The organism is Lentzea sp. NPDC003310 (assembly GCF_040610935.1).
Classification (GTDB): domain Bacteria; phylum Actinomycetota; class Actinomycetes; order Mycobacteriales; family Pseudonocardiaceae; genus Lentzea.
In genome coordinates, this window is record NZ_JBEXNC010000016.1 from 1 (window position 1) to 57,671 (window position 57,671).

42 protein-coding genes and 1 pseudogene are annotated in these 57,671 nt (G+C 70.5%); 26 read left to right on the forward strand and 17 right to left on the reverse strand.

Features of this window, described 5'->3' with window-relative positions:
- Nucleotides 1-292, reverse strand: a pseudogene (locus ABZX02_RS30345) (hypothetical protein); the annotation flags it as partial.
- 297 nt (nt 293-589) lie between these two features.
- Here ABZX02_RS30345 and araB point away from each other — a divergent pair.
- Genes araB through araA form a run of 3 tightly spaced genes read left to right on the forward strand, consistent with a single transcriptional unit; the run spans nt 590 to nt 4,436 of the window.
- The gene (gene araB / locus ABZX02_RS30350) at nt 590-2,263 is read left to right on the forward strand and encodes a ribulokinase (protein WP_355303536.1); all 1,674 of its coding nucleotides are present in this window, start codon (nt 590-592) and stop codon (nt 2,261-2,263) included.
- Complete coding sequence (locus tag ABZX02_RS30355) at nt 2,263-2,916, forward strand: L-ribulose-5-phosphate 4-epimerase (protein WP_355303130.1); 654 nt, start codon at nt 2,263-2,265, stop codon at nt 2,914-2,916. The genes araB and ABZX02_RS30355 overlap by 1 nt, the downstream gene beginning before the upstream one ends.
- A 17-nt stretch (nt 2,917-2,933) precedes the next feature.
- Nucleotides 2,934-4,436: an L-arabinose isomerase gene (gene araA, locus ABZX02_RS30360; RefSeq protein WP_355303132.1), complete on the forward strand. Its 1,503-nt coding sequence runs from the start codon at nt 2,934-2,936 to the stop codon at nt 4,434-4,436.
- Here the strand turns inward: araA and ABZX02_RS30365 are convergent.
- Nucleotides 4,406-5,233 carry an alpha/beta fold hydrolase gene (locus ABZX02_RS30365; protein ID WP_355303134.1) on the reverse strand — a complete coding sequence of 276 codons (828 nt, stop codon included), beginning with the start codon at nt 5,231-5,233 and terminating at the stop codon, nt 4,406-4,408. The two genes, araA and ABZX02_RS30365, sit on opposite strands and share 31 nt — an antisense overlap.
- A 156-nt stretch (nt 5,234-5,389) precedes the next feature.
- Here ABZX02_RS30365 and ABZX02_RS30370 point away from each other — a divergent pair, with 156 nt between their 5' ends.
- The 3 genes from ABZX02_RS30370 to ABZX02_RS30380 all read left to right on the forward strand — a co-directional run bounded on the left by ABZX02_RS30370 (nt 5,390) and on the right by ABZX02_RS30380 (nt 9,157).
- The gene (locus ABZX02_RS30370; RefSeq protein ID WP_355303136.1) at nt 5,390-6,157 is read left to right on the forward strand and encodes a hypothetical protein; all 768 of its coding nucleotides are present in this window, start codon (nt 5,390-5,392) and stop codon (nt 6,155-6,157) included.
- Nucleotides 6,158-6,300: 143 nt separating this feature from the next.
- Nucleotides 6,301-8,274, forward strand: coding sequence for an RICIN domain-containing protein (locus ABZX02_RS30375; protein ID WP_355303138.1), 1,974 nt, complete (start codon nt 6,301-6,303; stop codon nt 8,272-8,274).
- A gap of 10 nt (nt 8,275-8,284) precedes the next feature.
- Nucleotides 8,285-9,157: a cellulose-binding domain-containing protein gene (locus ABZX02_RS30380; RefSeq protein WP_355303140.1), complete on the forward strand. Its 873-nt coding sequence runs from the start codon at nt 8,285-8,287 to the stop codon at nt 9,155-9,157.
- Here the strand turns inward: ABZX02_RS30380 and ABZX02_RS30385 are convergent, their stop codons facing one another.
- Entirely contained in the window at nt 9,158-10,141 is a 984-nt protein-coding gene (locus ABZX02_RS30385) for a LacI family DNA-binding transcriptional regulator (protein ID WP_355303142.1), read from the reverse strand.
- Nucleotides 10,142-10,215: 74 nt separating this feature from the next.
- Between ABZX02_RS30385 and ABZX02_RS30390 the strand changes: the two genes are divergently transcribed.
- The 6 genes from ABZX02_RS30390 (at nt 10,216) to ABZX02_RS30415 (ending at nt 17,360) form a co-directional block, all read left to right on the forward strand.
- Complete coding sequence (locus ABZX02_RS30390) at nt 10,216-11,397, forward strand: MFS transporter (RefSeq protein WP_355303144.1); 1,182 nt, start codon at nt 10,216-10,218, stop codon at nt 11,395-11,397.
- Between the two features lie 15 nt (nt 11,398-11,412).
- Nucleotides 11,413-11,997, forward strand: a complete 585-nt coding sequence (locus ABZX02_RS30395) for a hypothetical protein (protein WP_355303146.1) — start codon at nt 11,413-11,415, stop codon at nt 11,995-11,997.
- A gap of 167 nt (nt 11,998-12,164) precedes the next feature.
- A complete protein-coding gene (locus ABZX02_RS30400; protein ID WP_355303148.1) occupies nt 12,165-14,333 on the forward strand; it encodes a pectinesterase family protein in 2,169 nt (722 codons plus the stop codon).
- Nucleotides 14,330-15,205 carry a sugar ABC transporter permease gene (locus tag ABZX02_RS30405; RefSeq protein ID WP_355303150.1) on the forward strand — a complete coding sequence of 292 codons (876 nt, stop codon included), beginning with the start codon at nt 14,330-14,332 and terminating at the stop codon, nt 15,203-15,205. Before ABZX02_RS30400 ends, ABZX02_RS30405 begins: the two co-directional genes overlap by 4 nt.
- Nucleotides 15,202-16,083, forward strand: a complete 882-nt coding sequence (locus ABZX02_RS30410; protein WP_355303152.1) for a carbohydrate ABC transporter permease — start codon at nt 15,202-15,204, stop codon at nt 16,081-16,083. Before ABZX02_RS30405 ends, ABZX02_RS30410 begins: the two co-directional genes overlap by 4 nt.
- An 8-nt stretch (nt 16,084-16,091) precedes the next feature.
- Nucleotides 16,092-17,360 carry a sugar ABC transporter substrate-binding protein gene (locus ABZX02_RS30415; protein ID WP_355303154.1) on the forward strand — a complete coding sequence of 423 codons (1,269 nt, stop codon included), beginning with the start codon at nt 16,092-16,094 and terminating at the stop codon, nt 17,358-17,360.
- Between the two features lie 193 nt (nt 17,361-17,553).
- Here ABZX02_RS30415 and ABZX02_RS30420 read toward each other — a convergent pair whose 3' ends face one another.
- Nucleotides 17,554-18,570: an RNA-guided endonuclease TnpB family protein gene (locus ABZX02_RS30420; protein ID WP_355303156.1), complete on the reverse strand. Its 1,017-nt coding sequence runs from the start codon at nt 18,568-18,570 to the stop codon at nt 17,554-17,556.
- 108 nt (nt 18,571-18,678) lie between these two features.
- Here ABZX02_RS30420 and ABZX02_RS30425 point away from each other — a divergent pair, with 108 nt between their 5' ends.
- The 8 genes from ABZX02_RS30425 to mmuM all read left to right on the forward strand — a co-directional run bounded on the left by ABZX02_RS30425 (nt 18,679) and on the right by mmuM (nt 29,788).
- Nucleotides 18,679-19,824, forward strand: a complete 1,146-nt coding sequence (locus ABZX02_RS30425; protein WP_355303158.1) for an enolase C-terminal domain-like protein — start codon at nt 18,679-18,681, stop codon at nt 19,822-19,824.
- Between the two features lie 105 nt (nt 19,825-19,929).
- Nucleotides 19,930-20,862 carry a right-handed parallel beta-helix repeat-containing protein gene (locus ABZX02_RS30430; protein WP_355303159.1) on the forward strand — a complete coding sequence of 311 codons (933 nt, stop codon included), beginning with the start codon at nt 19,930-19,932 and terminating at the stop codon, nt 20,860-20,862.
- 243 nt (nt 20,863-21,105) lie between these two features.
- Entirely contained in the window at nt 21,106-23,982 is a 2,877-nt protein-coding gene (locus ABZX02_RS30435) for a glycoside hydrolase family 48 protein (protein ID WP_355303161.1), read from the forward strand.
- An 11-nt stretch (nt 23,983-23,993) separates the two neighbouring features.
- The gene (locus ABZX02_RS30440; protein WP_355303162.1) at nt 23,994-25,265 is read left to right on the forward strand and encodes a lytic polysaccharide monooxygenase; all 1,272 of its coding nucleotides are present in this window, start codon (nt 23,994-23,996) and stop codon (nt 25,263-25,265) included.
- Nucleotides 25,250-25,717 (forward strand): hypothetical protein, encoded by a 468-nt coding sequence (locus ABZX02_RS30445; protein ID WP_355303163.1) that lies wholly within the window; start codon nt 25,250-25,252, stop codon nt 25,715-25,717. Before ABZX02_RS30440 ends, ABZX02_RS30445 begins: the two co-directional genes overlap by 16 nt.
- 22 nt (nt 25,718-25,739) lie before the next feature.
- Complete coding sequence (locus tag ABZX02_RS30450) at nt 25,740-27,485, forward strand: glycoside hydrolase family 6 protein (RefSeq protein ID WP_355303164.1); 1,746 nt, start codon at nt 25,740-25,742, stop codon at nt 27,483-27,485.
- 235 nt (nt 27,486-27,720) lie between these two features.
- Complete coding sequence (locus ABZX02_RS30455; protein WP_355303165.1) at nt 27,721-28,743, forward strand: LacI family DNA-binding transcriptional regulator; 1,023 nt, start codon at nt 27,721-27,723, stop codon at nt 28,741-28,743.
- Nucleotides 28,744-28,891: 148 nt separating this feature from the next.
- Nucleotides 28,892-29,788: a homocysteine S-methyltransferase gene (gene mmuM, locus ABZX02_RS30460; protein WP_355303166.1), complete on the forward strand. Its 897-nt coding sequence runs from the start codon at nt 28,892-28,894 to the stop codon at nt 29,786-29,788.
- Nucleotides 29,789-29,931: 143 nt separating this feature from the next.
- Here the strand turns inward: mmuM and ABZX02_RS30465 are convergent, their stop codons facing one another.
- From ABZX02_RS30465 to ABZX02_RS30480, 4 genes are all read right to left on the reverse strand, one after another.
- Nucleotides 29,932-31,212 carry a cellulose binding domain-containing protein gene (locus tag ABZX02_RS30465; protein WP_355303168.1) on the reverse strand — a complete coding sequence of 427 codons (1,281 nt, stop codon included), beginning with the start codon at nt 31,210-31,212 and terminating at the stop codon, nt 29,932-29,934.
- Between the two features lie 52 nt (nt 31,213-31,264).
- Entirely contained in the window at nt 31,265-32,593 is a 1,329-nt protein-coding gene (locus tag ABZX02_RS30470) for a PHB depolymerase family esterase (protein ID WP_355303170.1), read from the reverse strand.
- A gap of 38 nt (nt 32,594-32,631) precedes the next feature.
- Nucleotides 32,632-33,993 (reverse strand): glycoside hydrolase family 43 protein, encoded by a 1,362-nt coding sequence (locus tag ABZX02_RS30475; protein WP_355303172.1) that lies wholly within the window; start codon nt 33,991-33,993, stop codon nt 32,632-32,634.
- A 72-nt stretch (nt 33,994-34,065) separates the two neighbouring features.
- Nucleotides 34,066-35,433, reverse strand: coding sequence for an endo-1,4-beta-xylanase (locus tag ABZX02_RS30480; protein WP_355303173.1), 1,368 nt, complete (start codon nt 35,431-35,433; stop codon nt 34,066-34,068).
- Between the two features lie 482 nt (nt 35,434-35,915).
- On the opposite strand from ABZX02_RS30480, the gene ABZX02_RS30485 reads away from it, so the two are divergent.
- The 5 genes from ABZX02_RS30485 to ABZX02_RS30505 all read left to right on the forward strand — a co-directional run bounded on the left by ABZX02_RS30485 (nt 35,916) and on the right by ABZX02_RS30505 (nt 44,207).
- Nucleotides 35,916-37,250, forward strand: coding sequence for a glycoside hydrolase family 6 protein (locus ABZX02_RS30485; protein WP_355303175.1), 1,335 nt, complete (start codon nt 35,916-35,918; stop codon nt 37,248-37,250).
- A gap of 600 nt (nt 37,251-37,850) precedes the next feature.
- Entirely contained in the window at nt 37,851-38,819 is a 969-nt protein-coding gene (locus ABZX02_RS30490) for a LacI family DNA-binding transcriptional regulator (RefSeq protein WP_355303177.1), read from the forward strand.
- Nucleotides 38,820-39,121: 302 nt separating this feature from the next.
- Nucleotides 39,122-40,573, forward strand: coding sequence for a non-reducing end alpha-L-arabinofuranosidase family hydrolase (locus ABZX02_RS30495; protein WP_355303179.1), 1,452 nt, complete (start codon nt 39,122-39,124; stop codon nt 40,571-40,573).
- Nucleotides 40,574-40,641: 68 nt separating this feature from the next.
- The gene (locus ABZX02_RS30500) at nt 40,642-42,270 is read left to right on the forward strand and encodes a ricin-type beta-trefoil lectin domain protein (protein ID WP_355303181.1); all 1,629 of its coding nucleotides are present in this window, start codon (nt 40,642-40,644) and stop codon (nt 42,268-42,270) included.
- Entirely contained in the window at nt 42,267-44,207 is a 1,941-nt protein-coding gene (locus ABZX02_RS30505) for a family 43 glycosylhydrolase (protein WP_355303183.1), read from the forward strand. Before ABZX02_RS30500 ends, ABZX02_RS30505 begins: the two co-directional genes overlap by 4 nt.
- Here the strand turns inward: ABZX02_RS30505 and ABZX02_RS30510 are convergent.
- Both ABZX02_RS30510 and ABZX02_RS30515 read right to left on the reverse strand, forming a co-directional pair.
- On the reverse strand, nt 44,194-44,412 hold the full coding sequence (locus ABZX02_RS30510) for a sigma factor-like helix-turn-helix DNA-binding protein (protein ID WP_355303185.1): 219 nt from the start codon (nt 44,410-44,412) through the stop codon (nt 44,194-44,196). The two genes, ABZX02_RS30505 and ABZX02_RS30510, sit on opposite strands and share 14 nt — an antisense overlap.
- A 12-nt stretch (nt 44,413-44,424) precedes the next feature.
- A complete protein-coding gene (locus ABZX02_RS30515) occupies nt 44,425-45,912 on the reverse strand; it encodes an AMP-binding protein (RefSeq protein WP_355303187.1) in 1,488 nt (495 codons plus the stop codon).
- A gap of 207 nt (nt 45,913-46,119) precedes the next feature.
- Between ABZX02_RS30515 and ABZX02_RS30520 the strand changes: the two genes are divergently transcribed.
- A complete protein-coding gene (locus ABZX02_RS30520; RefSeq protein WP_355303189.1) occupies nt 46,120-46,452 on the forward strand; it encodes a hypothetical protein in 333 nt (110 codons plus the stop codon).
- Between the two features lies 1 nt (nt 46,453).
- On the opposite strand, the gene ABZX02_RS30525 is transcribed toward ABZX02_RS30520, so the two are convergent.
- The 7 genes from ABZX02_RS30525 to ABZX02_RS30555 form a co-directional block, all read right to left on the reverse strand.
- Nucleotides 46,454-47,539, reverse strand: coding sequence for an aldose epimerase family protein (locus ABZX02_RS30525; RefSeq protein WP_355303191.1), 1,086 nt, complete (start codon nt 47,537-47,539; stop codon nt 46,454-46,456).
- A 13-nt stretch (nt 47,540-47,552) separates the two neighbouring features.
- Nucleotides 47,553-50,621: a family 43 glycosylhydrolase gene (locus ABZX02_RS30530; protein ID WP_355303192.1), complete on the reverse strand. Its 3,069-nt coding sequence runs from the start codon at nt 50,619-50,621 to the stop codon at nt 47,553-47,555.
- Between the two features lie 18 nt (nt 50,622-50,639).
- On the reverse strand, nt 50,640-51,854 hold the full coding sequence (gene mmsB, locus ABZX02_RS30535) for a multiple monosaccharide ABC transporter permease (protein ID WP_355303193.1): 1,215 nt from the start codon (nt 51,852-51,854) through the stop codon (nt 50,640-50,642).
- Nucleotides 51,851-53,356, reverse strand: coding sequence for a multiple monosaccharide ABC transporter ATP-binding protein (gene mmsA, locus ABZX02_RS30540; protein WP_355303538.1), 1,506 nt, complete (start codon nt 53,354-53,356; stop codon nt 51,851-51,853). The genes mmsB and mmsA overlap by 4 nt, the downstream gene beginning before the upstream one ends.
- Before the next feature lie 26 nt (nt 53,357-53,382).
- The gene (gene chvE / locus ABZX02_RS30545; RefSeq protein WP_355303194.1) at nt 53,383-54,468 is read right to left on the reverse strand and encodes a multiple monosaccharide ABC transporter substrate-binding protein; all 1,086 of its coding nucleotides are present in this window, start codon (nt 54,466-54,468) and stop codon (nt 53,383-53,385) included.
- 187 nt (nt 54,469-54,655) lie between these two features.
- Nucleotides 54,656-57,220 (reverse strand): glycoside hydrolase family 9 protein, encoded by a 2,565-nt coding sequence (locus ABZX02_RS30550; protein WP_355303196.1) that lies wholly within the window; start codon nt 57,218-57,220, stop codon nt 54,656-54,658.
- Nucleotides 57,221-57,353: 133 nt separating this feature from the next.
- Nucleotides 57,354-57,665 (reverse strand): hypothetical protein, encoded by a 312-nt coding sequence (locus ABZX02_RS30555; protein WP_355303198.1) that lies wholly within the window; start codon nt 57,663-57,665, stop codon nt 57,354-57,356.
- Between the last annotated feature and the right edge of the window lie 6 nt (nt 57,666-57,671).

A 57,671-nucleotide genomic window follows, 5' to 3' on the forward strand; every position in this document is an offset into this window, starting at 1 on the left:
CCCACGTGCCGTCGCGCGCCTGCCGCCGCGTCGCCCCCACCCGTTGCCGCGCGCCCCACCAGCCCTCACCCCGGCGTGCCGCCTGTCTCCGCACCCCTTCGCCGCCCAGCGCCACCACCAACCACCCCCGGCCCCCACCCGCCACCGCGCCGCCCGCGCCCTCACCTATCGCCCCGCCCACCTGCCGCCGCCTCGCCTGCCGTCGCGCCACGCCACCCGCAGCCACCCCCGGCTTGCCGCCCCACCACTTCACCCGCCGTTGCACCGCCCTCGCCCCCACCCGCAACCCCACCACTCCACCCGCCGCCGCTCTCCCGCTCGCCGCCGCGCTCCTGCCCGCCGCTGCGCTCCCGCCCGCTGCCCCGTCACCTCCCGCCCGCCACCCCACCCGCCGCCCACCAGCTCTCAACCCTGCGCGCCGTCCCTCTCCCCGCCCCTCCGCCGCCCAACGCCACCACCAGCCACCACCCGCCGCGCTTTGTCGTGCGCTCACCTCGAAAACATTTCCCTCCCTCGCAGGGAAATCACGATGTATCGGGCATGTCTTGACTCCCCGATTGTTAGCGATAACACTCAGGTCGTGACTGACATGACGATCGACCGCGACGCGTGCGTGGTGGGTGTCGACTTCGGCACGCTGTCCGGCCGCGCCGTGGTCGTGCGCGTCCGTGACGGTGCCGAGCTCGGTACCGCCGTGCACGACTACCGCCACGGCGTGGTGGACCAGGTGCTGCCCGCTACCGGGCGGTCGTTGCCGCCGGAGTGGGCTTTGCAGGTCCCGGCCGACTACCTCGACGTCCTGCGCACCGCCGTCCCGCAGGCCGTCGAGGCGGCCGGGATCTCGGCGGAGCAGGTGATCGGCATCGGGACGGACTTCACCGCCTGCACGATGGTGCCGGTGACCGCGGACGGCACGCCGTTGTGCGACGTGGCCGAGTTCGCGGAGAACCCGCACGCCTACGTGAAGCTGTGGCGCCACCACGCCGCGCAGCCGCAGGCCGACCGGATCAACGAGCTGGCTCGGGAGCGCGCGGAGCCGTGGCTCGCGCGGTACGGCGGGCTCATCTCGTCCGAGTGGGAGTTCGCCAAGGCGCTGCAGCTGCTGGAGGAGGCGCCCGAGGTCTACGCGGCGACGGCGCACTGGGTCGAGGCGGCGGACTGGATCGTCTGGCAGCTCACCGGCACCTACACGCGCAACGCGTGCACGGCCGGGTACAAGGGCATCCACCAGGACGGGCAGTATCCCGGCGAGGAGTTCCTCGGGGCGCTCAACCCCGAGTTCGCGTCGTTCGTCGCGGACAAGCTCGACCACCCGCTGTCCGCGCTGGGGGACAGGGCCGGCGCACTCACCGCGGAAGCCGCCGGCTGGACCGGCCTGCGGGAAGGGATCGCGGTCTCGGTCGGCAACGTCGACGCGCACGTCACCGCGCCCGCGGCGCAGGCCGTGGAGCCGGGGCAGATGGTCGCGATCATGGGCACCTCCACGTGCCACGTGATGAGCGGGGCCGAGCTGCGCGAGGTGCCGGGCATGTGCGGCGTCGTCGACGGCGGCATCGTGCCGGGGCTGTGGGGGTACGAGGCGGGGCAGAGCGGCGTCGGCGACATCTTCGCGTGGTTCCTGCGCAACCAGGTTCCGCCCGAGTACCACGACGAAGCCGAGTCGCGGGGCATCACCGTGCACGAGCTGCTCTCCGAACTCGCTGCGGCACAACAGGTCGGCGAGCACGGGCTCGTCGCGCTCGACTGGCACAGCGGCAACAGGTCCGTGCTGGTCGACCACGAACTGTCCGGTGTGGTCGTCGGCCAGACGCTCGCCACCAAGGCGGAGGACGTCTACCGCGCGCTGCTCGAGGCCACCGCGTTCGGCACCAGGGTCATCATCGACGCGTTCACCGACGCGGGCGTGCCGGTCACCGAGCTCGTGATCGCCGGCGGCCTCACCAAGAACCCGTTGCTGATGCAGATCTACGCGGACGTCGTGAACCTGCCGCTGTCGGTGATCGGGTCGGCGCAGGGACCGGCGCTCGGCTCCGCGATGCACGCGGCGGTGGCCGCCGGCGCGTACCCGGACATCCGGGGCGCCGCCGAGAAGATGGGATCGGTGCGGCGCAACGTCTTCACGCCCATCAGCGCGAACGTCGAGGCGTACGAACGGCTCTTCCTCGACTACCAGGAGCTGCACGACTACTTCGGCCGCGGTGCCAACGATGTCATGCACCGCCTGCGCGCGTACCGCCGCGCCGCTCTGGAGGGGAAGAACTGATGTCGCCCACGGCGGAACTGCGGCGCACGGTCGCCGAGCTGCACCGCGAGCTGACCCGCTACGAACTGGTGAGCTGGACGGCCGGCAACGTGTCGGCGCGCGTGCCCGGCCACGACCTCATGGTGATCAAGCCGTCCGGGGTCTCCTACGACGAGCTCGGACCGCACGCGATGGTCGTGACGGACCTGCACGGCACGCTCAAGGAGGGCGAGCTCGCGCCATCCAGCGACACGGCGGCGCACGCGTACGTGTACCGGCACATGCCCGACGTCGGCGGTGTCGTGCACACGCATTCCCCCTACGCCACGGCGTGGGCGGCGCGCGGCGAGCCGATCCCGTGCGTGCTCACGATGATCGCGGACGAGTTCGGCGGCGACATCCCCGTCGGGCCGTTCGCGCTGATCGGGGACGACTCGATCGGCAAGGGCATCGTGGACACGTTGAGCACCAGCCGGTCCAAGGCCGTGCTGATGCGCAACCACGGCCCGTTCACCGTCGGCGAGACGGCCGTCAAGGCCGTGAAGGCCGCGGTGCTGCTGGAGGACGTCGCCCGCACCGTCCACTTCGCACTCCAGCTCGGCAAGCCCGACGTGATCGACCAGGAGCACGTCGACCGGCTCTACGAGCGCTACCAGAACGTTTACGGCCAGTGAGCCCAGAAGGAGAGCACATGCCGGACAAGCCCCAGATCTGGTTCCTCACCGGCAGCCAGCACCTCTACGGCCCCGAGACGCTCGACCAGGTCGCGGCCCAGTCCCAGCAGATCCAGAAGATGCTCACCGGCTCCGGCCGGATCAGCGCGGAGATCGTCTGGAAGCCGGTGCTGACCGACTCCGGCGCCATCCGCGCGATCATGCAGGAGGCGAACAACGACCCGTCGTGCGTCGGCGTGATCGCGTGGATGCACACGTTCTCGCCGGCGAAGATGTGGATCACCGGGCTGGACCTGCTGCGCAAGCCGTTGCTGCACCTGCACACGCAGCTCAACGAGGCGCTGCCGTGGTCCAGCATCGACATGGACTTCATGAACCTCAACCAGGCCGCGCACGGCGACCGCGAGTTCGCCTACGTGCAGACGCGGATCGGGGTGGCGCGCAAGACGGTCGCGGGCCACGCGAGCGATCCCGTCGTCGCGGAGCGGATCGACGGCTGGGCGCGCGCGGCGGTCGGCCGCGCCCACCTGCGCGGGCTCAAGCTGGCCCGCTTCGGTGACAACATGCGCGACGTCGCCGTGACCGAGGGCGACAAGGTCGAGGCGGAGCTGCGGTTCGGCGTCTCGGTCAACACCTACGGTGTCAACGACCTGGTGGAAGCGGTCGACGCGGTGCCTGACGCGGACATCGACCTGCTGGTGACCGACTACGCCGAGGCTTACCGCCTCGCACCCGAACTGGCGCGCGGGGGAGAGCGGCACGACTCGCTGCGCTACGCCGCGCGCATCGAGATCGGCCTGCGGTCCTTTTTGGACGCCGGAGGTTTCGGCGCGTTCACCACGAACTTCCAGGACCTGGGCGGGTTGCGGCAGCTCCCCGGCCTCGCCGTGCAGCGGCTGATGGCGGACGGCTACGGCTTCGGCGGAGAGGGCGACTGGAAGACCTCGGCGCTGCTGGCCGCGGTCAAGGCCATGAGCACCGGCACGGGCCGCGGCACGTCGTTCATGGAGGACTACACCTACCACTTCGGCCCAGGCGAGCCGAAGATCCTCGGCGCGCACATGCTCGAGGTCTGCCCGACGATCGCCGCCGCGCAGCCGTCCTGCGAGATCCACCCGCTCGGCATCGGCGACCGCGAGGACCCGGTGCGGCTCGTGTTCGACGCCGCTCCCGGACCCGCCGTGGTGGTCGGCCTCGCCGACATGGGCGACCGCTTCCGCCTGGTGGCCAACGAGGTCACCGTCGTGCCGCCGGACGAGCCGCTGCCGAAGCTGCCGGTCGCGCGCGCCGTCTGGAAGCCGGAGCCGTCGCTCTCGACGTCCGCGGAGTGCTGGCTCACGGCGGGCGGCCCGCACCACACGGTGATGACGCAGGCCGTCGGAGCCGAAGTGCTGCGGGACTTCGCGCAGATGGCCGCCACGGAGCTCGTGCTGATCGACTCCGAGACGACCCCGGCGTCCTTCGGCGACCGGCTGCGCTGGAACTCCGCCTACCACCGCCTGGCGGCGGGGATCAGCTGACGGGCGTGGAACTCGGCGATCTGCCGCCACGTCGCGACGGGGTTGGAGTAGAGGGGGAGCTGTCCGCTGTGCGGGATCTCCGCCAGCTCCACCCCGTTCGCGTCGAGCAGCGGCAGGTACGAGAGGCCGGCGAACTGCTCGCCGTAGAGGTACATCCGCGAGCAGGGCAGTGACAGGAACTTCCGCAGCAGGTCGCCGTGGTCGGCCAGTTCGACCATGGAGCGGAAGAGCGTGGGGATGGCACCGCGGCGGACCTTGGCGGGCAGGTTCGCCGCGTACAGCCCGCCGCCGTAGCAGGGCGTCGCGCGGCTGCGTTCGGCGAGCGTGAACACGAACGCCGCCGGGTCGGGGTGGTGCAGCGCCTCGCGGCTCAGCGTGCAGTCCTCGGGGGCCAGGATGCCCTTGATGTTGACGAAGCTCAGGACCCGGCCGGGTTCCTGGTGCGCCAGCAGCAGCGCGGTGAGCGCGCCGGTCAGGTGCCCGACGACGTGGAACCGGCCGATGCCCGCCCGGTCGAGCACCCCGCGCAGCGCGTCCACCAGGAACGGCAGGTCGACCGCCCCGAGGTCGGCGCACTCCGTCGCGCCCGCACCGGGGGCGTCGTAGGCGAGGAACGGGCGCCCGGCGAAGTCGTGGCGCTGGAGGACGTCGAGGTAGTCCTCCTTGCTGGTGCCGAACCCGTGCAGGAAGACCACCGGGTCGTCGGCGCCCTCCCGGCGCACCGACGCGACCTTGAGGTTGACCCCGTGGACGCGCAGCGGGACGTGTTCGTGCACGACTCTGTCTGCCGATGGCATGGCTGTTCCCCGGATCTTCGCAGGTGCAGGGACTGCGGAACGAATCGTGAGCATGCCAGCGACTGTGAACGCTCACAAGTAGTTGAACCTTTCATTTTCCCGGTCCGTACTCCCTCTGTGCCGGCACAAAACGTCCCCTAGTCGTGAGGTTCCGATATGTCGAGAGCGCATGCACGACCGCAGCGGAGCAAGAGGGTCGTCGTCGCCGGTGTGGCCGTCGCGGCGACGTTGACCGCCGTGACGGCGGCCGTCGCCTTCGCCGGCGGCGAGACCGCGTCGGGTGCCATCGCCTGCCCCGCACCGGTCGTCCCGGCGGTGCCGGCCGCCGCCCAGGCCGAGGTGCAGCGGGAGCTCGCCAACCTCGACAAGCAGATCGCCGAGGCGAACGAACGGCTGCGCACGTCGGCCGGTGAAGGCGGCCCGAACTTCGTGCAGAACGCGATCCTCGGACCGCTGGCGAGCAAGCGCGTCGCGGCGCTCAACCGCATCGAGACGGCCATCGGCCGGGTCGCGGCGAAGCCGGAGGGACTGGAGAGGTTCGCGACCTGCGGACTCGGCCAGGCGCCCGCGGTGTCCGCGCCCCCGGCCACGTCTGCCTCGCCGTCGGGGCAACCCGCGCCCGGCACCACGGCGGCCGCCGCGGGGGCCATCGAGTGCCCGCTCCCGGTGCTGCAGAACGTGCCGGCGGCCGCCCGCGCCGAGGTCGACCGCGAGCTCGCGAACCTCGGCAAGCAGCTGGCCGAGGCCAACGAACGGCTGCGCACGTCGGCCGGTCAGGGCGGCCCGAACTTCGTGCAGAACGCGATCCTGGGACCGCTGGCGAGCAAGCGCGGCGCCGCCCTGGACCGGATCGCGATCGCCATCGGCCGCGTGGACCAGCGGCCTCAGGGGCTGGAACGCTTCGCCACCTGCTCGCTCAAGTGACTCTCCTCGGGGTTGCGGTGAGCTCGGCCTAGCGTTCCCAGGGGTCCTGCCGGATGGACGCGCCTCCGTCCGGCAGGACCTTGACTCGCCAGTAGGTTCTCGATAGATGTTAGCGTGAACATCGCGCGTTCAACGGAGAACCGATGACCAGACTCCTCGCTCTGCTCGCCGCTTCGGCGCTCACGCTCTCCACCGCGGTCCCCGTCTCGGCCGCCGCCGACGCCGTCACCGTCAGACCCGATCCGACCTACCAGCAGGAGCCGTTCCAGGGCTGGGGCACGAGCCTGGTGTGGTTCGCCAACGCCACCGGCGGCTACCCGGACGAGATCCGGAACCGGCTGGCGGACCTGCTGTTCGGTGCGGACGGGCTGAACCTGAACATCGCGCGGTACAACATCGGCGGGGGCAACGCGCCCGATGTGCCGGAGTACCTGCGCGCCGGAGCGGCGGTCCCGGGCTGGTGGAAGGCGCCGGCCGGCACCACGCGCACGGACACGGACTGGTGGCGGCCGGGCGACCCGCGCTTCTTCGACGCGGCAGCGGATCCGCGACAGCGGTGGTGGGTCGACCGGATCAAGTCCGGCGTGACGCGCTGGGAGTCGTTCAGCAACTCGCCGCCGTGGTTCCAGACCGTGAGCGGGTACGTGTCGGGCGGCTTCGACCCGAACGCGGACCAGCTGCGGGTGGACCGGATCGGCGACTTCGCCGCCTACCTCGCCCAGGCCACCGCGGAGCTGGAACGGGCGCACGGCATCAGGTTCGCGACGGTCGACCCGTTCAACGAGCCCAACACCCCGTACTGGCGCACGACGCTCGGACCGGACGGCAACCCGACGGGCGGCCGCCAGGAGGGCGCCCACCTCGGTCCCGCCCTGCAGGCCCAGGTGGTGCCCGCGATGGCGGAGGCGTTGCGCGCCAACAACCTCAGGGCCGCCGTGTCCGCACCGGACGAGACCAACCCGGGCATCTTCGCGGAGGACTGGGCCGGTTACCCGGCCGCCGTGCGCGCGCAGGTCGGCCAGTTGAACGTGCACACGTACGGCACGAGCCGCCGCACGTCCGCCCGGGACATCGCCAAGGGCTCCGGCAAGCCGTTGTGGATGAGCGAGGTCGACGGGCACTGGGGCACCGGGCAGAGCTTCACCAGCATGGACCCCGGCCTGGGCATCGCCGAGCGGGTGATCGACGACCTGCGCGAACTGGAACCGCGCGCTTGGCTGCTGTGGCAGGCCGTGGAGGACTACGACAACATGAAGCCGGGCGCGGAGTCGCCCGACGGCATGAACTGGGGCGTCGTCCAGATCCCGTTCGACTGCGGGCCTCGGGACACGCTCGCGACCTGTCCGGCGCGCGTCAACACCAAGTTCCACGCGCTGCGGAACTTCACGCACTTCGTGAAGCCCGGTGACCGGCTGGTGAGCGTGAACACCACGACCGACGTGGCCGCGGTGCGGGGCGCCGAGCTGAAGTCCGTGGTGCACCTGAACAAGGGCGACCAGGCCCAGTCGGTCGTGCTCGACCTGTCCGCGTTCGCCTCGGTGCGGCCCGGCGCCACCGTCCGTCCTGTCGTGACGGACCAGCACGGCGCGCTGGTCAAGGGCGCCGCCGTGCGCGTGAAGGACCGCAGGGCAACACTTTCGGTGCCCGCGCGGTCGGTCACGACGTTCGAGGTGAGCGGTGTCAGCGGTGTGGACCGCGCGGCCGCGCTCGGCGGCGAGTACCGGCTCACCGGGGTGCAGAGCGGCAAGTCCCTGGCGCCGTCGGGGACTTCGCTCGTGCAGCGCACCACGGACCCGGCCGCGGCGGAGCAGGTGTGGCGGGTGGAGCGCCGGTCCGGTGGCTATGACCACCGGGCGCAGTTCTCGATCGTCAACGCCGCGACCGGCCAGCGGATCACGGCCGAGGGCGGTGCCGTCGTGCTGGGTGCCGCGGACGGGCCCGCCGCGCGGTGGGTGCTGTCGTCCACGGGGGACGGCACGTGGACGTTCGTCAACGCGGGGAACGGAAGTCTGCTCGACGTGATCGGTGAGTCGCGTGAGGACGGTGCCAGAATTGGCTTGTACCAGGCAACCTCGGGTGCCAACCAGCGCTGGTCGGCGGCCGTGGTCCGCCGCTAGCGCGGGGCTGGTGCTGCTGCTCGCCGGAGCGTGCTCGGCGGAGCCTGCGCCACCTGCTCCCGCGCCGGCGAGCAGCACCCCCTTCAAGCCGCCCAGGCTCGTGGACGAGCGGGTGCGGTACGAGGGCGTGCCGCACGTCGTGAGGGACGTCGTCGACGGCCGCACCGTCGAGCTGGTGGACGGCACGAAGGTGCGCATCGCCCAGCTTGCGGCACCTCCCGACTGCGGCGCCGAGGGAGCGCTCACCTTCGCCAGGGCGACGTTGCTGGCGCGCGCCGTGCGCGTGAGTCCCGTGCTGTCCGGTGACGTCAACCTGGCGCTGGAGGACGGGACCGACTACGCGTTGCTCGCCGTGCGGCAGGGTGTGCTGCGGCCGGAGGGGGTCGACGGCGGGGCGCTGCTCGTGGCCCAGGCCGAGGCCGCGGCGGCGGGTCGAGGCGTGTGGGGACCGCCGTGCACCGGGAGTCCCAGCAGCGTCGCGCCGACCACGACGAGGGCCGCTCCGCCGCGCACGACGCTGCCCGTGCAGCCGCCGCCCACCACGACGACTGTGCCGCCCGCGCGCACCTGTGCCGTCGCCTACCGCGTCACGGGTCAGTGGCCGGGAGGGTTCCAGGCGAACGTGACCCTGCGCAACACCGGCACCGCCGCGTTCGACGGGTGGACGCTGCGGTGGAGCTTCCCGAACGGCCAGGTCGTCACCGAGATGTGGAACGCGCGCGCCCGGCAGTCGGGTGCGGTGGTCAGCGCGGTGAACGCCGACTACAACCCGCGGATCGCGCCCGGAGAGTCCGTCGTGGTCGGGTTCAACGGCTCCGCGCGCGGCGGGAACGGTGTCCCGGGTGCGTTCACGGTCGACGGCCGGCCGTGCGCGGTCGAGTGATCAGGCGCTGTCGCGCACGACGAGCGCGGACGGGTAGAACGTCGTCCCCGAGGTGGCGTGGCGGTCGAGCACCGACCGCGCCGCCGCGGTGGCGATCTCCTCCACCGGGTGCGTGCTCGTCGTGAGCGCCGGGCGGCTCAGGCCCGCGAAGGCGATGTCGTCGAACCCGGCGACCGCCACGTCGCCCGGCACCCGGACACCGAGCGCGTGGAGTCCGTCGAGGACACCCAGCGCGGTGAGGTCGCTCAACGCGAACACCGCGTCGGTGTCGGGCCAGCGCGCCATGATCTCGACGGCCGCCTCGGCGCCACGGCCGGCGGTGAAGTCGCCGGGGACGACGCGGGGTTCGCCGCCGCTCTCGCGCAGCACCTCGTGGTAGGCCTCGACGGCGCGGTCGCCGCAGGGCAGCCAGGACGGCCCGGTGACCATCGCGATGCGCCGCCGCCCGGTGCGCACGAGGTGGCGCACCACGCCGTCGGTGCCCGCGCGGTTGTCGACGTCGAACGACGGCACGTCCCGCGCGCCGACCCCGACCGCCGCGACCCGTCCGCGCAGGGCCCTCGGCACCGTCTCCAGCGCGGGCCGTGTCGGGTTGACCACCACCAGCCCGCCGAGCCCGCGCCCGTCGGCCAGCCGCGCGAGCGAGCCTGGATCGTGCAAGGGTAGCCAGTGCAGGGAGACGCCGACCTCGCGTTCGGCGGCGACGTGCGCGGCCGAGGTGAGGACGCGGCCGACGTAGGGGTCGTCGAGCACGGCGGCGGTGTGCCCGATGACGGCGATGGCGAGGCGCGTGCCGGTGCGGGTGACGAGCGCGCGGGCGGACGCGTCCGGCACGTAGCCGAGCGAGGCCACCGCGGCGGCCACCCGGTCCCTGCTGCGTTGCGATGCCGGGCCCTGTCCCGTGACGACGCGTGAGGCGGTGGCCCGGGACACGCCCGCGGCGCGGGCCACGTCGTCCAGCGTGGCGGTGCGTTCAGCCGTCATCTCACGAGTATTGCGGTGGAAGCGCTTCCATGTGTGGGGTAAGGGCTTCCGTATCGAGAAAGGGAGGTACCGGGATGTCGGTGACGGTGCCGAGGAGCCACGTCCGAGCCGCCGCGGCGGGGGTCGCGGTGACCTTCGGCCTCAACGGGGTGGCGGTCGCGACGTGGTTCGCGCGCGTCCCCGCCGCCCGCGACGCGCTGGGCCTCACGCCGGGCGCGCTGGGCTTGCTGCTGCTGTCCATGTCGGCCGGAGCGTGCCTCGCGATGCTCACCGCGGGCGAGGTGACCCACCGCCTGCGCCCGCGCCGCACGGTGTCCGTCTCGTCCGTGACCGTCGCCCTGGGCCTGGGTCTCGCCGGCGTCGGCATCGGCGCGTACCCGTCGGTGGCGCTGACCGCGATCGGCATCTTCACCCTCGGCTACGGCTCCGGCCTGTGCGACGTGGCGATGAACGTCGAGGCGGCGGAGGTCGAACGCGCGCTGGGCAAGACGGTCATGCCGCGCTTCCACGCGATGTGGAGCCTCGGCACCGTCGCCGCCGCCGGCCTGGCCTCCCTGGTGGCGTGGGCCGTCCTGCCGGTGACCGCACACCTCGTCGCCGTCGCCCTGGTCGTGGCCGTCGGCACGTTGTTCGCCGCGCGCACGTACCGCTTCGCGGGCGAGGACGCGCACGGCCGGGGCAGCGGGGTGCTGGCCGCCTGGCGCGAGCCGCGGACTTTGCTGATCGGGTTGCTCGTGCTCGTGTTGGCGTTCACAGAGGGCACGGCCAACGACTGGGTGGCCGTGGCGTTCATCGACGGCTACTCGCTCGACCCGGCGCTGGGCACGGTCGCGTTCGGGGTGTTCGTCACGACGATGACGGTGGGCCGGATCTTCGGCACCCTCGCGCTGGACCGGTGGGGACGCGTGCCGGTGATCGCGGTGTCGATGCTGCTGGCCGCGTCCGGGGTGGCGCTGGCGGTGTTCGCCGGGTCGCCCGGGGTGGCGTTCGCGGGGGTCGCGGTGTGGGGGGTGGGGACGGCGCTGGGGTTCCCGGTGGGGATGTCGGCGGCCGCCGATGATCCGGCTCGTGCCGCGGCTCGGGTGAGCGTGGTGGCGGTGATCGGGTACACGGCGTTCCTGGCGGGGCCGCCGTTGGTGGGGTTGCTCGGGGACCAGGCCGGGGTGTTGCGGGCTCTGCTGGTGGTGCCGGTGCTGTTGATCCCGGCGTTGGCGCTCGTGCCGATGTTGAAGTCGGCGGAGAGCTCCGACTCGTAACCCAGGGCTGCGGTGGTGCGATGGCACCGTTACGTGGCCGGGGTGTCCGGTGACGAGCCTGGGAGCGGGGTGGTGATGGCCTCGGACGATCTCGACCTGGACGAGGCCTCGCCGGCCGGTCGGATGGGCAAGGCGGCGGAGCACCTCGTCGCCGCCACGTGCATCCTCGCCTCGCGCGGCAAGCTCAACGTGGCGACTCCGCTCGTCGACGACGAAGGTGTCGACCTCCTGTTCAACGGTGCCGGTACCGACTCGATCCTCGCCGTCCAGGTCAAGGCGCGGATGTCGACCAGCAAGCGCCTTCAGTCCGAGACGTTCGTGGCGTTCGTCCGCACCCAGACCTTCCGCCAGCGCCCGACGCTCGACATGTTGTTCGTGGCGATCGACGTCGACCGCGGCGCGATCATGGCCGCCTGGCTCGTCCCGAGCACGGAGTTCGCCGAGTCGGCGACGGAGTCCAGCACGCGCGGGCGCCTCCGGTTCTACGCCTCCCTGAAGGACGGTGGCCGCGACCGGTGGCGGGCGTACCGACTCCGGCCGGAAGAGTTGGCTCCGCGGCTGATGGAGCGGCTGCGCGAGTTGGCTGCGTCCGCGATCTGACTCGCGGCCCCGCATTCGACGGCGTTCGATTCGAATAATCATCGAATCCCGGGACGAATTGTCGAATGAATTCACTTCGTTGACGCGTGACGAACACATTCGTATTCTCGTTTCACCATCGTGGACGGTGTTCAAGAATGTGAATCCTTTCTGAAGGGTATTCCGTCATGCGGCTTTTCGTCAGCGCGCTGGTTTTGGCCTGCGCGGGTACCGGGGTGGTGCCGGCGCACGCCGCCCACGACCCGGCGCGGCAGGTGTTGCCCGCCGGGGACGGGTGGGCGTCGTCGGGGCCGGGGACGACCGGGGGAGCGGCGGCCGCGCAGGTGCACGAGGTGCGCACGCGGGCCGAGCTCGTCGCGGCCCTCGCCTCGCCCGGGCCGCGGATCGTGAAGGTGCGGGGCGTGATCGACGCCAACGTCGGTGCGGACGGGGAACCGTTGCGGTGCACGGACTACGCGGTCGACGGGTACTCGCTGGCCGGGTACCTCGCGGCCTACGACCCGGCGGTGTGGGGGTGGGAGCGGGAGCCGGCCGGGGCTCTGGAGGACGCGCGGGTGGCGTCGGCGAAGCGGCAGGAGGCGACCATCGCGCTCACCGTGCCGTCGGACACCACGATCATCGGCGTGGGGCGCGGGGCCGGGATCACGGGCGGGAGCCTGCGGATCCACGGCGTGAGCAACGTGATCGTGCGCAACCTGACGTTCCGCGACACGCACGACTGCTTCCCGCAGTGGGACCCGACGGACACCAGCCCCGGCGCGTCGCCCGGCAACTGGAACTCGCTCTACGACTCGGTGTCGGTGCAGCGGTCCGAGCACGTGTGGGTCGACCACAGCACGTTCACCGACGAGCCGAACGTCGACAGCGCCCAGCCGCTCCACTTCGGACGGCCCTACCAGGTGCACGACGGGCAGCTCGACATCACCAACGGCGCCGACCTCGTCACGGTGTCGCGCAACGTCTTCGCCGAGCACGGCAAGACCATGCTGATCGGCTCGTCCAACTCCTCCACCACCGACCCGGGCAAGCTGCGGGTCTCGGTGCACCACAACGTCTTCCGCAACGTGCTCGAGCGCGCGCCGCGGGTCCGGTTCGGGCAGGTGCACGTCTACAACAACCTCTACGAGGGCACGCCGACCTACAGCTGGGGCGTGGGCGTGCGGTCGCAGATCTACGCGCAGAACAACTTCATCCGGCAGATCCCGCCGGAGAAGATCGTCTACAACTGGGGCGGCACGGCCATCACCGACGTGGGGAACCTCGTCGACGGACGGCCGGTGAGCCTGGTCGCCGCGCACAACGCCGCCAACCCCGACAAGGCGCTCGGGACGGACGCCGGCTGGACGCCGACGCTGAACCGGGGGCTGGAGCCCGCGCACCGCGTCCGGCACCTCGACGCGGGCGCGCAGCAGGCCGGACGGCACCTCGTGGTGGGGCAGGGCTTCGCGACCGTGCAGGCCGCGATCGACGCCGCGCCGGACGACGCCGTGATCACGGTGCCGAAGGGCGTGTACCGGGAGGTCGTCAAGGTCGCGAAGACCAAGAAGAACCTCACGGTCCAGGGTGCCGGACGGGCCCAGGACGTGGTGATCGACTACGACAACGCCAGCGGCACCAAGAAACCCGACGGCACCACCTACGGCACGACCGGCAGCGCCACCGCCACCATCGCGGCGGACGGGTTCACCGCCAGGAACCTCACCTTCCGCAACTCCTTCGACCGCGCGCGGCACCCGGAGATCACGGCCACGCAGGCCGTCGCGGCCAAGGTCACCGGCGACCGGGCGTTCTTCGACCGGGTGCGCTTCGAAGGGCACCAGGACACGCTCTACGCCGACACCGGTGCCACGATGGTGAAGGCGCGCCAGTACTACCGCGACTGCGCGATCACCGGTGACGTCGACTTCCTCTTCGGTCGCGCGACGGCCGTCTTCGAGCGCGCCACCATCACGGCGCTGAGCCGCGGCCAGGACCCCAACGGGTACGTGACGGCGGCGAGCACCCGCAGGGACAACCCGCACGGCTTCCTGATCGTCGACTCGAAGATCCGCAGCGACGCCGCGCCCGGCACGTTCTTCCTCGGCAGGCCCTGGCACCCCGGCGGCGACCCGGACGCGATCGCCCAGGTGGTCGTCCGCGACACCGAGCTGCCCGCCGCCGTCAAGCAGGCGCCGTGGACCGACATGTCCGGCTTTCCCTGGCGTGAAGCGAGGTTCGCCGAGTACCGCAACACCGGACCGGGCGCGACGCACGGGCCGGACCGGCCGCAGCTCACCGACCAGCAGGCGCGCGAGCACACCAAGGCCACCTACCTGAGCGGGTGGAACCCGGCGTGAGGACTCGCACGTGGGCGCCCTACGCCCTGATCGCCCCGACGCTCGTGCTGATGGCGGTGTTCCTGGTCTACCCCATCGCGAGCGTCGGCTGGTTCAGCCTGCGCCAGCACACCGTGACGCAGCCGTGGAAGAACGGCTTCATCGGGCTCGAGAACTTCCAGCGGATGCTGTTCGAGGACGCGCTCTTCTGGCAGAGCCTCGCCTTCAGCGCCAAGTGGGTCGTGGTCGAGGTCGGGCTGCAGCTGGTGCTCGGACTGGTCCTCGCGCTGATCGTCAACGAGACGTTCGTCGGCCGGGCGGTCGCGCGGGCGCTGGTCTTCTCGCCGTGGGCCGTGTCCGGCGTGCTCACCACGGGCATCTGGATCCTGCTCTACAACCCGTCCACCGGCATCTTCCAGCAGCTCGCCCAGTGGGGCATCGGCGATCCCGGCACGTCCGTGCTCGGCGACCCGGCGACGGTGTTCCCCGCGACCGTCGTCACCGAGCTGTGGCGCGGTGTGCCGTTCTTCGCGATCCTGCTGCTCGCCGACCTGCAGACCATCCCGGGCGACCTGTACGAGGCCGCGAGCGTCGACGGCGCGGGGCGGTGGCGGCGGTTCGTGAGCGTCACCCTGCCGCACCTGCGCGACGCGATCGTGCTGTCCACGCTGCTGCGGGCCGTGTGGGAGTTCAACAACGTCGACCTCATCTACACGCTCACCGGCGGCGGACCGGCCAACCAGACCACCACGCTCCCGCTCTACGTGGCGCGCAAGGCCGTCGACTCGCACGACTTCGGCTACGGCTCGGCGCTCACCATGGCGGGCTTCGTGATCCTCCTGTTCTTCTCGATCCTCTACCTGAGGCTGTCCAAGTTCGGGAGCCGGGCATGACCCAGACCCTCGTCCGCTACGAGACCCCGGTGGAGCCGCCACCGGCGCCGCCGCGGCGCAAGAAGCACCGCGACCCCAGCAGGTTCTTCCGGCTGCACCTGCCGCTGGTGCTCTACCTGTTGTTCACGCTCATCCCGTTCTACTGGATGCTCGTCTTCGCGCTCCGACCGGCGGGGGAGACCTCGCTCGTGCCGTGGCCGATCACGTTCGAGCACTTCGACACCGTGTGGAACGGCATCGGGTTCGGGTTGTTCTTCCAGAACAGCCTGATCATCGGGATCGGCACGCTCGTCTGCGTCACCGTGTTCGCGCTGATGGGTGGCTACGCCCTGGCGCGCTTCAAGTTCCGCGGCCAGCGGGTCTTCCTGCTGGCGTTGCTGTGCACGCAGTTCATCCCCGGCGCGATGATGCTGATCCCGCTGTTCGTGATCTTCAAGTCCGCCGGGCTGCTGAACAGCCTGACCGGCCTCGTCATCGCGGACACCGCGTTCCAGCTGCCGCTCGCGCTGATCCTGATGAGCGGGTTCGTGCGCAACGTCCCGGTGGAGCTCGAAGAGGCCGCGATGGTCGACGGGTGCACGCGGCTGCGCGCGTTCTTCGCCGTGACGCTGCCCCAGCTGCGGCCCGCGCTCGTCGCCGTCGGGTCGTTCGCGTTCATCGGCGCCTGGAACAACTTCCTGTTCGCGCTGATGTTCGCGAGCAAGCAGGACAAGTTCACGCTGCCGGTCGGGCTGAGCTACGCGCTCGGCGAGTTCAACACCGACTTCGGGGCGCTCGCGGCGGGCGGCGTCGTCGCCGCGGTGCCGGTCGTGCTGGTTTTCGCCGTCGTGCAGCGGTTCCTCGTGCAGGGACTGAGCGCGGGCGCGGTCAAGGGATGAGGGAGAACATGAAGAGACTGCTGGTCGCGCTCGCACTCGTGGCGAGCGCGTGTTCCGCCGGGCAGGAAGGCCCGACGACGGTCACGTTCTGGGACAACAACGGCGGCCCCGGCCGCACCCCGATCTACCAGGAGCTGATCAAGCGGTTCGAGGCCGACAACCCCGACATCAAGATCGAGTACGTCGGCATCCCGAGCTCGTCGGTGCAGCAGAAGTACGACACCGCCATCGCCGGCGGGTCCACCCCGGACGTCGGCGGCGTCACCACGTCCTACCTCGCGCACCTCGTCGGGCAGGACGCGCTCGAACCGGCCGACGACCGCGTGGACAACGGCGCCCTCAAGGGGAAGCTGCTGCCCGGCCTGCTGGAGACCGTGCGGCAGACCGCGCCCGACGGCAAGCTCTACGCCGTGCCCGCGTCGGGCAACATGGACGTGATCTGGTACCGGTCCGACCGGTTCGAGGAGAACAAGATCGCCGAACCGTCCACCTGGGACGACCTGGCGAAGGCCGCGACCCAGCTGACCAAGCCCGGCGCGAACCAGTACGGCTTCACGATCCGCGGCGGCGCCGGGTCGGTCTTCCAGCTGCTGTCCGAGGCCTACTCCTACTCCGGCGTCGAGAAGTTCTACGAGGGCGGCAAGAGCACCGTCGCCGACCCGCGCAACGCCGAGCTCGTGCGCAAGGTCGCGGAGCTGTACAAGAAGGCCACGCCCGAGGCCGACGTGAACAACAACTACACGCAGATGGTCGCGCAGTTCACCGGCGGCTCGGTCGCGATGATGCACCACAACCTCGGCTCGACCGCGGACGTGATGAAGGCGCTCGGCCCGGAACGCGTGGCCGCCATGCCGCTGCCCAAGGGCCCGTCCGGCAAGCGGACCGTCGTGCCGAACCCGACCGACGGCTTCGCGGTGTTCAAGGGCGCGAAGAACCGCGACGCCGCTTGGAAGTTCGTCGACTTCCTCGTCTCGGCGGAGAGCAACGGCTACTGGAATGAGAAGGTCGGCCAGATCCCGGCGAACACCGACGTGCGCGACGCCAAGTGGATCCAGGAGAACCCGGCCGTGAAGATGGCGCTCGGCGTGCTGGAGGACCCGGCCACCGTGCTCGTGCCCGCGCCGGTCTACCTGCCGGAGTACTCGTCGATCACCAAGACCGACACCGAGCCGCTGTACCAGAAGGTGTTGCTCGGCCAGATGTCCGCGCAGGAGTTCCTCGACCAGCTCGCGGCCAAGCTCACCACCGCCCAGCAGGACTGGGAGAAGCGCAAGTGACTTCCTCCTCCTCATAAACGAGGGGAGTCCTACGGCTCGCGCCGCGGGGTTTCTGCTTCGTCGCCGACTGCCCGCCCGGAGGGTTCCGTTGAGGTCTTGCACCGGCTCCACAGACTGTCACCGCCAGCCCGGCGGCCAGGATGTTGCGTGCCGCGTTCACGTCCCGGTCGTGGGTCGCACCGCAGCCACAGGTTCACGTGCGCACGTGCAGCGGCATTGCCGCTGTGAGGGCGCCGCAGGCCGAGCACAGCTTGGACGATGGGAACCAGCGATCGACCACGATCACGTCCCGCCCGTGCCAGCGTGCTTTGTATTCCAGTTGCTGTCGGAACTGCCGCCAGCCCGCGTCGTTGATGGCGCGGGCCAGGCGGTGGTTGCCGAGCATGTTCGACACGGCGAGATCCTCGATCACGAGCGTTTGGTTCTCACGCACGAGCCGAGTAGTGATCTTGTGCAGGAAATCGGCGCGCCGGTCGGCGATCCGGGCGTGCACGCGGGCGACCCTGACGCGGGCCTTGAACCGGTTGCCACTGCCCTTCTGCTTGCGGCTCAACGCCCTCTGTGCCCTCGCCAGCACCATTCGGTCGCGGCGTTCGTGCCGAGGGTTGCCGATCTTCTCCCCGGTCGACAGCACCAGCAGGTGATCCAGGCCGGCATCGATGCCCACGGCCGCGTCCACCGCGGACAACGGCCGCACGCTCGGGTCGTCGCACAGGAGGGAGACGAACCAGCGTCCAGCGGGGTCCCGGGACACTGTCACGGTCGACGGTGTCGCGTCTCGGGGCAGTGGCCGGGACCAGCGGATGTCCAGCGGCTCGGTCATCTTCGCCAGCGTCAGCACCCCGTCGCGCCAACGGAACGCCGACCGCGTGTACTCCGCCGACGCGCGCGACTTCTTCCGCGACTTGAACCGCGGAAACTCGGCACGTTTGGCGAAGAAGTTGCCGAACGCGTTCTGCGGATGCCGCAGTGTCTGCTGCAGCGGCACCGACGACACCTCGGCCAGGAACGCCAGTTCTTCTGTGCGCTTCCACGTGGTCAGCAACGCGGAAGTGGCCTCGTATCCGACCCGCTCTCCACGCAGCGTCCACGCCTCGCTGCGGGCCCGCAACGCCAGGTTGTACACCTTGCGGACACAGCCGAACGTGCGCGACAACTCCGCCGCCTGCGCCTCGCTCGGGTAGAAGCGGTACTTGAACGCCCGCTTCACCTGCCCTTTCACCGTTCACACAGTACCGAGGCCCTTGTGCGCCCCACGATCGTGGGGCAGGGCCCGATTCTTCCCCGCCTGACGGACGGGTCTTCTCGGAGGTTTCAGATGATCGAACGGGTCGCCGTGCGCACGTTCACCACGACGGCGTGGACGTCCGTCGACGCGGAGGGCCACCGGCACCCGGCGCCCGAGCACGAGGTGACCGAGGCGCTGCTGGAGATCACCGACGCCGACGGCGCCACGGGCTACTGCCAGGTCCAGCCCGACCAGCTGCGGCCGTCCGTGCTGGACAAGCACGTGCGGCCGGTGCTGCTCGGCCAGGACCCGTGGGACCGCGAACGGCTGTGGCGCCTGCTCGCACGCAGGCAGCGCGGCTCGCACGGCGGGTTCACCGACCGCGCCCTGGGGTTCGTGGACCAGGCGCTCTGGGACCTCGTGGCGCGCAAGGCCTGGCTGCCCGCGTGGAAGCTCGCGGGCGGCGCACGTGACCGCGTTCCCGCCTACGCCAGCACGATGTGCGGCGACACCGACGGGCTCGCGACCCCGGGCGACTACGGGGACTTCGCGAAGCACCTCGTGTCGATCGGCTACCGGGCGATCAAGCTGCACACCTGGATGCCCCCGGTGCCGGGAGCGCCGAGTGTCACACGCGACGTCGAGGCCTGCCGCGCGGTCAGGGAGGCGGTCGGGCCGGACGTCGCGCTGATGCTCGACGCGAGCCACTGGTACTCGCGGACCGAGGCGTTGCGGCTCGGGAGGGCGTTGCAGGAGCTCGACTTCTACTGGTTCGAGGAACCGATGGAGGAGGCCTCGATCAGCTCCTACCGGTGGCTCGCCGACCAGCTCGACATCCCGGTGATCGGCCCGGAGGTGGCGTGGGGCAAGCACTTCACCCGCGCCGAGTGGATCACCGCGGGCGCGTGCGACATCCTGCGGGCCGGACCCGCGTGCTGCGGCGGGATCACGCCGGTGCTCAAGACCGTGCACCTCGCGGAGTCGTTCAACCTCGACTGCGAGATCCACGGCAACGGGACCGGCAGCCTCACGGTGCTCGGCGCGACCGACGCCGGCCGGTGGTACGAACGCGGCCTGCTGCACCCGCACGTCGACTTCGACCAGGTCCCGCCGCACCGCAACTCGATCGCCGACCCGCTCGACGAGAACGGTCACGTGCCGTTGCCGGCGGGATCTGGAATCGGCGACGACTGGAATTTCGAACACATCCGGGTTCACACTCTTGAAGTGTGGTGAGAAATTGGAAATCGGTTAGTCGAATATCTTCGAAATGGTTGACCGCAATGTGCGCGACTGGTTTCGTTGGTGTTACCGCCGCTCACCCTGCATAGGAGTGAGTAAATGATTCCAAAACGCACAGCACTGATTTCCGCTGCCGCGCTGTTCCTCGGCGCGGTGACCGTTCCTCAGGCGACCGCCGCCCCGTTCGGGCTGGTCGGCTGGGCCACGCAGGGCGGAGGGACCACGGGTGGCGGTAGCGCCACCCCGGTCACCGTCACCACGGCGTCCGCGTTCGTCGCGGCCGCGAAGGCGTCGGGCGCCGCGGTGATCCGGGTCTCCGGAACGATTTCGCTGTCGAGCATGACGAAGGTCGCCTCGGACAAGACCATCGAGGGCGTCGGCTCTTCGGCGACCATCACCGGGCAGGGCCTGAACATCGCCAACGCGTCCAACGTGATCGTGCGCAACCTCAACTTCAAGAGCTGGGGCGACGACGCGATCAACGTGCAGTACTCGACGCGCGTGTGGGTCGACCACAACACCTTCTCCAACGGCTACGACGGCGCGGTCGACGTCAAGCGGGCCTCGGACTACGTCACGGTGTCCTGGAACAAGTTCACCAGTCACAACAAGACGGCGCTGCTGGGCCACAGCGACGACAACGGCTCCGAGGACCGCGGCAAGCTCCGGGTGACCTACCACCACAACTGGTTCGCCGGCACGCAGCAGCGCCACCCGCGCGTGCGGTTCGGCAACCCGGTGCACGTCTACAACAACTATTACGGCGGTGTGACCGACTACGGCGTCGCGTCGACCGTCGAGGCCGGTGTCCTGGTCGAGGGCAACTACTTCGAGAACACCCAGGACCCGTTCCACCGCGGCGAGGGCAGTTCACCCGGTGGGTCGCTCGTCGCGCGGAACAACCACTTCGTCAACTCGGGAACGGGTGACCAGGGCGGTTCGGTCAAGAGCCTGCCTTATTCCTACCCGCTCGACAGCGCGAGCAGCGTGAAGAGCGTGGTCACCGCCGGTGCGGGTGCCGGACGCGGCTGACGGGACCAGGGGGCGCCCCCAGTGGCGGGGGCGCCCCCGACCTCGTCTGGGACCGCTCCCAGGATTCCACTCGAAGAGAGCAGTAAGAGGAACCGGCAGAGCAACTCCCGTTGCGCCGCAAGGACTATCAACGAGCGCCGCACGGCGTACTACCCGCTGCACCTGTGATCGGTTGATCGCTGTGGGCCACGTTACAGTGCCGTGAACTCTGGGAGCGCTCCCAGTTGTCGAGAGGGCGGCGGCATGACTCGACGAAGAGTGGCGTTGGCGGTTGCGGCGGTGGTGTTGGTCGGCGGGGCTCCCGCCGTCGCGGCACCGGCTGCGGTGGCCTGCACCGTCACCTACCAAGTCACCAACGAGTGGAACAACGGATTCGGCGCGGCCGTGTCGATCCGCAACGACGGGGAGGCGCTGAACGGCTGGAACCTGACCTGGACGTTCCCGGACGGGCAACGCGTCACGCAGGGCTGGAGCGGGAACTTCACGCAGAACGGCGCGGTCGTGACCGTGACCAACCCTCCCTGGGCGCCCACGCTGGGCTCGGGAGCCACCGCGCAGGTGGGCTTCAACGGCAGCAAGGGCTCGACCAACCGGCCCCCGACGGACTTCGCCGTGAACGGCGTGTCCTGCACCGGGCCGAACCAGGCGCCCTCGGTGGCGCTGACGTCGCCGGCGAGCGGCAGCAGCTACACCGTCGGAGCGCAGATCCCGCTGGCGGCGACCGCGCAGGACACCGACGGCACGGTGGCGAAGGTCGACTTCTACGCGGGCACCACGCTGATCGCGACCGACACCAGTGCGCCGTTCACCGGCACCTGGACGTCGGCGCCGGCCGGTGACCACAGCATCACCGCGCGGGCCACGGACAACCGCGGCGCCACGACCACCTCGGCCCCGGCCGCGGTCAAGGTGCTCGCCGGACCGGCGGTGCTCGCCTCGCCGAGCACGGTCTCGGTGAAGCAGGGCCAGACGGCGACGTTCGACGTCTCCCTGGCCACGGCACCGAGCCAGCCCGTCACCGTCACGATCGCCCGCAGCGGCAGCAGTGACCTGACGGCGTCGCCCACCACGCTGACCTTCTCCGGCACGGCCAAGCAGACCGTGACCGTGACGTCGGCGAACAACGGCGGCGCGCTCGGCAGTGCCACGTTCACGGCCTCGGCCACGGGGTACAGCGCGGCGAGCGTGACGGTGAACGAGATCGACCCGTCCACCTCGGACTTCAACAAGGCGTTCCTCGACCAGTACAACAAGATCAAGGACCCGGCGAGCGGCTACTTCCGCAAGTTCGGCGACCTGCTCGTGCCGTACCACTCGGTCGAGACGCTGATGGTGGAGGCACCGGACCACGGTCACCAGACCACGTCCGAGGCGTTCAGCTACTACCTGTGGCTGGAGGCGAGCTACGGCCGCGTCACCGGCGACTGGGCGCCGTTCAAGTCCGCGTTCGCGTCGATGGAGAAGTTCATCATCCCCGCGAAGGCCGACCAGCCGACGAACGACAAGTACGACCCGTCGAAGCCGGCGACCTACGCGCCCGAACACCCGCGGATGGACCAGTACCCGTCGACGCTGGACGGCACCGTCCCGGTCGGGCAGGACCCGATCGCGGCGGAGCTCAAGTCCGCGTACGGCAACTCGGACGTCTACGGCATGCACTGGCTGATCGACGTCGACAACACCTACGGCTTCGGCCGCTGCGGTGACGGCACGACGGCGCCCGCGTACATCAACACCTACCAGCGCGGTTCGTCGGAGTCGGTGTGGGAGACCATCCCGCAGCCCTCGTGCGACACGTTCAAGCACGGTGGCCCCAACGGGTTCCTGGACCTGTTCACCAAGGACGCCTCGTACGCCAAGCAGTGGAAGTACACCAACGCGCCGGACGCGGACGCCCGCGTGGTGCAGGTGGCGCTGCTCGCCCAGCAGTGGGCGACGGCGCAGGGCAAGGCCGGCGACATCTCGGCGGAGATCGGCAAGTCCGCCAAGATGGGCGACTACCTGCGGTACGCCATGTTCGACAAGTACTTCAAGCGCATCGGCAACTGCAGCAGCCCGTCGTCGTGCCCCGGCGCGACCGGCAAGAACAGCGCGCACTACCTGATGTCCTGGTACTACGCCTGGGGCGGCGCGACCGACACGTCCGCCGGCTGGGCGTGGCGCATCGGTGACGGTGCCTCGCACCAGGGCTACCAGAACCCGCTGGCAGCGCACGCTCTCGCGAACGTGCCCGCGCTCAAGCCGTTGTCCGCCACCGGGCAGCAGGACTGGGCGACGTCGCTGAGCCGGCAGCTCGAGATGCTGCAGTGGCTGCAGTCGGCCGACGGCGGTCTCGCCGGTGGCGTGACGAACAGCTGGGAGGGCCAGTACGCCTCGCCTCCCGCCGGCACGCCGACGTTCTACGGCATGTACTACGACGCCCACCCGGTGTGGCGTGACCCGCCGAGCAACCGGTGGTTCGGCTTCCAGGTGTGGGGGATCGAGCGCACGGCCGCGCTGTACCGGCTGACCGGTGACGCGCGCGCCAAGAAGATCCTCGACAAGTGGGTGCCGTGGGCGATCGCGAACACCACGACCGGCACGAACTTCCAGATCCCCGCGGACCTGGAGTGGTCGGGAGCGCCGGACACGTGGAACGCGACCAACCCCGGCTCGAACGCGAACCTGCGGGTGCGCGTGGTGAACCACAACCAGGACGTCGGCATCGCCGCGTCGTACGCCAAGGTGCTGCTGAACTACGCGGCGCGGTCGGGCAACGCCTCGGCCAAGACCACGGGTGAGGCGCTGCTGACCGGGCTGCTCGCGCACCAGGACAGCCTCGGCATCGCGACCCCGGAGACGCGCGCGGACTACAACCGGTTCGACGACGTCTACAACACCAGCACCCTGGAAGGGCCGTACGTGCCCACCGGCTGGACCGGGAAGATGCCCAACGGCGACACGATCGGCCAGGGCTCGTCGTTCCTGTCGATGCGGTCGATGTTCCGCAACGACCCGCAGTGGCCGAAGGTGCAGTCCTACTTGGACGGTGGACCGGCACCCACCTTCACGTACCACCGCTTCTGGGCACAGGCGGAGATCGCCACCGCCTTCTCCCTGCACGCAGAGCTCTACGGGTGAGGAGTCCCGAGATGAGAAAACGCATAGCGCTCCTGGCTGTCGCGGCCGCGGTCGGCGCCGTCCTGGTGCACACCGGTGGCACGGCGGTCGCGCACGGCTCGATGGTCTGGCCGGGCAGCCGCACCTACCTCTGCTACGAGGACGGGCGTGCCGGCGGCGGTGGCGGCGACCTCAACCCCACCAACCCCGCGTGCCAGGCGGCCGTGGCCCAGGGCGGGAAGCAGCCGCTCTGGGACTGGTTCGGCAACCTGATCAGCAACGCCGCCGGGCGGCACCGGGAGATCATCCCCGACGGCAACCTGTGCGGCCCCACCACGAAGTACGCCGCCTACAACCTGACCCGTGGCGACTGGCCCACGACGCAGGTGCAGGCGAACAGCACGGTCACGTTGCGGTACAACGCGTGGGCGCCGCACCCCGGCACGTGGGAGCAGTACGTCACCAAGGACGGCTTCGACCCGACGAAGCCGCTCAAGTGGTCCGACCTCGAGTCGACGCCGTTCGACAAGGTGACGAACCCGCCGCTCGCCAATGGTGAGTACGCGTGGCAGGCCCGGATGCCCAACAAGTCCGGCCGCCACATCATCTACTCGCTGTGGCAGCGCTCGGACAGCCCCGAGGCGTTCTACAGCTGCTCCGACGTCGTGTTCGGTGGTGGCACGGGCACGCCCGACACCACCGCGCCCTCGGCGCCGGGCACCCCTGTCGCCTCGGGCGTCACGAGCAGTTCGGTGCGGCTCGACTGGACGGCGTCGACGGACAACGTGGGCGTGTCGTCCTACCGCGTGTACAGCGGTGGCCAGGTGGTCGCGACCTCGTCCACGAACTCGGTGACGGTCAGCGGCCTCAGCGCGGACACGGCGTACTCGTTCACCGTGGTCGCGGCCGACTCGGCGGGCAACGCCTCGACGGCCTCGTCCGCGGTCGCGGTCAGGACGTCGACGGGCGGCGGGACACCGACGGGTTCCTGCACGGTCGCGTACTCGCGCCCGAGCACGTGGAGCGGCGGGTTCACCGCGAACGTGACGGTGACGAACACGGGCACCAGCGCGGCCAACGCGTGGGAGCTCGTGTGGGACTTCCCCGCGGGGCAGACGCTGGCGCAGGCGTGGTCGTCGACCATCACCGTCGCGAGTGGACGTGCCACGGCGAAGGGCGTGTCGTACAACGCGAACCTCGCACCCGGTGCCTCGGCGTCGTTCGGCTTCAACGCGAACACGTCGTCCACACCGACCGACCCGACGTCCTTCACGCTCAACGGTTCGGCGTGCGCCGTCCGGTGACGAGGGCGCTGCTCGCCCTCCTGGTGGTGGGTTCGGTGACGTTCGCCCTCCTCGTAGGACGCGCCGAACCCACCCCAGATCTCGGCAAGGGCGTCGACGGCATCGCGGCGTGGCTGCACGACCTGACCGACGAGTGCGCGACCGTCCGCCGGGGCGACGACTTCACGGAGTTCGTCGGCCCGGTGCGGTCGAAGGTCTACGCGCCGTTCATCGCGGAGTGGGGGACCTGCGCCAAGGCGCCGTACGGGCGGCTCGGGCTGCTGGTCCTGAAACCGGGCCTGGAGCAGGCCTGGCCGGCCGCGCTCGCGAGCGGCGAGGTCCGGGGCGACCCGGACCTCGCGTTCGGGGACGGCTTCGCGCTGACCGGCTCGATCGGCATGGAGTACCTGGGGCTCAAGAGACTCGAGTGCACGCCCACCGCGTGTTCGCTCGTGGAGATCAAGCACCACTGAGAGAGACAGGAGATCCGGAGCGATGAAGCTCAACGGACAGAGGCGGTGGGCCGCGGCGGGAGTCGTGGTCGCCACTGCCGTGGCAACGTTCGGGGTGGCGATGAGCGCACCCGCGGGCGCCGCACCGGGGTGTCGTGTGGACTACACGGCCAACCCCTGGGGCGGAGGCGGTTTCGGTGCCTCGGTGAAGATCACCAACCTCGGTGACGCGATCTCGGGTGGCTGGACGCTGAAGTTCGCACTTCCCGGCAACCAGCGCGTGGCACAGGGCTGGAGCGCCACCTGGACGCAGTCCGGTGCGAACGTGACCGCGGCCAGCATGTCGTGGAACGGGAACCTGGGCACCAACGCGTCCATCGACATCGGCTTCAACGGTTCCGGCGCCGCGAGCGGCGACGTCAACCCCTCGTCGTTCACCCTGAACGGCACGACGTGCACCGGTCAGCCGGGCACCACGACGACCACGACGACGACCACCACCACCACCACCACGACCTCGAACGGACCTGGCCCGGGCAACCGGGTCGACAACCCGTACGTCGGTGCGAAGCAGTACGTGAACCCGGACTGGTCGGCCAAGGCCGCCGCGGAGCCCGGCGGCAGCCGGGTCGCGAACCAGCCCACCGGCGTGTGGCTCGACCGCATCGCGGCGATCGCCGGCACGGCCGACTCCCGCGGTCTGGTGGGACACCTGGACGAGGCGGTGCGCCAGGCGGCGGGCTCACCACTCGTCATCCAGCTGGTGATCTACAACCTGCCCGGTCGCGACTGCTCGGCGCTCGCGTCGAACGGTGAGCTGAAGGCGACCGAGATCGACCGCTACAAGTCGGAGTACATCGACCCGATCGCGGCGATCCTCGCCCGGCCGGCGTACTCGGGCCTGCGCATCGTGACCACGGTCGAGATCGACTCGCTGCCGAACCTGATCACCAACGTGTCGCCGCGTCCGACCGCTGTGGCGGCCTGCGACACGATGAAGTCCAACGGCAACTACGTCACCGGTGTCGGCTACGCGCTGGCGAAGCTCGGTGCGGTGTCGAACGTCTACAACTACCTGGACATCGGTCACCACGGCTGGATCGGCTGGGACGACAACTTCGGTCCGACCGCCGAGCTGCTGTTCCAGGCGGCCAACGCGTCCGGCAGCACCAAGGCGAACGTGCACGGCTTCATCGCCAACACCGCGAACTACGGCGCGCTCAAGGAGCCGTACTTCAAGATCGAGGACTCGGTGAACGGCACGTCGGTCCGCCAGTCGAAGTGGGTGGACTGGAACCGCTACGTCGACGGGCTGTCCTACGCGCAGGCGTTCCGCAACCGGGCCGTGCAGGCCGGGTTCGACGCGGGCGTCGGTGTGCTGATCGACACCAGCCGCAACGGCTGGGGCGGCAGCGCCCGTCCGACGGGCCCCGGCCCGACGACGAGCGTGGACGCGTACGTCAACGGCGGCAAGCTGGACCGGCGCATCCACCTCGGCAACTGGTGCAACCAGGCCGGTGCCGGCCTGGGCGAGCGCCCGAAGGCGGCCCCGGAGTCGGGCATCGACGCCTACGTGTGGATGAAGCCGCCGGGTGAGTCCGACGGCGCCAGCGAGGAGATCCCGAACAACGAGGGCAAGGGCTTCGACCGGATGTGCGACCCCACGTACACCGGCAACGTGCGCAACGGCAACAACATGTCCGGTGCGCTCGGCAACGCCCCGATCTCGGGCAAGTGGTTCTCCGCCCAGTTCCAGGAGCTCATGCGCAACGCCTACCCGGCGCTCTGAGCTGCGGGATGTGAGCGTGCCCATGCGGCCGGCCTCGGAGTGCGAGGTCGCGCCGCGTGGGTGCGCTCTTCCTGCCTGCCCTGGTTTTCCGTCGGGCAAGTTTCCAGACGGTTGAGAATTCGTCTGGACCACCCGAATTGCGCAATGTTAACGCACACATAACTCTTGATGTCATCAGAAGGTGCTCCCTATGGTGTCGGCACGCTCACTGAGCGCAAGCGCGAGAGGAGGCTGTGTGGTCACCATCGCGGACGTCGCAAGGCACGCCGGGGTCGCCCCGAGCACGGTCTCCTACGTCCTCACGGGCAAGCGGTCGATCTCCGCGGACACGAAGTCGAGAGTCCGCGAGAGCATCAGGGCGTTGGGCTACCAGCCGCACGCCTCGGACCGCGCCAGCTCCGCGGGGCGGACGAACGTGATCGGGCTCGTCCTCCCGCTGCGCGCGGGCACCCACCTGCCCGCGGTGATGCGCTTCGTCACCGCCGCGGTGACGACCGCGCGCCGCTACGACATGGACCTGCTGCTCATGACCGCGGACGACGGCGCGGCGGGCCTGCGCCGGGCGGCGGTCAGCGCCCAGGTCGACGGGTTCCTCGTGATGGACGTGGAGATGGACGACGACCGGGTGCCCCTGCTGCGGCAGCTCACCAAGCCGTCCGTCCTCATCGGACACCCGGCGGCCGCGCGCGGCCTCACGTGCGTGGACCTCGACTTCGAGGCGGCGGGCGCGAAGTGCGTCGACCACCTCGCGGACCTCGGCCACCGCTCGATCGGCTTCCTCGGCGCGCCGAGCGCGGTCTACCGCCGCAGCACCGGTTTCGCCCACCGCACCATGAACGGCTTCAGCGCGGCCGCGATGCGCAGGGGAGTGGCCGCGACGGCGTTGTCCGTCGAGGGCGACCACGACTCGGTGCTGCGGGCCACCAAGGCGCTCATCCGCGCCCACCCGTCGATGACGGCGCTGGTCGTGCACAACGAGGCGGCGCTCGGCTGGATCACCACGTGCCTGCGCGCGGCGGGCCGCCAGGTCCCCGGTGACGTGGCCGTGGTCGCGATCTGCCCGGACGAGCTGGCCGAGCAGACCTCGCCGCTGCTCACCTCGGTGCGACTGCCGGCGGAGGAGCTCGGCCGGCACGCCGTCGACCTGCTGGTGGCCAAGCTGGAGGGCAAGCAACCGCCTCCGCTGATGCTGCTGCCCCCGAGGCTGTCGCGCCGGGCCAGCACGCCGGATCCGGTGCCCCACCGCGGCACGGCCTGAGCCAGGCCCCCGGACAGGCGGCGCGGAGGCGGCGTTCTCGCGTGTGGACTTGCGGCGCGCACGCGGGAACGCTTCCCCGGGACCGCCTTGGAGGAGTGCGCGATCTGTGAACCGTCGCGCACTCCTCCCCTTGCGTAGACTCGCCGGGGTGGAACTGGCGGAAGCACTGGCGCGTGGCGTGGTCGTGCTCGACGGCGGCATGTCGACCGCACTGGAACAGGCCGGCCACGACCTGTCCGACGACCTGTGGTCGGCGCGGCTGCTGCTCACCGACCCGGACGCGGTGCGCGCCGCCCACCTCGCCTACTACCGAGCGGGCGCCGCGGTCGCCATCACCGCGAGCTACCAGGCGAGCTTCGCCGGCTTCGCCCGCCGGGGCATAGCCGAGGACGAGACGACCCGTCTGCTGCGCTCCAGCGTGGCACTGGCCCGCTCCGCAGCGTCCGAAGTGGACGGACACCGCTGGGTGGCGGCGTCGGTCGGACCGTACGGCGCCGTGCTCGCCGACGGCTCGGAGTACCGCGGCCGCTACGGCCTGACCCGGCAGGAGCTCGTCGGGTTCCACCGCCGGCGTCTCGAGGTGCTCTGCTCGGCGGAACCGGACGTGCTCGCCGTCGAGACGGTCCCGGACGTCGACGAGGCCGAGGCGGTGCTGGACGTCGTGCGCGGCGGCGGCGTGCCGATGTGGCTCTCCTACAGCGTTCGCGGCGGCCGGACGTGCGCCGGGCAACCGCTGGAGGAGGCGTTCGCGGTCGTGTCCGGTGTGGACGAGGTGATCGCCGTCGGGGTGAACTGCTGCGCGCCGGAGGACGTCGCGGAGGCGGTCGACGTGGCGCGGCGCGTGACCGGGCTGCCGGTCGTCGTGTACCCGAACAGCGGCGAGAGCTGGGACGCGCGGGGGCGGTCGTGGACCGGGGACGGCACCGGGTTCGCGGAGGCCGCGGGGGAGTGGGCCGACGCGGGTGCCCGGCTGGTGGGCGGGTGCTGCCGCACCGGGACCGAGACGATCGCGGTGCTCGCGCGGGAGTTGGCGGCGAGGTCCTGAGCGGTCCGCCTGTTCTCGGGCGGCCCTGGTGCGGGTGGTCCTGAAGTGTTGAACACGCTGCCGCCTGCTCCTGGGTGTGTCGTATTGCGCGAGTGGGCGACGAGGTCTTGTGCACCCCGCCGCCCACCCCGCACAAGCCGCTGTCACCCCGTGGCGCAGGTGTTCCCGTTGAGGCTGAACGACGACGGCGCCGCCGCGTTGCCGGTGTGCGTGGCCTGGAACCCGACCGTGGTCGACGCTCCCGGCGCGAGCTCGCCGTTGTAGGAGACGTTCCGCGCGGTCACCTGGCCCGAGGCGGGGGAGTAGGTGGCGCTCCACCCGCCGGTGATGGTCTGGCCGCCGGGCAGCGTGAAGACCAGCGACCACCCGCTCACCGGCGTGGTCCCGGTGTTGGTGATGGTGAGGTTCGCGGTCAGGCCGTTGTTCCAGGCGTTGACCGCGGTGCCGACCCGGCAGGCCGCGTCACCGGGAGGCGACGTGGTGGTCGTGGTCGTGGTGGTCGTCGGATCGGTGCCGCCGCCGAACTGGGTGAGGAACTTCCACACCTCGCCGGAGGTCCAGGTCCGCCAGCCGTCACCGCCCGAGTCGATCGGACCCGGTGTGTGCCCGCCGTCGAACGCCGCCCACACCACGGGGTAGCCGGACCGGCAGCCGCTGTAGGCCGTGACGATGTGCGTGCGGCTGCCCGCGCTCGGTTCGCGCGGGTTCTGCGCGGTGCAGCCATTGTTGCGCACGAACGTGTCGCGCAGGCCGCGGCCCAGTCCGATGCCGAGGACGTTGTCGCTCACGCCGTGGATGCCCATGTACCCGATGGGCTGGGTGCCGCCGTCGCAACCGCTGAGCTGCGCGCCCGCGTAGACGACCACGGCGCGGAAGACGGTCGGCCTCGCGCAGGCCACCGCGTAGGACATGCCGCCGCCGTAGCTGAAGCCGCCCGCGAAGCGCTGGGTGGTGTCGACGCACAGCGAGGAGTCGAGCAGCGCCACGAGGTCGTCGACGAACCTCAGGTCCTGGCCGCCGGGGTTGGCCCAGCCGTTGCCGTTGCCCTGCGGCGCCACGAAGATCGTGCCGTTGTTCGCGGCGTCGGAGAGCCTGCGCAGGCCGTAGTAGGACCAGTTGTAGCCGTCGCCGCCACCGGAGTCGACGTCGCCCGCGGTACCTCCACGCCAGTGGAAGCCCACGAACAGCCGGTACTGGCGGTTGCTGTCGTAGTTCGGTGGCAGTCGCAGGATGTACGAGCGGCTCTGGCCACCGCTCGTGATGGTGTGCTGGCCGCTCGACAGCGCGGGCGGCTTGCCGCAGCCGGCGGTCGCCGCCGTCGTGGTGACGTCACCCGCCGGGCCGCCGAGCGCGATGCCCGCGGCACCGAGGAACACCACGACGCCCGCGGCGGCCGCCGCGATCACCGACCTACGCCGGGGCATGGCTCGTCCCTTCCACTTCCTGGATCATCGTTTTCCCCTTCGCAGCAGGAGATCAGGCCGCGGCGCACGGCACGCCGTTGAGTGCGAACCCGGTGGCGGCCGCGCTGTTGCCCGTGTGCGTCGCCTGCAGCCCGATCGAGATCTGGGCGGACGGCGGGATCTGCGCGTTGTAGGAGACGTTGGACGCCGTCACCTGGCCGCTCGCCGGCGAGTAGGTGGCACTCCAGCCACCCGTGATCGCCTGCCCGCCCGGCAGCGTGAACTGCAGCTTCCAGCCGTTCACCGCCGCCGACGACGTGTTGGTGATGGTGATCGTCTCGGTCAGGCCGTTGTTCCAGGCGTTGACCGCCGCCTTGACCGAGCAGCCCTGGGACGGCGGCGGGGTCGTCGTGGTGGTCGTGGTCGTCGTCGTGGTGGTGGGGTCGGTGCCGGGGCGGTCCAGGCCGAGGAACGAGATGGCGTACCCGACCATGCCGGCGGTCGGCACGTCGTGGCCGGTGCCCTGGGCGCTGATGCCCTCGACGACACCCGAGGCGCCGTACCGGGTGCGGGTCCAGTTCGACTGGGGCTGGTCGGTCGACGCCGGGGTCCTGCTCACGCCGTGCACGTTCGTCCACTGGTCGAGCGCCTCGCCGAAGTTCGGGTAGGCCAGAGTGGTGTCGTTCGTGCCGTGCCACAGCTGGATCCGCGGGTAAGCGCCGGTGTAGCCGGGGAACATGGCCCGTGCCTGGTCGCCCCACTGCTGCGGGGTCTTCAGCAGCGTGCCGCCGGAGCACTGGCTGTTCCACATCGACCCGTCGGTGGTCGCGAAGCACCCGGCGGGCACGCCCGCGAAGGCCGAGGCCGCGCTGAACACGTCCGGGTACTGGGCGGTCAGCACGTTGGTCATCATCGCGCCGGACGAGATGCCGGAGACGACGATGCGCGCCGGGTCGACGTTGTAGCGCTGGCGCGCGTACGACACCATCGACATGATGCCGGTGGAGTCGCTGCCCCCGTTGCGGCGCAACGCGTTCTGGGTGGAGACGTCGAAGCAGCGGCCGTCCCGCGTCGCCTCCGGGTAGACGATCACGTACCCGTACCGGTCCGCGGCGGTGACGTAGTCGCGGCCACCGCCGTTGTGCACGGCGCTCGCCGTGCCGGTGCAGTAGTGGATCATCAGCAGCAGCGCGGGACGGGCCGCGAGCCGGTCCGGCGCGTAGACGTACATGTTGAGGTTGGTCGGGTTGGTGCCGAAGCCGGTCACGCGCGTCAGGGACGCGGCGTGCGCCTGCTGCGGCGTGGAGGAGAGCGCGACGGCGGCGACGACCGACAGCACCGCGGCGACGAGCGCGATGACGCGGTACCGGGTCGTGTGCCGCCCGGAGTGGGAGAGGGTCACGGTGACCTCGTTCTCTTGCAGGAGAGGGAGTTCGGGGATCAGGCGCTGAACTGCCACCAGTTCACGTTGAGCAGGTAGCTGCCGCCGCCGGCGAACCTCAGGTACAGGTCGCGCGTGCCGGTCAGCCCGGTCACCGCGCAGGAGACGGTGGTCCAGTTCTGCCAGCCGCCGGTGTTCGGCACGGAGCAGGTGCCCGCGAGCGCGCCGGTCGGGCTCCCGGAACGGACCTCGACGGAGCTGCCCGCGACGGTGGACGCGACACGGGCCGTGAAGGTCCTCGCGCCGGTGCCGAAGGCGACGTTCTTCAGCTTCACGTGGTCGCCGTTGTTGAGGTGGCTGAGGTTCAGGCCGCCCTCGCTCGACGGTTCGGTCTCCACGCCGCTGCCCCACGCGATCGTCTCGCCTTCCTGGCGGACGTACGGGTCGAGCGTGTCCGCCGCCGGTGGACCGGCCGCGGACATGGTGAGCGAGGGGATCGTGCCGTCGGCGTTGTAGCTGAACCTCTCGACGGCGACGGAGCGGGTGAAGCCGCCACCGCCCGGCAGGGCGCCGTTGTGGTAGAAGAAGTACGAGCTGCCCTTGAAGTCGACTATGCCGGGGTGGTTGGTGAAGCTGCTGCCCTGCGTGGCCATCACGCTGCCGCGGTAGGTCCACGGCCCGGTCGGCGTCGGCGCGGTCGAGTAGCCGATGAACTCCGAGCAGCACTTCGCGGCGAAGACGTTGTAGTACAGGCCGTTGCGCTTGAAGACCCACGGACCCTCCTCGTAGAGGGTGGGCCGGTTCGGGTCACCGGTGCGCGTGCCGAACCCCGCCGTGGTGAGCGGGATCTGCTGGACACCGCCCGAGAACGAGGTCATGTCGGCGTTGAGGCGGACGTACCAGAGGTTGGGGTTGCCCCAGTACAGGTACGCCTGCCCGGAGTCGTCGACCATCACCGACGGGTCGATCTCGCCGTTCTCGACGAGCGGCTTGCCGAGCGCGTCGCGGAACGGGCCGGTGGGGCTGTCCGCCACGCCGACGCCGATGGCCATGCGGCCCGTGGCGCGGTTGACGGCGGGCACGTACCAGTAGAACTTCCCGTTGCGCTCCACGGCCTGACCCGCCCAGGCGTCCTTGCTCGCCCAGCTGAAGGTCGCGAGGCTCATGGGGGAGCCGTGGTCGGTCCAGTTCACCATGTCGGCGGACGAGAAGACCCGCCACTCCTTCATGGTGAACCAGGTCGAGCCGTCCTCGTCGTGTCCTGTGTAGAGGTAGACGCGTCCGTTGTGGACCAACGGCGCGGGGTCGGCGGTGTAGATGTGCTGCACGACCGGGTTGTCCGCCCGCGCGGGGACGGACACCACGACCAGCGCGCTCACCACCGCGACGACCAGCGTCCAGATCTTGCGGATCAGGGCCATCATCGCCTCCCGAGGGCAGGCGGGCTCCCGCGGAGGACGTCACGTCGCTGCCGCGGGAGCCCGCCGGGGTCGCTAGCGCGCCGCGCAGGTCGGGTTCAGGCCCGATCCGTTGCCGCTGCCCTGGAAGCCGAACTCGGTGGAGCCGCCCGCCGGCACGTTGGCGTTGTAGTCCACGTTCGTCCAGTTGACCGTTCCGCTGTTGCCGCTGCGGGTCGCGCTCCACGACCCGGTGACCGTGGCGTTCGACAGCGTCGTCGTGACGGTCCAGCCCCTCAGCCCGCTGGAGCCTGCCGTGACCTTGATCGTGGCGACGAAGCCCTCGTTCCACTGGTTCAGTGACACCGTGGCCGTGCAGGCGCCGGTGCCCGGGTCGTTGCTCGTCGTCGTGGTGGTGGTCGTGGTCGACGTCGGGCCGGTACCACCACCCGCGTTGAGCGCGTCCAGCGTGGAGTTGTACGCGGCCTTCTTGTTGCCGCTGCCGTCGAACAGCAACGGGGTGCCGGAGGCGCGCCACGAGTCCGTGTCGCGGATGCCCCACACGGTGATGCCCGTGCAGCGCGCGACGTTGAGGCAGGCCTGGGTCACCCGCTGGTAGTTCTGGGCCTGCGTGCTGCCGGAGCCCTCGATGTCGAGCTCGGTGATCTGCACGTCCACGCCGAGGTTCGCGAAGTTCTGCAGCGTCGTCTGGTAGTTCGACGGCACCGGGCTCTGGCTGTTGAAGTGCGACTGCAGGCCGACGCAGTCGATCGGGACGCCGCGGGACTTGAAGTCCTGCACCATCCGGTAGACGGCCTGGGTCTTCGCGTGCGACCAGTCGTCGGTGTTGTAGTCGTTGTAGCAGAGCTTGGCGCCGGAGTCGGCCGCCCTCGCCGCGCGGAACGCGGCCTCGATCCAGTCGTTGCCGGTGCGCTGGAGGTTGGAGTCGCGCCGCGCGCCGCTGCTGCCGTCGGCGAAGGCCTCGTTGACGACGTCCCAGGCGTAGATCTTGCCGCGGTAGTACGTCGCGACCTGCGTGACGTGGTTGAGCATCGCGTTGCGCAGGGCGGTGCCGGACATGTTCTGCATCCAGCCGGGCTGCTGCGAGTGCCAGGCGAGCGCGTGCCCGCGGATCCGCTTGCCCTGGCCGCGGGCCTGGTTCACGATCCGGTCCGCGTTGCCGTAGCTGAACTGGTTCTGGTTCGGCTCGGTCGCGTCCATCTTCATCTCGTTCTCGGCCGTGACCATGTCGAACTCGCGGTTCAGGATGCCCACGTACGTTGAGTCACCGAGCCTGCCCGCCGCGACGGCGGTGCCGAAGTACCGGCCGCTCTGCTGCGCTGCCGCGGCCAGGGTGGTCGCCGCGTTCGCGACGGGAGGGGCGATCAGGGTGGCGCCGATCGCGGCTGTCGCGACCGTGGCGATGATCGGGATCAGGGCTACTGACTTCGATGTCAGTTTCATCTTCCACACTTCCCGGGGTTTCGACCCGAAATGCAGGGCGGGTGATGGGCAGGACAGAAGGCCGGACCCGGTGCGCCATTGCCGGATCTCGGTGGGCGGTGAGAAATGACGGAAGGGTTGTTCCGCCGCCGCCCTCCGTTGCCGTTCCGGAGTGTCGCAGCCTCCGGTCCGGGGTCACAAGAAGTCGTCGTCGAATTCGACAGCAGGTTGCCCCGATCGGCGTAGCCCCGTGAGGGAGCGCTCCCAACTACCACGTCACAGCGTTGAGCGCATTTCGCGAGAACGTTTTCGAAACTTTCTCCGCAATGCCGGTCAACACTGTTCCCGCCGTTGACGATTCAGTGTTCCGTGGTTACGTTGGCCCGAACTCGCATTCGCATCTCCGACGTTATGAGAGCGCTCTCGCGTCGCTGATTCCCCCTTCGGACAGCAATGGCGCTGCGAGAACCGAATCCCTGCAACCGAGCGAACTTGGAGACACGATGACACGGTGGAAGCGGGGCACGAGCGCGGGCGCTCTCGCGGGCGCGGTCGTCGCCGGGGTCACCGCCCTGGTCGTCAGCGGCGGCGCGACCGTCAGCGCCGCCGAGTCGGCGTTCTACGTCGACCCGTCGAGCTCGAGCGCGCGGTGGGTGGCGGCCAACCCGGGCGACTCGCGGGCGGCGGTCATCCGCGACCGCATCGCCTCGGTGCCGCAGGCGCGGTGGTACACCACGACCAACACCTCGACGGTGCGGTCGGAGGTCAGCTCCTTCGTCGGGGCGGCGGCCGCGGCGGGCAAGATCCCGATCATGGTGGTCTACAACGTCCCGAACCGCGACTGCGGAGGCGCGAGCGGCGGCGGAGCGCCCTCGCACGAGGCCTACCGTGCGTGGGTGGACGAGGTCGCGGCGGGCCTGCAGGGCCGTCCGGCGACGATCGTGCTGGAGCCCGATGTGCTGCCGTTGATGACCAACTGCCAGAGCACGGACCAGCAGAACCAGACCAAGGCGTCGATGGCCTACGCGGGCAAGAGGCTGAAGGCGGGCTCCGGCCAGGCCAAGGTCTACTTCGACATCGGCCACTCGGCGTGGCTGAACCCGTCCGAGGCCGCGAACCGCTTGCGCGGCGCGGACATCTCGAACAGCGCCGACGGCATCTCGACGAACGTGTCCAACTACCGGGCCACCTCCGACGAGGTGAACTTCGCGAAGAACGTGCTCAACGCCGTCGGGGACAGCCGCCTCAAGGCCGTGGTCGACACGAGCCGCAACGGCAACGGCCCCGCGGGCAGCGAGTGGTGCGACCCGTCCGGCCGCGCGATCGGCATCCCGAGCACGACGAACACGGGCGACGCGCGGATCGAGGCGTTCCTGTGGGTCAAGCTGCCCGGCGAGTCCGACGGCTGCATCGCGCCGGCCGGCCAGTTCGTGCCCCAGCGGGCGTACGAGCTCGCGATGGCCGCCGGCCCGATCACGACGACGACCACCACCACGACGACCACGACCACGTCGGGCGGCGGCAACCCCGGTGGCGGCTGCACCGCGACCCACCGCGTGACGAGCCAGTGGCAGGGCGGCTACTCCGCGGAGATCGTGATCGTGAACCGCGGCGCGGCGATCAACGGGTGGACGTTCACGTTCTCGGCGCCGGGCGTCGCGGTGACCCAGGGCTGGAACGGGAACTGGACCGACCAGGGCGACCAGGTGCGGGTGGCGAACGCGGCGTGGAACGGGTCGATCGGGGCCGGGGCGCAGGTGAGCATCGGGTACAACGCGAACTACGGCGGCACCCCGCCGTTCTCGTCGCCGGTGCTGAACGGGGTCGCCTGTTCCTGAGGTGGACCGGGGTTCCCGGCGTGGGCCGGGGACCCCGTCGTCGGGTCCTGGAGCGGGGTTTGTGGCGTGGGCAGGGGACCCTGCTGCTGGGGCCTGGGGGGGCCGGGTTTCTGGCGCGTGCTGGGGGCTCGGCCTCTGGGTCCCGGGTGGGGTGGTTCTCTGGCGTGGGCTGGGTGCCTGAGGTGGACCGGGGTCGCCGGCATGTCCCGGAGACTCTGCCGCCGGGTCTTGAGGTGGGCCGGTTTCTGGCGCGGGCCGGCGACCCTGCCGCCGGGTCCTGGCGTGGAACGGGTTTCCGGCGTGAGCCGGGGGACCCTGCTGCCGAATCCCGAGGTGGACCGGGGGCGTCGGCATGGGCGGGGACTCTGCTGTCGGGTCTTGAGGTGGGCCGGGCTTCCGGCGCGGGGCCGGGGACCCGGCCTCTGGTCTTGAGGAGGACCGGGTTTCCGGCGCGTGCTGGAGAACCCGGCGGCCGGTCCTCAGGTGAGCCGGGTTTCCGGCGCGTGCTGGAAAACCCTGCGGCCGGGTCCTCGAGTGGGCCGGGGACCTCGCCGCCGGGCTGTCGAAGCGGGAGGCGGACCTGCGGTGCGACGATCGCGCGTGACCCTGGCCGACGTGGCGGCCGCGAGCGGGGTGTCGGTCACGACGGCCTCCCTCGTGCTGACCGGCCGGGCGCGCGAACTGCGCATCTCGGAGGCTGCCGAACAGCGCGTCCGGTCCACGGCGCGGGAGCTGGGCTACCGGCGGGGTGCCGGTGCGCGCGACGGGCTGTCCAGGACGATCGGCTTCGTGCTCGACGCCGAGTCGTCCGTTCAGGCCGGGGACGTCGTGCGTGGCGCGGTGGAGGCCGCGCACCGGTGTGGCTTCCTGCTGTTCGTCGGCGAGTCCGGTGGCGACCCGGTGGTGGAGCGGAGTCTGGTCGAGGCGATGCGCGACCGCCGGGCCGACGGCGTTGTGCTCGCGACCGCGGGCGTGCGGACCGCCGTTCCGCCGGCCGGACTGCGTCCCACCGTGCTGCTCAACGCCACTGCCGCCGGGCTTCCCTCGGTCGTGCCGGACGAGGTGCGGGGCGGGCGTGCGGCGGCACGTCTGCTGGTCGAGGCGGGGCACGTCCGCGGTGTGCACCTGGTTGGTACCGGGTCCGCGCACGGGGGCGCGGCACGGCTTGCCGGGCTGCGGGACGTTCTCGGCGCCGACGTCCGGGTGCACCACTGTCCTGAGTGGACGCCGGAGGCCGGGTACGACGTCACCGGGGAACTGCTGCGCCGGCACCGGCCCGGAGCGCTGGTGTGCCTCGACGACCGGCTGGCGTTCGGGGCCTATCGGGCGCTCGCCGAGGCCGGGCTGTCGGTGCCGGGAGACGTGTCGGTGGTCGGGTTCGGCGACCACGCCGTCGCGTCGTGGATGCTGCCCCGGCTGACGACCGTGGCGGTGCCGCGGCGCGAGCTGGGGGAGAGGGCGGTCGAGGTGCTGGTGGGGATCGTGGAGGGGCGCGGAGTCCGGTCGCCGGTCCAGCGGGTGCCGATGCCGGTCCGGGTGGGTGCGTCGGTGGCGAGGGCGCGCCGGTGAGGCGGGGTTCACCAGTCGCTCGACGGATTTCATGTTTGCGTTAACAGACGCGTGGCCACTGTTCTCGCTCTTCATCTTATGGGTGGGGGATCGGCTAAAAGTTAGCGCTCACATTTAGCTTTGACCCTCGGGCGAGGCCGTCGTTACATTGCTGGTAGCCGCTCCTGCCGTTGACCCGTCGTCGACGAAAGGCTCCCCATGCCGAGCCCGCTGACATCGCCGTGCGATGCGCCGATCGCCGCTCAGTCCACTGTGGAAGAACCTGCCGAACTGCCCCGCCCCTCCACCGACGAAGGGTGACCATGTCTCTCGCACGGATCCTCACGTCCCGGCGCGCCCGCCTCACGGCCCTGGCGGCGGTCCCGCTTGTCGCGGTCACCGCGCTGACCGCCGTGGCCCACCAGCCCGCCTCCGCCGCGCCGGGGTGCTCGGTCACCTACGCCACACCGTCGCAGTGGGACGGTGGGTTCACCGCCGCCGTGACCGTCACGAACCTCGGCGACGCCGTGAACGGCTGGACGCTCACCTGGAGCTTCGGCGCGGGCCAGCAGGTCCAGCAGGCCTGGAACGCCCAGGTGACCCAGGCCGGCGCTCAGGTGACCGCCCGCAACGTCTCCTACAACGCGACCATCCCCACCGGGGGCAGGGTGGAGTTCGGCTTCAACGGCGCGAGCAGCGGCTCCAACCCGAGCCCGGCCGCGTTCACCCTGAACGGCACCCTGTGCACCGGTGGCGTCGGCCCCACCACGACGACGACCACCACCACGACCACGACCGGCACCCCGCCGGTGGGCAGCCTGCCGTCGAGCTTCCGCTGGTCGTCGAGCGGCCAGCTGATCAGCCCGAAGCCGGACGCCACGCACGCGAACGTCGCCGTGAAGGACCCGAGCGTCGTTTACCACGACGGCAAGTACCACGTCTTCGCCTCGACCTACACCGACGGCTACAACCTGATGTACACGAGCTTCAGCGACTGGTCCCAGGCCTCGGCCGCGCCCCACTTCTACCTCGACCGCTCCGGCGTCGGCAGCGGCTACCGCGCGGCGCCGCAGGTCTTCTACTTCGCGCCGCAGCGCCTCTGGTACCTCGTCTACCAGACCGGGTCGAACGCCTCGTACTCCACGACCACCGACATCTCGAACCCGTCGTCGTGGTCCACGCCGAGGAACTTCTACGCGAACGGCATGCCGCAGATCATCCGCGACAACATCGGCAACGGCTACTGGGTCGACTTCTGGACGGTGTGCGACACCGCGAAGTGCTACCTGTTCTCCTCCGACGACAACGGCCACCTCTACCGCTCCGAGACCACCCTCGGGCAGTTCCCCAACGGCTTCACCAACACCGTGATCGCCATGCAGGACAGCAACCGCAACAGGCTCTTCGAGGCGGCCAACGTCTACAAGATCGCCGGCAAGGACCAGTGGCTGCTCGTGCACGAGGCGATCGGCTCCGACGGCCGCCGCTGGTTCCGCTCCTGGACCGCGCCCGCGATCACCGGCCCGTGGACGGCGCTCGCCGACAGCGAGTCGAACCCGTTCGCCCGCGCGAACAACGTGACGTTCCCAGGTGGACAGTGGACGCGCGACATCAGCCACGGCGAGATGGTGCGCACCAACGTCGACCAGACGATGGAGATCAGCCCCTGCAAGCTCAGCTACCTGTACCAGGGCATGGACCCCAACGCAGGCGGTGAGTACAACCGGCTGCCCTGGCGGCTCGGCCTGCTGACCCAGACCAACTCGACCTGCTGAACCGACCCCAGGACCGGCGCCGCGGTACGCGCCACCGGCGGCGCCGGTCCTGGGAGGAAGGGGCGACGATGCCCACCCGGTCCAGGAAACCCACCTTCCTCGCACTCGCCGCGTTGATGGCCGTGGCCACGGCGACGACCCCGGCCGCCGCCGCTCCCGGCAGTCCGGCCCTCACCCCGCCGCTCGGCTGGAACAGCTGGAACAGCTTCGGTTGCGGCATCACCGAGGCCCAGGTCCGCCAGGCCGCCGACGCGACGGTGTCCTCGGGCATGCGCGACGCCGGCTACCAGTACGTGGTCGTCGACGACTGCTGGTTCGACCCGCAGCGCGACTCCTCCGGCAACCTGCGCGCGCACCCGACCAAGTTCGCGAGCGGCATGAAAGCACTCGGCGACTACATCCACGCGCGCGGCCTCAAGTTCGGCATCTACCAGGCGCCGAACGAGAAGACCTGCGCCCAGGGCACCGGTGCGCACCCCGGCTCGACCGGCAGCAAGGGCCACGAGGTCCAGGACGCGCGCACGTTCGCGTCGTGGGGCGTCGACTACCTGAAGTACGACTGGTGTTCCGGGTCCGGCACCCGCGACGAGCAGGTCGCGCGGTTCTCGATCATGCGCGACGCCCTGCGCGCCACCGGCCGGCCGATCGTCTACAGCATCAACCCCAACAGCTTCCACGCGCCGACCGGCGACCGGTACGACTGGAGCGCGGTCGCGGACCTGTGGCGCACCACGGAGGACCTCCTCGACATCTGGCAGAACGGCAACACCAACAGCTACCCGATGGGCGTGGGCAACGTCGTCGACGTCACCGCCCCGCTCGCCGTCCAGTCGGGTCCGGGCCACTGGAACGACCCGGACATGCTCGTGGTCGGACGTCCCGGGCTCACCCTCACCGAGTCCCGCGCGCACTTCAGCCTGTGGGCGTTGATGGCGGCGCCGCTGATGGCGGGCAACGACATCCGCACGATGTCCGCCGACGTGAGCGCCGTCCTGCGCAACCAGCGGCTGATCGCGGTGAACCAGGACTCCCTCGGGGCGGGCGGCCGCCGGGTGCGCGACGACGGCGCCACCGAGGTGTTCGCGAAGCCCCTGGCGGACGGCTCGGTCGCCGTCGGGCTCTTCAACCGGGGCGGCGGCACGGCGACCATCAGCACCACGGCCGCCCAGATCGGCCTGTCGGGCAACAGTTTCACGCTGACCGACCTGTGGACCGGCGCCACGTCGAGCACCTCCGGCACGATCTCCGCGTCCGTCGCGGCGCACGGCGTCGCCGCGTTCCGGGTCACAGGAGGAAGCCCGGTGCCCAGCACCACCTCGCGGCTGCGCGGGGAGGGGTCGAACCGCTGCCTCGACGTCGAGAACTCCTCCACCGCCGCCGGGGCCGCCGTGGTCGTCCAGGACTGCCTCACGCCCGCCTCGCAGCGGTGGACCTCCTGGCCCAGCGGTGAGCTCCGGGTGTTCGGCGACAAGTGCCTCGACGCCTACGACCAGGGCACCGCCAACGGCACGCGCGTCATCACCTGGCAGTGCAACGGCCAGGCGAACCAGCGGTGGACGGTCCAGTCCGACGGGACGGTCCGCAACGCCGGTGCGGGCCTGTGCCTCGACGTCGAACGGGCGTCGACCGCCAACGGGTCGAGGCTCGTGCTGTGGACCTGCAACGGCCAGTCCAACCAGAGGTGGGCGCGATCATGAGGCGGACTCCCGTCGCGGCGGCGCTGGCCGCCCTCACCCTGGTGGCCGCGGGACTCGCCGCGAGCACGGCCGCGCAGGCCGCTCCGGGCTGCGCGGTCACCTACACCAGGACGTCCGAGTGGCAGGGCGGCTTCGGCGCGTCCGTGTCGATCACGAACACCGGTGAGGCGATCACCGGCTGGACGCTCGAGTGGACGTACGCGCACGGCCAGCAGGTCGGGCAGCACTGGAACGCCGTGATCACCCAGAGCGGGGGCGCGGTGAGCGCGCGCAACGCCTCCTACAACGGCTCGGTGCCGACCGGCGGCAAGGTGGAGTTCGGCTTCAACGCCACGGCCGGGTCCACCAACGCCGACCCCGTGTCCTTCCGCCTCAACGGAATCCCCTGCGGCGACACCGGCAGCCCGACGACGACCACCACCACCACCACCACCACGCCCAGACCGTCGACGTTCACCAACCCGGTGCTGTGGCAGGACTTCGCGGACATCGACATCATCCGCGTCGGCGACGCGTACTACTACTCGGCCTCCACCATGCACTACTCGCCGGGTGCGCCGGTGCTGCGCTCCTACGACCTGGTGAACTGGGAGTTCGCCGGACACTCCGTGCCACGGCTCGACTTCGGCTCCAAGTACGACCTCGCCGGCGGCCGGGGCTACGTGCGGGGCATCTGGGCGTCGTTCCTCAACCACCGCAAGAGCAACAACACCTTCTACTGGGGCGGCTGCGTCGACTTCGCGCAGACGCACATCTACACGGCGACGTCGGTGGACGCCCAGTGGTCCAAGCACGCCACGATCAACAAGTGCTACTACGACGCCGGCCTGCTGGTCGACGACAACGACACGATGTACGTCGCCTACGGCAACACCACGATCAGCGTCGCGCAGCTCTCCGCGGACGGGAAGTCCGAGGTGCGCTCGCAGCAGGTGTTCCAGACTCCGTCGAACATCGGCACGCTCGAAGGCGCGCGGTTCTACAAGCGGGGCGGCAGCTACTACATCTGGCTGACCAGGCCCGCGAACGGCCAGTACGTGCTCAAGGCGTCGAGCCCGTTCGGCCCGTACACGGTCCAGCAGGTGCTGCTGAACATGCCCGGCCCGATCCAGGGCGGGGGAGTGCCGCACCAGGGCGGCATGGTGCAGACGCAGAACGGCGACTGGTACTACATGGCGTTCGTGGACGCCTACCCCGGCGGCCGGGTACCCGTGCTCGCGCCGATCACCTGGACGTCCGACGGCTGGCCGCGCATCACCACCGTCAACGGCGGCTGGGGCGTGAACTACCCGACACCGAACCTGCCGCAGCGCCCGGTGAAACCGATGACCGGCGTCGACACCTTCGACGGCACCGCGCTGAAACCCCAGTGGGAGTGGAACCACAACCCGGACACCACGAGGTACAGCGTGAACAACGGGCTGAGGCTGTCCACGGCGACGGTCACGAACGACCTGTACAACGCCCGCAACACCCTCACCCACCGGATCCAGGGGCCGACGTCGACCGGCACCGTCACACTGGACCTGACGTCGATGCGCGACGGCGACCGCACAGGGCTCGCGATGCTGCGCGACTCCTCGGCGTGGATCGGCGTCAAGCGCGACAACGGCCGCAACCGGGTGGTCATGGTCAACGGCTTGACCATGGACAGCAACTGGAACACCACCGGCACCGGCACCGAGGTCGCGAGCGCGGACCTCACCGGGACCCGGATCTGGTTGCACGCCAACGCCGACATCCGGCCGGGCAGCGGACGGCAGGCCCGGTTCTCCTACAGCACGGACGGGGTGAACTTCACGTCGCTGGGCACCGGTTTCACGCTGAAGAACGAGTGGCAGTTCTTCATGGGCTACCGGTTCGGCGTCTTCAACCACGCCACGCAGGCACTCGGAGGCTCGGTCACGGTCCAGAGGTTCGAGCTCACGGCTCCATGACCCCGTTCTCCTGCAACGCGTGCCTCAACGCGTGCAGACCCTGGTGCAGCCGCGCCTTCACGACGTCCTGCGGCAGGCCCAGCGCGGCGGAGAGCTCGGACACGGACTCCCCGCGGTAGAAGGCCCGCACGACCACCACCCGGTGTTCCGGTTCGAGCGCCGACAGCGCGCCGGCGACGAGGGTGGTGGTCTCGCGCGTGGACACGGGCCGCCTCCCTCAGGTGCGCACGGCCGGACGCCGTCCGTCCAGACAGGACAGCAGCGCGCGCCGGTCGACCTTGCCGCGCTCGGTGGTGGGCAGCGCGTCGAGCGGGACGATGAGCGTGGGCACGCAGTAGTGCGGCAACCGCCGCGAGACCGCGCGCCTGGCCTGGTCCGGAGCCGCGGTCCGGGGGCTGATGAACCCGACGAGCCTCCCGTCGTGCACCAGCGTCGCGGCGCGCTCGCAGTCGGCCGTGTCCTCCAGCGCGGCGGTGACGGTGTCCAGCTCGAACCGGTACCCCAGCACCTCGACCTGGTCACCGGACCGGCCGTGGCGCTCCAGCAGGCCGTCGGCCGTCCACCGGCCGAGGTCGCGGGTCCGGAACATCGCCCGGCCGCCGCCGAGGAACGGGTCGGGGCGGTGGTGCGGCGTCGTGCCGTCGAGGCGGCCCGCCGTGACGCCCGCACCGCCCACCCAGATCTCGCCGACCTCCCCGACGGGCAGCGGTTCCAGGTCGTCGTCGAGCACGTACGCGGTCGTGTTCGGCACCGGCCGCCCGATCGTGAGCGGGCCGGCGTCCGGCTCGTACCGGTGCACCGTGGCGGCGATCGTCACCTCCGTCGGACCCCACGCGTGGAGGAAGGCCGCACGGCGGGCCCACGTGTCCGCCAGCGCCTGCGGGCAACGCTCCCCGGCGACCACCACCGTGCGCACCCGCCGGCACGCCTCGGGGTCCAGGGAGGCCAGCACGCCGGGCGTGGTGACCAGGACGTCCGCGGTCCGCTCGGCGCCGTCGTCCAGCACGAGGGTGCCGCCGTTCGCGAGCGTGCCGAGCACCTCCCACATCGCGAGGTCGGAGGCGATGTCGAGCAGCTGCGCCACCCTGGTGCCCGGGGTGATGCCGAGCGATCCGGGGGAGGTGAGCAGGAGGTTGCAGAGCCCGGCGTGGGAGATCGGCACACCGGTCGTGCCGGTGAAGACGACGGCGGCGGTGTCGGACTCGGCGGTGATGGTCCGGCAGAAGCCGGGCGCGTCCGGCAGCGCGTCGACGGCGATGACCGACGCGAGATCGTCGGGCAGCGCGCCCGCGCTCGTGGTGAGCACGACGTCGATGCGGGCCGCGCGGACCACGTGCCGCAGCTGGTCCTCCGGCGTGGTGCCCACGTCCTGCGGCACGTAGGACGCTCCCGCCTTGAGCACGGCGAGCGCGCCGACGACCATGGCGGTGGAGCGGGTCAGGAACAGGCCCACGTGATCACCCGGCCGCACGCCGTCGCGGACCAGCAGCTCGGCCAGCAGCCCGGCCCTGGCGTCGAGCTCCGCGTACGTCAGCGACTGTCCGAGGTGCTCCACGGCGACCGCGCCCGGCTGTCGCGCGGCGTGCGCCTCGAAGGCGTGGTGGACGTGGTCGGACGGTGGCGTGCGCAGCGGCCCGGCGCCGAACTCCTGGACCCGCGCGCGGTCGGCGGGGGACAGCGCCCACAGGGCGGTTTCCAGGAACACTTCAGGCCTCCTCACGTGCGGTCGCTCTCATCTTGAACGAGCCAGAGCGCCGGTGGTGAGAAGCTGTCGATTCGCCCGTCGAATCGATAAAGTCGTTGTGCCGCTTCAGTTGTCGCGGTATTCGCGGAGGTGCGGGGTGTCACCCGACAGGATGATCACCGGGTCGTCCGTTTGTCATGGTCGTCTGCGCATATGAGCATCTGTCCCATGACGACTGTCGAGCACGCCCCCGCCGAACTGCACCGCCACACCCACGGTCCGGGCTGCGGCCACGACGCCGTGGTGCACCGCGACCACGTCGACTACCTGCACGACGGCCACCTGCACCGCGAGCACGTCACGGACCGCGGCGTCCACTACGACGAGTGCGACAAGTGCCGGTGCGCCCACTGCGCGGACTCGTGCGCGCAGTGCGACTGCTCCGACTGCGACTGTCCGACCTGCAACCACGCCCAGTGCGCGTGCGACGGGTGCGACGACGCGTGCGCGAACTGCACCTGCGCCGAGTGCTCCTGTCCCACGTGCTCCCACGCGGCCTGAGTCAGTCCGCAGTGGACAGCTGGAACACCGTCTCCTGGTGGTAGACCTCGCCCGGCCGCAGCACGGTGCTGGGGAAGTCCGGGCGGTTGGGCGAGTCGGGGAAGTGCTGGGCCTCCAGCGCGAACCCGGCCGCGCGGCCGTACGGGCGGCCACCGGTGCCGACCAGGTCTTCGGTGAGGAAGTTGCCCGAGTAGAACTGCAGGCCAGGCTCGGTGGTCCACATGGTCAGCAGGCGCCCGGACACCGGGTCGCACGCCTGCGCGGCGAAGGACGCGCCGGACGGGTCGAGAACCCAGTTGTGGTCGTAGCCGCCCGCGACCTCCAGCTGGGGGTGCGCGGCGCCGATGCGGGCACCGATCGCGGTCGGCAGCCGGAAGTCGAACGGGCTCGCCTCGACCGGCACGGGCCCGCCGACCGGGATCAGGTCGTCGTCGACCGCGCAGAAGTGGGTGGCGTTCAGCATCAGCGACTGGTCCAGCACGTCGCCGCTGCTCTCGCCGGCGAGGTTCCAGTAGCTGTGGTTGGTCATGTTGAGGATCGTGGGCGCGTCCGCGGTGGCCCGGTAGGTGATGCTCAGGCGGTTGTGCCGGTCGAGTAGGTACGTCACCTGCGCGGCCACCGCGCCGGGGAAGCCGCCGTCGCCGTCCGGGCTCACCAGGTCGAGCCGCACGCCCACGGCGTCGGGTTCCCGGACCTCGGTCGCGGCCCAGATCCGGGTGTCGAAGCCCTCGGGACCGCCGTGCAGGCTGTTCCGGCCGTTGTTGAGCGGCAGCCGGTGCACGACGTCGTCGAGCGTGAACGTGCCGCGCGAGATGCGGTTGGCGTACCGGCCGATCAGGGCGCCGAAGAACACCCTGTTCTCGCCGGGCTGGCTGTTCTTGACGTACTCGTCGAGCGTGGAGAACCCGAGCACCACGTTGGCGGGCACGCCGTCGCGGTCGGGCGCCTCGAGCGACTGGATCACGCCGCCGTAGTCCAGCACCCGCACGGTGAGCCCGCCCGGCCACGCCAGGACGTACCGGTGGACGTCGGCGTCACCGGCACGTCCGAACAGCTCCCGGCGGAGCTCGGGTTCCCGCTGCGACATGGAACTCCTCGAGTCAGTTGATCAGGGCCCGGCAGTGCTGCGGCCGGATCCGCTGTGGTGCGACGCTGTGCAGGGTCGGCACGACCGGGACGATCCTGCCGTCCACGCCGAACCTCATCCTGTCGATCGTGGTCTCCCGGTGCGTGCCGTCCCCGCCGGGGATGGCGAAGCGGTGGTAGACGAGGTACCAGTCGTCCGTGCCGGGCACCTGCAGCACCGAGCTGTGCCCGGTGCCCTTGACGCCGAGCCGCGTGTCCTTGCTCAGGACCAGGCCGTGGTTCGTGAACGGCCCGGTGGGGCTCGGCGCCGTCGCGTAGGCCACGCGGTAGTCCTCGCTGCGGGTGTCGTCGACCGACCAGGTCAGGTGGTACGTGCCCTGGCGTTCCACCATGAACAGGCCCTCCCGGAAGTCCGTCAGCCCGGTCAGCCGCGTGATCTTGGCCGGGTCGTAGGAGATCATGTCATCGTTGAGCGGAACGACGTAGGCCTCACCGTTGCCCCAGTAGAGGTACGGCTGCCCGGAGCGGTCGACGAAGACCGCCGGGTCGATGGCCTGGCCGCCGCCCGGGTTGCGCGCGACCAGCGGCTGACCGGTGTCGGTGAACGGGCCGGTGGGGGAGTCGCCGACCGCGACCCCGATCTTGGCCTCGGCGCAGAAGTAGAAGTAGTACTTCCCGTTCCGTTCGGCGATCGAGGGCGCCCAGGCGTTGCGGTCGGCCCAGGCGACGTCCGGGCCGAGGTCGAGGATCACGCCCTCGTTCGTCCAGTCCACCAGGTTCTTCGAGGACCAGGCGGCGAACGTCGTGCCGCTCCAGCCGTCGAACCCGTCCGTGGTCGCGTAGATGTAGTAGGTGTCGCCGAACGCGATGACGTTGGGGTCGGCGTTGAGGCCGGGCAGCACGGGACTGCGCAGTTCCTGCGCCTCGACCGTCCACTCCCGACTCTCGCGGCCCGACCGCACCGTGAACTTCCGCGGTGTCCGCAGGTCGACCGGCCCGCCGGGGGAGATGGACGCGCCGGGGGCGAGCCCGAAGTCGAGCCGGACGCGGCGCAGGTCGGTGCCCGGCCGCACGGGGAGCACGACGCTGCCCGGCTCGATCACCGCGGGCGTTTTGAGTGATTCGTGCGCCACCGAGCGGATGAGCGTCGAGTTGAACGGCAGCGCCGCGACCTCGCCGGCGGTGAGGGCCCGGTTGTAGAGGCGGACGTCCTTCATCCTGCCCAGCAGCGTCCGGTCCGCGGCGTAGACCGATCGTCCCAGGTAATTGGCCGTGGTGATGCCACCGCCGAGGTCGGCGGGCCTCGTGGTGACGCTCGTGTTCCTGGCCACCTCCACGCCGTCGAGGTAGAGCGCTTCCACGCCGTTGCCGACGGTCAGCGCCACGTTCTTCCAAACACCCCGTGGGAGCGCTCTACCGGAGTTCACGCCCTGCTCGGTCGTCCAGTTGCCGGTCGCGATCGCGCCGCGGTAGGTGTCACCGGTGCTGAACAGGTAGCCGTCGCCGACGCCGTTCGGCGCGGTGTTGCCGAAGCCGTGCAGGAAGTACGGCGTCTGCTGGGCCGGGTCCACCAGCACGTCCGCGGAGATCGTGACGGCCTGGACGCCGGTGAGCAGGTTGTTCGGCAGCTGCACGTGCCCGCCGCGCAGCTGCAGCGAGCCCTCGGAGAAGCCGGCGTTCCCGGCGAGCACGCCGTCGTGGCCGTGCCCGGTGGCGTCGGCGGCGGACCCGGTGAGCGGCCAGTGCGCCACGAGGCCGTCGCCGTTCGCTCGGACCGGGGCCGGTGCGGCGGTGAGGCGGGCCAGTTCCGCCTGCGTCACCGGCAGCACCGTGCCGTGGCGCGGGGAGGCGGGCAGGCGGGCGCCGGTCGACATCGTCCACTTCCCGGAGGCGAGGTCGGTCGTCTCGAACGGCACGTAGCCGCGGCCGCCGTACTCGTCGATGAACAGGTACCACCTGTCCTCGGTGTTGGACTTGAACCCGGTCGGCCCCTCACCGGCGCTCAGCCCCGGGCTGGTCGAGGTCGCCTTGCCGATGCACTCGGCGACGAAGGCGTAGGCCGGGTCGAGCAGGTCGGTGGACTTCTCCGCGGTGATGTACTTGCTGCACGGCGAGGACGACGAGTTGTTCCGCTCGTCCTTGGTGTACCGGTAGTACGTGCCTTCGTGCTCGATCACGGTCGAGTCGATGACGGAGTAGCCGGGGTCGATCCAGACCTTCGCCGGGCTGAACGTCACGAAGTCGCGCGTGGTCGCGTACATCATGCGGTTGTAGCTGTTCCCGGTGTGACCGGGATCGGTCTCCGCGTACAGCTTCGACGCCCAGTACACGACGTAGGTGCCGCGCTTCGCGTCCCAGAACGCCTCCGGTGCCCAGGTGTTGCCGGCGGTCGGCGGCGAGACCTGGACGCTGCGCTGCCGGGACCAGTTCCGCAGGTCCGTCGACTCCCAGACCATGATCGAGCGACTGCCGGTGCGCTGCGCGGCGTCCCAGCCGCGTCCTCCGTTGATCTTGAGGTCGGTCGCCAGCAGGTAGAACCGGTCGCCGTCGGGGGAGCGCAGGATGAACGGGTCGCGCACGCCCAGTTCGCCGAGGCTCGACTTCAGGATCGGCCGACCGCCGTTGACCTCGCTGAAGTCCAGCGGGGTGTTCCCGTTGCTCGCGGCGGCGTAGATCTGCTCGCCGATCGGGCTGCTCTCGCCGGTGAAGTAGAAGAAGCCGTACCCGGCGAGGGGTTCCTTGGCGGGCAACGGGACGACGGTCGCCGTGAGAGCCCGCGTCGTGCTCTGCCGCCCGAGGCTCACCTTCGCCGTGAGCACGACCTTGGCGGGCCTGCTCCCGGCGGGAGGCCGGCTCACCTCGCCGGTCGGCGTGATCACCTTGTCGTCGGACGACCTCCACGTGACGGTCGTGTCGTGCGCACCGGTCGCGGGCAGGGTGAGGTGGCCGCGGACGTCGGCGATGTTCGGCACCGAGAGGGAGGCCGCCGCCGACCGCACGAGCGGTTCGGCGGCGGCCGGGGTGACGGGGAGCAGTGCGGCCGTGAGGACCGCGACGAGACCGAGATGGCGCAGGGGAGCCATGGTCGCCTTTCCGGGGTTTCAGGCGCGGCGCTTGGTCCAGACGTCGTAGGCGACCGCGATGAGCAGGACGAGACCCTTCACGAGCATCACGCGCTCGCTGGGCGCGCCGATCAGCGACATGCCGTTGTTGATCACGCCCATGATCAGGCCGCCGGTGATGGCGCCGACGACCTTGCCGACACCGCCCTGCACCGCCGCGCCGCCGATGAACGCGGCCGCGATGGCGTCGAGCTCGAACGACGCGCCCGCGGTCGGACCGGCCTGGTTGAGCCGGCCGGCGAAGATCACGCCGGCGAGCGCGGCCAGCGCGCCCATGTTGACGAACACCCAGAACGTGACGGCCTTGACCTTCACGCCGGACAGCGTGGCGGCCTGCAGGTTGCCGCCGATCGAGTAGATGTGCCGTCCGAACACGGAGTTGTTCGCCATCAGCGAGTAGCCGAGCGCGAGCGCCGCGAGCAGCACGAGCACCCACGGCAGGTTGCGGAACCGGGCGAGCTGCACGACGACGGCCATCACGACGACGGCCACACCGACGATCTTGAGCACGAACACCGGCATCGGGTCCACGCTCTGGCCGTAGCCGAGCCGCGCGGACCGCTTGCGCCACTGCGACAACGCGAACCCGGCGACGCAGGCGAGCCCGGCGAGCAGGCTCACCAGGTCGGCGCCGCCCAGCGGGCCGAGACCGATGTTGCCGAGGTAGCCGCCCGTGAAGCCGTTCGACAGCGACCGGATCTCGTCGGGGAACGGGCCGATGCCCTGGTTGCCGAGCGTCGTCAGGGTGAGCGCGCGGAACACCAGCATGCCCGCCAGCGTCACGATGAACGCCGGGATGCCGAAGTACGCGATCCAGTAGCCCTGCGCCGCGCCGATCACCGCGCCCGACAACAGGGTCAGCAGCACCGCCACCGGCCACGGCAGTCCCCATTGGACGGTCAGCACCGCGCAGATCGCGCCCGTCAGCGCCACGGTCGAGCCGACCGACAGGTCGATGTGGCCGCCGATGATCACGAGGATCATGCCGATCGCGAGGATCAGCACGTACGAGTTCTGCACGATGATGTTCGAGATGTTCTGCGGCTGCAGCAACGCCCCGTCCGTCAGCACCGTGAACAGCACGACGATCAGCGCGAACGCGACGTAGATGCCCGACTGCCGCAGGTTGATCGAGAACCGCCGCGGCTCGGACGGTGGGGCGGCGGCCGGTGACGGCGCGATCTTCGTGGTCATGAGCTCTGTCCTCGTGTCATGAACTGCATGAGACGTTCCTGCGTGGCCTCTTCACGGCTCACCTCGCCGGTGATGCGGCCTTCCGACAGCGCGTACACGCGGTCGCACAGGCCGAGGAGCTCCGGCAGCTCCGACGAGATCACCAGCACCGCGCGGCCCTGGGCGGCGAGGTCGTTGATGATCGAGTAGATCTCGTACTTCGCGCCGACGTCGATGCCGCGCGTCGGCTCGTCGAGGATCAGCACGTCCGGGTCGGTGAACATCCACTTCGCCAGCACGACCTTCTGCTGGTTGCCGCCCGACAACGTGCCGGTCGGCGTCGACACCGAGGACGTCCGGATGCCCATCGACCGGCGGAACCGCTCCGCGACCGTGTACTCCTCGTTCTCGTTGACCCACCCGCGGCTCGCCAGCTTGTCCAGCGCGGCCGCGGAGACGTTGCGCTGCACGCCGTCGATCAGGTTGAGCCCGTAGCGCTTGCGGTCCTCGCTGACGTACGCGATGCCGTGGTCGATCGCCCCGCGCACGGTCCGGGTGTCGATCTCCCGGCCGTCCTTGACCACGCGGCCGGACACGCCGACGCCGTACGACCGACCGAACACGCTCATCGCGAGCTCCGTGCGGCCGGCGCCCATCAGCCCGGCGAGACCGACGATCTCACCGCGCCGCAACGTGAGCGTGGCGCCGTCGACGACCTTGCGGTCCGGCTGCGCGGGGCTGTGCACGGTCCAGTCCTCGATCCGCAGGATCTCCTCGCCGACGTCCGGGGTGCGCGGCGGGAACCGGTGCTCGAGGTCGCGGCCGACCATGCCGGCGATGATGCGTTCCTCGCTCAGTCCCGCGGCGGGCAGCGTCTCGATCGTCTTCCCGTCGCGCAGCACGGTGACCGTGTCGGCGATCCTGGTGACCTCGCCCAGCTTGTGGGAGATGATCACGCAGGTGATGCCCTCGGCGCGCAGGCCGTCGAGCAGGTCGAGCAGGTGCTGCGAGTCGTCGTCGTTGAGCGCCGCCGTCGGCTCGTCCAGGATGAGGAGCTTGACCTCCTTGGACAGCGCCTTGGCGATCTCGACGAGCTGCTGCTTGCCGACGCCGAGGTCGTTCACCGGGGTCGTCGGGTTCTCCCGCAGCCCCACCCGGTCGAGCAACGCCTGTGCCTCGTGGTTGGTGCGGTTCCAGTCGATGAACCCGCGCCGCGCCCTCTCGTTGCCCAGGAACAGGTTCTCCGCCACCGAGAGCTGACCGCACAGCGCCAGCTCCTGGTGGATGATCACGATGCCGCGGCGCTCGCTGTCGCGAACGCCGTCGAACGAGCACGGCTCGCCCTCGAAGAGGATGTCGCCCTCGTACGTGCCGTGCGGGTGCACCCCGGACAGCACCTTCATCAGCGTGGACTTGCCCGCGCCGTTCTCACCGCAGATCGCGTGGATCTCACCGCGCCGCACGGTCAGCGAGACCTCGTGCAGCGCGGTGACCCCCGCGAACCTCTTGGTGATGCCGCGCATCACCAGGACGTCTTCGGACACCGGACCTACCTGAGCTGGTCGGCGGTGTAGTAGCCGGAGTCGATGAGTTCCTTCTGGTAGTTCGCCTTGTCGACCGGCACCGGCTGCAGCAGGAACGACGGCACGACCTTGACACCGTTGTCGTAGTCCTTGGTGTTGTTCACCTCGGGCTTGCCGCCCTTGAGGACCGCGTCGGCCATCTTCACCGTGACGTCGGCGAGCAGGCGGGTGTCCTTGTGGATCGTGGAGTACTGCTCACCGGCGATGATCGACTTCACCGACGCGACCTCGGCGTCCTGACCGGTGACGATCGGGTAGGCCTGGCCGGCCGTGCCGTAGCCACCGCTCTTGAGCGCGGAGAGGATGCCGATGGAGATGCCGTCGTAGGGGGACAGGACGCCGTCGACCTTGGCACCGCCGTAGGTCGAGGTGAGGATGTCCTCCATGCGCTTCTGCGCGGTGGCCGGGTCCCAGCGCAGGATCGCGACGGTCTTGAAGTCCTTCTGGCCCGACTTGACGACGAACTTGCCCTGGTCGATGAGCGGCTGGAGCACGGACATCGCGCCGTTGAAGAAGAACGTGGCGTTGTTGTCGTCGGGCGACCCGGCGAACAGCTCGATGTTGAACGGGCCCTCGCCCTTGGTCTTGAGACCCGCCACCAGCGAGTTCGCCTGCTCGACGCCGACCTTGAAGTTGTCGAACGTCGCGTAGTAGTCGACGTTCGGGCTCTTGCGGATCAGCCGGTCGTAGGCGATCACGGGGATCTTCGCGTCGGCGGCCTGCTGCAGCTGCGACGTGATGGCCGTGCCGTCGATCGACGCGACGATCAAGAGCTTGGCGCCCTTGGTGATCTGGTTCTCGATCTGGTTGGCCTGGGTGGGGATGTCGTTCTCCGCGTACTGGAGGTCGACCTTGTACCCCTTGCCCTCGAGGGCCTTCTTGATGTTGTCGCCGTCGTGGATCCAGCGTTCCGACGACCGGGTGGGCATGGTGACGCCGACCAGCGCGCCGTCGCTGGACCCGCTCTGCTGGTCGACCGTCTTCTCCGCGGAACCGCAGGCGGCGAGGGTGACGGCGAGTGCGGTGGTGGCCGCGATCCGGGCAAGCCTCATTGCTTCTCCTCGATGGCACCGACAGGCAACAGTGCTGTAGGCGGCGAGTGTTATCGCTAACAACATTGCCGTCAAGTGTCATCTGGATAACGCCAGGTAATGCCTGTTAGCGCTCACAGGAGAAGGGCTTCAATTGAGACGCGCCCGCTGCCACCAGCGGTGACGGCGGGCGCGTCCCCCGGTGCGGTCAGGCAGTCTTGCAGGTCTTCCCGCCGATCGAGAAGACGGTCGGGTCGGCGCCGGTGCCGGACCCGTTGAATCCGATGTGGACGGACTTGCCGGGCTCGACCCTGCCGTTCCACGACATGCTGGTCGCCGTCACGTCACGACCGGTCTGGCTCCACGTCGCGGACCAGCCCGAGGTCACCTTCTGCGTACCGGGCAGGGCGAAGCCGAGCCGCCACGACGGCCAGGTCGCCGTACCGGTGTTGGTGATCTTCACCTGCGCCGACAGGCCGTCCTGCCACCGGCCCGCGGTGAAGGAGACCTCGCAGTCCGCCTTCGGGGTCGGGGTCCCGGACTTCTCCGCCGCCCAGCCCGACACCCACGCGAGCGCGGAGTTCCAGTTGATCGCCACCTCGTTCACCGAGTAGGCGCCGATGTCGTCCACCCAGCACTTCTGCTGCGGGCAGCCGGTCAGCAGCCGCTGGGCCACCGGGTCCTGCAGGGCGCTGTTCGGGCCGCCGGAGAGCGAGCCGGGCGGGGCGATCGGCAGGGTCGGGTCGTTCTGCCGGGCCCAGAACCGGTGGTGGGCGTTGGTCATGGCCTGCTCGCCGTAGCCCGCCACGTACGAGGTGCTCAGCGGGTTGCGGCCGAGGACGTAGTGCAGTGCCTCGAACACGCCCTCGCGGTACTTCGCGGCGCCGGTGAAGTCGTGGGCGAGCGCGAGGACCTGGGCGTTGTTCAGGACCGTGGAGTTCGAGCCCCAGACGTAGCCCGCCGTGCTGTTGTCGTACGGCGCGGCGTAGCCCATGCCCGCCATGGACGTCAGGTGCTGGTCCGCCACGGAGGCGAACGCCGACTTGATCGCGGTGACGTCCGCCGCGGGCAGCGAGGTCGGCACCAGGGCCAGGGTGATATCGCCCAGTGGCGCCGTGCCGCCCCAGTGGAACCCGCCGCGGTTCAGGCTCGCGGCCTTGTAGTGCGGCGAGGCCGTGACGTCGGTCCGGTAGGCGCTCTCGCCCGTGGTCGCGAACAGTTCCGCCGCGGCCCAGTAGAACTCGTCGCTCACGGTGTCGTCGCTGTAGGCGCCACCGCCGGTGCCGTCGTTCGGGTCGGCGAGCTTGGCCGGGTTCGCCTTGGCCGCCGTGTACGCCTTGCGGGCGGCGGTGAGCAGCGTCGCGGAGTACGCGGCGTCGACGCCCTTCCAGAGCCGGGACGCCTGGGCGGCCACCGCGGCCAGGTTCAGTGTCGCGGCCGTGCTCGTCGCGGACAGCCGGCGCGGCTGGTCGTCCAGTTCGGGACGGGTGGGAAGCGCGGTCCAGTTCGCGTCGTGGATCTTGTGGTGCGCCATGCCGTCGGGCGCCTGCATCTTGAGCAGGAAGTCTGCCTCCCAGCGCGCCTCGTCGAGGAGGTCAGGCACGCCGTTGGCCTTCTCCGGGATGTTGAGCGCGCCGTCGCGGTACGCGGACGCGTCGCCGACGCGCGCCGCCCGTTCGTAGGCGTTGAGGAGCTGCCAGGTCGCGATGCCGCCGTTGACGACGTACTTGCCGTGGTCGCCCGCGTCGTACCAGCCGCCGCGCACGTCGAGGGTGTAGCCGCAGGCGAGATCGGCGCGGCACGGCACGTTGTCGTCACCCTGGTTGGGCGCGACGTTGAGGTGCCCGGCCGGCCGCGCGTACTCGTCGCCGACGTACTGCGCCTCGATCGGCGTGCCGCTGCGCTGGTGGTAGAAGAACGCGAGCGAGTCGTAGCGCAGCTTCTTGACCGGGTCCGCCGAGATGTCGAACGGGAAGCTCGTGTCCTCGCCGACGGACAGCGTGTAGCCGGTGCCCGGCGTGTCGAACGACGAGAAGTCGATCTGGTGCACCGAGTCGCCGGACGTCGCGTCCGCGCCCTTCGGCGTGCTCTGGCCCGAGGCCACCGCCGCGCCGGCCGAGTTCTTCAGCGTCCACGGTTGCGGGGTCGTGGCGGCGGAGACGTGCGTCGCGTGCTTGGGCAGGCCCGGCACGTACGCCACCAGGTCGACCTGGACCTTCTTGGCGGGGTTGGGGTTCACGCCGCCGGGAGGCTTGACGCCGCCGACGACCGAGATGTTGTCCACGCAGATCGTGTTGTCCGCGGGCTGCCCGCCCAGTTGGAACGCGACCTGGCCGTTGCCCGCGTCCGGGAAGTCCAGAGTGGACGTGAAGGTGAAGGAGAACCGCTGCTTCGTCGGGGAGACGGCGAACTGCTGGCTCGCGATCCCGCGGTAGGGGCTCACGCTCTCGCCGGCCGCGGCCGTCACGGGTTGCTCGGTCGTGGCGCGGGCGTCGAACGCGAAGGTGTAGGACTGGCCGGTCTCGAACGGCACGCCGTTCTGGCCGATCAGGGCGTCCCAGGGGTTCGTCGTGCCACCGGTGACCGCCGCGCACAGTTCGCCGCCGGTGACCCGGTTGGTGACGCCGGCGCCGGCCCACCAGGGATCGGCCGAACCGGACTCGAACGTGCCGTTGAGCACGCGCTCGTAGTCGGCGGCGTACGCGGGAGGGGCGAGCGGTGTCGCGGCGAGCGCCACGAGCAGCGTCGCGGTGAGCAGGCGTGGGGATCTCATGGTCGCGAAGTTCTCCGTCTACGTCGACGACAGTGTCTGGGAGCGCTCCCAGGCGACCGTAGGCGGAGTTCGCGGGGCTCTACAACCCCTCGGTGGTACCGACTTCCGCGTTCGACGGGTGATTCGACTCGAATCAGCGCATGGTGACCGCGCGCCACTCGTCCGAGACGCTCGGGGACCCTTCCGCGGGCCGGTTCTCGCGGTACCAGTCGACGATGCGCTGCCTGCCGCGGTCGGTGATGTGGTAGCCGAGGTGGTCACCCTCGGGAGCGAGGATCAGCGCGCTCTTCAGCGCGAGCGCGATGGCGTCCCTGCGGCACATGCTCTGCAGCAGCCACGGCCACACCATGCCCTGCGCGGTCATCCAGAGCACGCGCAGCAGCGCCGTCTCCGGGAGCTCGGCGGCGCCGTCCGGGGAATTGTCGAAGAACCTGCCGGCGTGCATCCGTTG

Excerpts from the sequence above, each read along its gene's own strand:
- araB (WP_355303536.1), top strand. The coding sequence starts at position 590 with ATGACGATCGACCGCGACGCGTGCGTGGTGGGTGTCGACTTCGGCACG.
- ABZX02_RS30355 (WP_355303130.1), top strand. The coding sequence starts at position 2,263 with ATGTCGCCCACGGCGGAACTGCGGCGCACGGTCGCCGAGCTGCACCGC.
- araA (WP_355303132.1), top strand. The coding sequence starts at position 2,934 with ATGCCGGACAAGCCCCAGATCTGGTTCCTCACCGGCAGCCAGCACCTC.
- ABZX02_RS30365 (WP_355303134.1), bottom strand. The coding sequence starts at position 5,233 with ATGCCATCGGCAGACAGAGTCGTGCACGAACACGTCCCGCTGCGCGTC.
- ABZX02_RS30370 (WP_355303136.1), top strand. The coding sequence starts at position 5,390 with ATGTCGAGAGCGCATGCACGACCGCAGCGGAGCAAGAGGGTCGTCGTC.
- ABZX02_RS30375 (WP_355303138.1), top strand. The coding sequence starts at position 6,301 with ATGACCAGACTCCTCGCTCTGCTCGCCGCTTCGGCGCTCACGCTCTCC.
- ABZX02_RS30385 (WP_355303142.1), bottom strand. The coding sequence starts at position 10,141 with ATGACGGCTGAACGCACCGCCACGCTGGACGACGTGGCCCGCGCCGCG.
- ABZX02_RS30390 (WP_355303144.1), top strand. The coding sequence starts at position 10,216 with ATGTCGGTGACGGTGCCGAGGAGCCACGTCCGAGCCGCCGCGGCGGGG.
- ABZX02_RS30400 (WP_355303148.1), top strand. The coding sequence starts at position 12,165 with ATGCGGCTTTTCGTCAGCGCGCTGGTTTTGGCCTGCGCGGGTACCGGG.
- ABZX02_RS30410 (WP_355303152.1), top strand. The coding sequence starts at position 15,202 with ATGACCCAGACCCTCGTCCGCTACGAGACCCCGGTGGAGCCGCCACCG.
- ABZX02_RS30415 (WP_355303154.1), top strand. The coding sequence starts at position 16,092 with ATGAAGAGACTGCTGGTCGCGCTCGCACTCGTGGCGAGCGCGTGTTCC.
- ABZX02_RS30425 (WP_355303158.1), top strand. The coding sequence starts at position 18,679 with ATGATCGAACGGGTCGCCGTGCGCACGTTCACCACGACGGCGTGGACG.
- ABZX02_RS30430 (WP_355303159.1), top strand. The coding sequence starts at position 19,930 with ATGATTCCAAAACGCACAGCACTGATTTCCGCTGCCGCGCTGTTCCTC.
- ABZX02_RS30435 (WP_355303161.1), top strand. The coding sequence starts at position 21,106 with ATGACTCGACGAAGAGTGGCGTTGGCGGTTGCGGCGGTGGTGTTGGTC.
- ABZX02_RS30440 (WP_355303162.1), top strand. The coding sequence starts at position 23,994 with ATGAGAAAACGCATAGCGCTCCTGGCTGTCGCGGCCGCGGTCGGCGCC.
- ABZX02_RS30450 (WP_355303164.1), top strand. The coding sequence starts at position 25,740 with ATGAAGCTCAACGGACAGAGGCGGTGGGCCGCGGCGGGAGTCGTGGTC.
- ABZX02_RS30465 (WP_355303168.1), bottom strand. The coding sequence starts at position 31,212 with ATGCCCCGGCGTAGGTCGGTGATCGCGGCGGCCGCCGCGGGCGTCGTG.
- ABZX02_RS30475 (WP_355303172.1), bottom strand. The coding sequence starts at position 33,993 with ATGGCCCTGATCCGCAAGATCTGGACGCTGGTCGTCGCGGTGGTGAGC.
- ABZX02_RS30480 (WP_355303173.1), bottom strand. The coding sequence starts at position 35,433 with ATGAAACTGACATCGAAGTCAGTAGCCCTGATCCCGATCATCGCCACG.
- ABZX02_RS30485 (WP_355303175.1), top strand. The coding sequence starts at position 35,916 with ATGACACGGTGGAAGCGGGGCACGAGCGCGGGCGCTCTCGCGGGCGCG.
- ABZX02_RS30495 (WP_355303179.1), top strand. The coding sequence starts at position 39,122 with ATGTCTCTCGCACGGATCCTCACGTCCCGGCGCGCCCGCCTCACGGCC.
- ABZX02_RS30500 (WP_355303181.1), top strand. The coding sequence starts at position 40,642 with ATGCCCACCCGGTCCAGGAAACCCACCTTCCTCGCACTCGCCGCGTTG.
- ABZX02_RS30505 (WP_355303183.1), top strand. The coding sequence starts at position 42,267 with ATGAGGCGGACTCCCGTCGCGGCGGCGCTGGCCGCCCTCACCCTGGTG.
- ABZX02_RS30520 (WP_355303189.1), top strand. The coding sequence starts at position 46,120 with ATGACGACTGTCGAGCACGCCCCCGCCGAACTGCACCGCCACACCCAC.
- ABZX02_RS30525 (WP_355303191.1), bottom strand. The coding sequence starts at position 47,539 with ATGTCGCAGCGGGAACCCGAGCTCCGCCGGGAGCTGTTCGGACGTGCC.
- ABZX02_RS30530 (WP_355303192.1), bottom strand. The coding sequence starts at position 50,621 with ATGGCTCCCCTGCGCCATCTCGGTCTCGTCGCGGTCCTCACGGCCGCA.
- mmsB (WP_355303193.1), bottom strand. The coding sequence starts at position 51,854 with ATGACCACGAAGATCGCGCCGTCACCGGCCGCCGCCCCACCGTCCGAG.
- mmsA (WP_355303538.1), bottom strand. The coding sequence starts at position 53,356 with ATGCGCGGCATCACCAAGAGGTTCGCGGGGGTCACCGCGCTGCACGAG.
- chvE (WP_355303194.1), bottom strand. The coding sequence starts at position 54,468 with ATGAGGCTTGCCCGGATCGCGGCCACCACCGCACTCGCCGTCACCCTC.
- ABZX02_RS30550 (WP_355303196.1), bottom strand. The coding sequence starts at position 57,220 with ATGAGATCCCCACGCCTGCTCACCGCGACGCTGCTCGTGGCGCTCGCC.
- ABZX02_RS30555 (WP_355303198.1), bottom strand. The coding sequence starts at position 57,665 with ATGCACGCCGGCAGGTTCTTCGACAATTCCCCGGACGGCGCCGCCGAG.